The organism is Mycoplasma sp. 1890, assembly GCF_053851615.1.
Map to the genome: position 1 here is coordinate 1 of NZ_JBSQAZ010000006.1, position 44,267 is coordinate 44,267.

General features: G+C 26.2%; 35 protein-coding genes, 3 tRNA genes and 1 pseudogene. 22 read left to right on the plus strand and 17 right to left on the minus strand.

Annotation, left to right across the window (positions count from 1 at the left end):
• Nucleotides 1-247: 247 nt before the first annotated feature.
• Complete coding sequence (locus ACWXVO_RS01625) at nt 248-1,492, minus strand: hypothetical protein (RefSeq protein ID WP_456002163.1); 1,245 nt, start codon at nt 1,490-1,492, stop codon at nt 248-250.
• 778 nt (nt 1,493-2,270) lie between these two features.
• On the minus strand, nt 2,271-5,240 hold the full coding sequence (locus tag ACWXVO_RS01630; protein ID WP_456002166.1) for a DEAD/DEAH box helicase: 2,970 nt from the start codon (nt 5,238-5,240) through the stop codon (nt 2,271-2,273).
• Between the two features lie 574 nt (nt 5,241-5,814).
• Between ACWXVO_RS01630 and ACWXVO_RS01635 the strand changes: the two genes are divergently transcribed.
• The 3 genes from ACWXVO_RS01635 to ACWXVO_RS01645 are packed head-to-tail and all read left to right on the plus strand — an operon-like array spanning nt 5,815 to nt 9,737.
• The gene (locus ACWXVO_RS01635; RefSeq protein ID WP_456002169.1) at nt 5,815-6,171 is read left to right on the plus strand and encodes a hypothetical protein; all 357 of its coding nucleotides are present in this window, start codon (nt 5,815-5,817) and stop codon (nt 6,169-6,171) included.
• Nucleotides 6,134-7,417, plus strand: a complete 1,284-nt coding sequence (locus ACWXVO_RS01640) for a site-specific DNA-methyltransferase (protein ID WP_456002172.1) — start codon at nt 6,134-6,136, stop codon at nt 7,415-7,417. Before ACWXVO_RS01635 ends, ACWXVO_RS01640 begins: the two co-directional genes overlap by 38 nt.
• Nucleotides 7,404-9,737 (plus strand): DEAD/DEAH box helicase family protein, encoded by a 2,334-nt coding sequence (locus tag ACWXVO_RS01645; protein WP_456002175.1) that lies wholly within the window; start codon nt 7,404-7,406, stop codon nt 9,735-9,737. The genes ACWXVO_RS01640 and ACWXVO_RS01645 overlap by 14 nt, the downstream gene beginning before the upstream one ends.
• A 249-nt stretch (nt 9,738-9,986) precedes the next feature.
• Here the strand turns inward: ACWXVO_RS01645 and ACWXVO_RS01650 are convergent, their stop codons facing one another.
• The 3 genes from ACWXVO_RS01650 to ACWXVO_RS01660 all read right to left on the minus strand — a co-directional run bounded on the left by ACWXVO_RS01650 (nt 9,987) and on the right by ACWXVO_RS01660 (nt 10,844).
• Nucleotides 9,987-10,586 (minus strand): FMN-dependent NADH-azoreductase, encoded by a 600-nt coding sequence (locus ACWXVO_RS01650; RefSeq protein WP_456002178.1) that lies wholly within the window; start codon nt 10,584-10,586, stop codon nt 9,987-9,989.
• Nucleotides 10,587-10,693: 107 nt separating this feature from the next.
• Nucleotides 10,694-10,767, minus strand: a tRNA-Gly gene (locus ACWXVO_RS01655).
• Nucleotides 10,768-10,770: 3 nt separating this feature from the next.
• A tRNA-Gly gene (locus tag ACWXVO_RS01660) sits at nt 10,771-10,844 on the minus strand.
• Nucleotides 10,845-11,127: 283 nt separating this feature from the next.
• Here ACWXVO_RS01660 and ACWXVO_RS01665 point away from each other — a divergent pair.
• The 4 genes from ACWXVO_RS01665 to ligA are packed head-to-tail and all read left to right on the plus strand — an operon-like array spanning nt 11,128 to nt 15,906.
• Nucleotides 11,128-11,931 carry an energy-coupling factor transporter ATPase gene (locus ACWXVO_RS01665; protein WP_456002181.1) on the plus strand — a complete coding sequence of 268 codons (804 nt, stop codon included), beginning with the start codon at nt 11,128-11,130 and terminating at the stop codon, nt 11,929-11,931.
• Nucleotides 11,916-12,932, plus strand: a complete 1,017-nt coding sequence (locus ACWXVO_RS01670; RefSeq protein ID WP_456002184.1) for an ATP-binding cassette domain-containing protein — start codon at nt 11,916-11,918, stop codon at nt 12,930-12,932. The genes ACWXVO_RS01665 and ACWXVO_RS01670 overlap by 16 nt, the downstream gene beginning before the upstream one ends.
• A gap of 15 nt (nt 12,933-12,947) precedes the next feature.
• Nucleotides 12,948-13,898 (plus strand): energy-coupling factor transporter transmembrane component T family protein, encoded by a 951-nt coding sequence (locus tag ACWXVO_RS01675; protein WP_456002187.1) that lies wholly within the window; start codon nt 12,948-12,950, stop codon nt 13,896-13,898.
• Nucleotide 13,899: 1 nt separating this feature from the next.
• A complete protein-coding gene (gene ligA, locus ACWXVO_RS01680; RefSeq protein WP_456002190.1) occupies nt 13,900-15,906 on the plus strand; it encodes an NAD-dependent DNA ligase LigA in 2,007 nt (668 codons plus the stop codon).
• Here the strand turns inward: ligA and ACWXVO_RS01685 are convergent.
• The 3 genes from ACWXVO_RS01685 to ACWXVO_RS01695 all read right to left on the minus strand — a co-directional run bounded on the left by ACWXVO_RS01685 (nt 15,892) and on the right by ACWXVO_RS01695 (nt 18,953).
• The gene (locus ACWXVO_RS01685; RefSeq protein ID WP_456002193.1) at nt 15,892-17,247 is read right to left on the minus strand and encodes an MAG0480 family ComEC-like protein; all 1,356 of its coding nucleotides are present in this window, start codon (nt 17,245-17,247) and stop codon (nt 15,892-15,894) included. The two genes, ligA and ACWXVO_RS01685, sit on opposite strands and share 15 nt — an antisense overlap.
• On the minus strand, nt 17,172-17,687 hold the full coding sequence (locus ACWXVO_RS01690) for an MAG0490 family ComEA-like DNA-binding protein (RefSeq protein ID WP_444705131.1): 516 nt from the start codon (nt 17,685-17,687) through the stop codon (nt 17,172-17,174). Before ACWXVO_RS01690 ends, ACWXVO_RS01685 begins: the two co-directional genes overlap by 76 nt.
• A gap of 531 nt (nt 17,688-18,218) precedes the next feature.
• A complete protein-coding gene (locus tag ACWXVO_RS01695) occupies nt 18,219-18,953 on the minus strand; it encodes a YebC/PmpR family DNA-binding transcriptional regulator (RefSeq protein WP_438340833.1) in 735 nt (244 codons plus the stop codon).
• A 92-nt stretch (nt 18,954-19,045) separates the two neighbouring features.
• Here ACWXVO_RS01695 and holA point away from each other — a divergent pair, with 92 nt between their 5' ends.
• The 6 genes from holA to ACWXVO_RS01725 all read left to right on the plus strand — a co-directional run bounded on the left by holA (nt 19,046) and on the right by ACWXVO_RS01725 (nt 24,405).
• Nucleotides 19,046-20,029: a DNA polymerase III subunit delta gene (gene holA, locus ACWXVO_RS01700; RefSeq protein WP_456002196.1), complete on the plus strand. Its 984-nt coding sequence runs from the start codon at nt 19,046-19,048 to the stop codon at nt 20,027-20,029.
• A complete protein-coding gene (locus ACWXVO_RS01705; protein ID WP_456002199.1) occupies nt 20,029-21,537 on the plus strand; it encodes an alpha-amylase family glycosyl hydrolase in 1,509 nt (502 codons plus the stop codon). The genes holA and ACWXVO_RS01705 overlap by 1 nt, the downstream gene beginning before the upstream one ends.
• A 63-nt stretch (nt 21,538-21,600) precedes the next feature.
• Nucleotides 21,601-22,122 carry an MHJ_0274 family protein gene (locus ACWXVO_RS01710; protein WP_455966203.1) on the plus strand — a complete coding sequence of 174 codons (522 nt, stop codon included), beginning with the start codon at nt 21,601-21,603 and terminating at the stop codon, nt 22,120-22,122.
• The gene (pgsA, locus tag ACWXVO_RS01715) at nt 22,109-22,972 is read left to right on the plus strand and encodes a CDP-diacylglycerol--glycerol-3-phosphate 3-phosphatidyltransferase (protein ID WP_456002202.1); all 864 of its coding nucleotides are present in this window, start codon (nt 22,109-22,111) and stop codon (nt 22,970-22,972) included. The genes ACWXVO_RS01710 and pgsA overlap by 14 nt, the downstream gene beginning before the upstream one ends.
• Nucleotides 22,973-23,180: 208 nt before the next feature.
• Nucleotides 23,181-23,333 (plus strand): 50S ribosomal protein L33, encoded by a 153-nt coding sequence (gene rpmG, locus ACWXVO_RS01720; RefSeq protein WP_438340838.1) that lies wholly within the window; start codon nt 23,181-23,183, stop codon nt 23,331-23,333.
• Nucleotides 23,334-23,352: 19 nt separating this feature from the next.
• Nucleotides 23,353-24,405: a M24 family metallopeptidase gene (locus ACWXVO_RS01725; protein WP_438340839.1), complete on the plus strand. Its 1,053-nt coding sequence runs from the start codon at nt 23,353-23,355 to the stop codon at nt 24,403-24,405.
• A gap of 73 nt (nt 24,406-24,478) precedes the next feature.
• Here ACWXVO_RS01725 and ACWXVO_RS01730 read toward each other — a convergent pair whose 3' ends face one another.
• The 6 genes from ACWXVO_RS01730 to ACWXVO_RS01755 all read right to left on the minus strand — a co-directional run bounded on the left by ACWXVO_RS01730 (nt 24,479) and on the right by ACWXVO_RS01755 (nt 33,544).
• Entirely contained in the window at nt 24,479-25,264 is a 786-nt protein-coding gene (locus tag ACWXVO_RS01730) for a hypothetical protein (RefSeq protein ID WP_456002205.1), read from the minus strand.
• A 1,311-nt stretch (nt 25,265-26,575) separates the two neighbouring features.
• Nucleotides 26,576-27,421, minus strand: a complete 846-nt coding sequence (locus tag ACWXVO_RS01735) for a deoxyribonuclease IV (protein ID WP_438340841.1) — start codon at nt 27,419-27,421, stop codon at nt 26,576-26,578.
• Nucleotides 27,422-27,434: 13 nt separating this feature from the next.
• Complete coding sequence (locus ACWXVO_RS01740) at nt 27,435-28,976, minus strand: RNA polymerase sigma factor (protein WP_438340842.1); 1,542 nt, start codon at nt 28,974-28,976, stop codon at nt 27,435-27,437.
• A complete protein-coding gene (gene dnaG, locus ACWXVO_RS01745) occupies nt 28,966-30,900 on the minus strand; it encodes a DNA primase (protein ID WP_456002208.1) in 1,935 nt (644 codons plus the stop codon). The genes ACWXVO_RS01740 and dnaG overlap by 11 nt, the downstream gene beginning before the upstream one ends.
• Nucleotides 30,901-30,915: 15 nt before the next feature.
• Entirely contained in the window at nt 30,916-32,289 is a 1,374-nt protein-coding gene (locus tag ACWXVO_RS01750; protein ID WP_456002211.1) for a glycine--tRNA ligase, read from the minus strand.
• Between the two features lie 676 nt (nt 32,290-32,965).
• Nucleotides 32,966-33,544, minus strand: a complete 579-nt coding sequence (locus ACWXVO_RS01755) for a hypothetical protein (RefSeq protein WP_438340845.1) — start codon at nt 33,542-33,544, stop codon at nt 32,966-32,968.
• 368 nt (nt 33,545-33,912) lie between these two features.
• Here ACWXVO_RS01755 and ACWXVO_RS01760 point away from each other — a divergent pair, with 368 nt between their 5' ends.
• The 9 genes from ACWXVO_RS01760 (at nt 33,913) to ACWXVO_RS01800 (ending at nt 40,409) form a co-directional block, all read left to right on the plus strand.
• Nucleotides 33,913-34,575 carry a 16S rRNA (uracil(1498)-N(3))-methyltransferase gene (locus tag ACWXVO_RS01760; protein WP_455966221.1) on the plus strand — a complete coding sequence of 221 codons (663 nt, stop codon included), beginning with the start codon at nt 33,913-33,915 and terminating at the stop codon, nt 34,573-34,575.
• Nucleotides 34,576-34,683: 108 nt separating this feature from the next.
• Complete coding sequence (gene rplM, locus ACWXVO_RS01765) at nt 34,684-35,118, plus strand: 50S ribosomal protein L13 (RefSeq protein WP_438340847.1); 435 nt, start codon at nt 34,684-34,686, stop codon at nt 35,116-35,118.
• Nucleotides 35,118-35,516 (plus strand): 30S ribosomal protein S9, encoded by a 399-nt coding sequence (gene rpsI / locus ACWXVO_RS01770; RefSeq protein WP_438340848.1) that lies wholly within the window; start codon nt 35,118-35,120, stop codon nt 35,514-35,516. Before rplM ends, rpsI begins: the two co-directional genes overlap by 1 nt.
• A gap of 43 nt (nt 35,517-35,559) precedes the next feature.
• Nucleotides 35,560-35,636 (plus strand) — tRNA-Ile (locus ACWXVO_RS01775).
• 140 nt (nt 35,637-35,776) lie between these two features.
• Nucleotides 35,777-36,043 carry a 30S ribosomal protein S15 gene (rpsO, locus tag ACWXVO_RS01780; protein WP_438340849.1) on the plus strand — a complete coding sequence of 89 codons (267 nt, stop codon included), beginning with the start codon at nt 35,777-35,779 and terminating at the stop codon, nt 36,041-36,043.
• A 238-nt stretch (nt 36,044-36,281) separates the two neighbouring features.
• The gene (gene msrB / locus ACWXVO_RS01785; protein ID WP_438340850.1) at nt 36,282-36,719 is read left to right on the plus strand and encodes a peptide-methionine (R)-S-oxide reductase MsrB; all 438 of its coding nucleotides are present in this window, start codon (nt 36,282-36,284) and stop codon (nt 36,717-36,719) included.
• 161 nt (nt 36,720-36,880) lie between these two features.
• Complete coding sequence (locus tag ACWXVO_RS01790; protein ID WP_438340851.1) at nt 36,881-37,408, plus strand: TrmH family RNA methyltransferase; 528 nt, start codon at nt 36,881-36,883, stop codon at nt 37,406-37,408.
• Nucleotides 37,409-37,420: 12 nt separating this feature from the next.
• Entirely contained in the window at nt 37,421-38,263 is an 843-nt protein-coding gene (ylqF, locus tag ACWXVO_RS01795; RefSeq protein WP_444705141.1) for a ribosome biogenesis GTPase YlqF, read from the plus strand.
• Between the two features lies 1 nt (nt 38,264).
• Nucleotides 38,265-40,409 carry an SGNH/GDSL hydrolase family protein gene (locus ACWXVO_RS01800; protein ID WP_456002214.1) on the plus strand — a complete coding sequence of 715 codons (2,145 nt, stop codon included), beginning with the start codon at nt 38,265-38,267 and terminating at the stop codon, nt 40,407-40,409.
• A 126-nt stretch (nt 40,410-40,535) separates the two neighbouring features.
• Here ACWXVO_RS01800 and ACWXVO_RS01805 read toward each other — a convergent pair whose 3' ends face one another.
• From ACWXVO_RS01805 to ACWXVO_RS01815, 3 genes and pseudogenes are all read right to left on the minus strand, one after another.
• Nucleotides 40,536-40,742, minus strand: coding sequence for a hypothetical protein (locus tag ACWXVO_RS01805; RefSeq protein WP_456002217.1), 207 nt, complete (start codon nt 40,740-40,742; stop codon nt 40,536-40,538).
• Between the two features lie 467 nt (nt 40,743-41,209).
• The gene (ffh, locus tag ACWXVO_RS01810; RefSeq protein WP_438340855.1) at nt 41,210-42,535 is read right to left on the minus strand and encodes a signal recognition particle protein; all 1,326 of its coding nucleotides are present in this window, start codon (nt 42,533-42,535) and stop codon (nt 41,210-41,212) included.
• Between the two features lie 1,091 nt (nt 42,536-43,626).
• Nucleotides 43,627-44,267 (minus strand): annotated as a pseudogene (locus tag ACWXVO_RS01815) (hypothetical protein); the annotation flags it as partial.

A 44,267-nucleotide genomic window follows, 5' to 3' on the forward strand; every position in this document is an offset into this window, starting at 1 on the left:
CCTATAACATTTTACTATATATGTTAGGTGGCTCATTTTTGTTGCAATTTAACGTTTTATTAAAATAAACTCATTATATTTATCTTAAAATTTAATCAAAATAAATAATATCGACATAATAGAGGCATAATAAGAATTCTATATTAGTAATTTTTTAGAAATTTTTATGCTTTTCTAACTAAATTTATAAAAAAAGTATCCACATTTGGATACGTTATATAATAACCTTTACAAAATTACTAAGGCTTTAGTTTTGTAAAAAGTCAGCACTACTTGGCATTAATAATCTAACTAAATGATCCAGCAATTGAATTTTTGGATTTGGATCTTTTTTATTATCGCCATCTTTTGAACTATTCATTTTTGAAAGTTTAATTAGTTCATCAATTGTTTTTATTGCTTCGGCAATTGATTTTTCATTATATGAGTTTCCCCCAAGACCATATTTAGAAAGTTTATCATTATCTTTCTTGTAATTTTCTTTATATTTTTCAAGCATTTTCTTAAGGTCTGAAAAACTAGATTCATTTGCTTCTATATTTAGCTTTTTAACCATAGAAACAATAGTTTTAACTTCTTCAATTTGTTTTTCTTGTTGTGTTTTTTCTTCGAATTTTAAATTTTCACCCTTAGGAAAGAGTAGATCACTTGCCGTCTTTGTTAATAGCTTACTAATTTCTCCTAATAATTGAATTTTAACTACTGCTTGTACATCAGTTTGAGTCAGAATTTTAACCTTATCAATTGAATTATTAAGCGCTTCATCTTCGTAATTAAATTCTTTAATATCAATTTTTTTCAGAAGTTCATTTAATTTTTTTTCATCTTCAAGTAATTTTTGAAATTCTTCTATTGATTTTTTATCCGAATTAACATTAAGTTTATTCAATTCAACACCTAAATTAACATTTTTGTTAAATTCTTTTTTAAGTTGAGGATCGATTTGCCCCTTGAATAAGCTTTTTGTAAAAATGTTATCAATTTCACCTAATAATTGAATAATTACATTTGGATTTTTATTCTTATTTTTAATGATATCGTCAAGATTAATTAATAATGAAAATGCTTTTGTTAAAACATTTTTGAAATAATAATCACTTTTACCAAGTTTTTTAAATGCCGCAGCCCCTTCTGTTTTAAGTTCATCAATAAAGTTATCTTTTGAAATATCAACCTTAGAAATTTTTTCAGCGAAAAGTATTACTGCTTGTTTGTCTTTGTTAAATTGAATTGATTCAGGTGTTTCCATTTCTGGTTTAATTGGCTTATCATTCTCTGAATCGCCTTGCATTGATTGATCAGTATCGCCTTGTTTATCAGGTGTTTTTTGTTGAGGGGTTTTTGTTTCTGGGTTTTTTGGTTTCATTGGTTCAGCTGGTTTTTCTGGTTTATCTGGTTTTTCCGGTTTAGCAGGATTTGCACATGATAGAGCTATAACTGGTGTTGCCAAAACAGGTAAAAATCCTAGAAAAAGTAATTTGCTTTTTTTCATTTTTCTCCTTATATTTAATTAAGTTTAATAAAGCAAATTTTATAGTATTTTTTTTTTTTTTTTTGTTTTGGCAAAATTTCATGATTGATGCTCTAATTATTACCAAAATTTTAGACAAAGCCAATTCATTTATAAAGGCACTTTTTACTACTTAGTATTATTCTAATTTACGACCTTGATCTAATAAAAATATATTTATTGCAAAAATGTCTCTAATATAAATCAAAATTATATTATTTAATTCATTTTTATTTTCCCAATTTTAAGATTAAAAAATCATAAATCCACCTTAAATTAAAATAGATTTATGATTTTTTATTTAATTTTTTAATTGCATTTTTTTAAATCATCATACGAATTTCAAATACTATGTTTTTAAGCAAATTATCAATTAATTCATCACCATACACTTGCTTGTATACAAATCGTTTTTATTTTCCATCAAGTCTGTTAAAGTTTTTTCTACTTTTTGGTTATTATTTTTTGTAAAAATTTTTAGCTTTTCTTTGTTGCTTCTATTACATTTAATTTAGATTTTTTAATTAGTGCTTCAACATTGCTAAAACTAAATTGATTAGTTGGGCTTTCATTAGAGGTGTTTGACTATCTTTTGTATATTTGTAAATTATTCCTTTTGGGCTCTTTATGAAAATTAAAAATAACTAGATTCTTTTTTACAATATCCTTATATTAAAAACCTAGGAAAAATATCGGTTCTTAAATAACTTGATTCGGCATTTAAAACATATATAAATAAACTTAATATTCATATAATTTTTTATTGCTCATTTACAATTTCTAGGTGTTTTAAGCAAGCTTTAATTACATCACTATTGAGTGATTCATATACTTCCTTGTCACCAATTATATAAAACTCCTCTTTTGCTCGTGTTACTGCTACGTTCATAATATTTGGATTATTGCTGCCAACAGCTCATTGAGCAGAATTTATACTATCTTTATCGCAACCTAGCACTAAAAAAACAATTTTAGCTTCTTTTCCTTGGAAAGTATGTACTGTTCCTATATTACTTTTATTAATTAAATCATTGAGATTTCTCTTAAGTTCATTTACTATTGCTTTAAAAGGAGAAATAATAAAGACATCTTTTAAATTTGCATCGCGGTTTTTTATTTTAACTAAATATTTTTTTAAAACTTGACATTGTTCTTTTACATAATGTTTGTTTATGGCTTTTCCTTTAACATGGAGCCAAAATCCGTTGTAGCTTTTTTGTTTACTGTTTTCTTTTCCTTGGACCATATTTCCTTCATAGGAAATTTCGTTTGAAATATCAAACATTGGACTTAGACATCTTCTATGTACTCAAAGAGGTATGCCAATCCAATCTCCGTTTTTCTTATAAAATCCATATTTGCTATGATTATCAACAATTTCTTGCACCGAGCTATTAAGACCATAAGGCAATTTATATTTTTCTTTTATTCATTTTAAGGTATTTTGGTCTAATACTGAAACTGGTTCAATTTGCGATGGATCACCAACAGCAATAATATTCTTCGTTCTAAAAATTGCACCTACCGCCGCTTGTGGAACCGCTTGGCCCGCCTCATCTATAAACAAAAATCCCATTGATTCTTTTGGAAAATTCTTATACATTGTCCTTATGCTTGCAAAGGTTGAACTAATTGCGGGTACAGCCATATTAATTCAATTTCATGCTTCCACTAAACACTCGCATTTATCAATAGTTTTTCCTTTGATTTTATTATTTCATATTTTGACAGCGCTTTTTAAAGCCTCCCTGTTTTCATATAAAAATTGTCTTCTGACTTTTAGCGCCAAAATAAACAATTTTGATTGTTTGATTCTAAAATTCTTGTTAAATCATGGGTTACTTTTTTGAAATACATTGTTGTCATTAATTGCATTAAATTTATTAATTTTCTTATTGATAAAAAAATCTTCGATTTTATTTTTTTGATCTAGCATTCTGTTGATACTATCGATTTTTTTGCCTATGTTATTCTTTTTAGATTCGAGAGATAATAGTGAGTCGCATATTTTAATGCGTTGATTTAAATAGGAGTTTAATTTTTCATTAAATTCTTTGTATTTCTTTGTTTTAAATAATTTACTTATTCAGCTTGGTTTTTGCAGTTTTAAATTTTCGATAGATTTGTTTATATTTTTTAATTCATTATGGTTATTATTTATTAAGTTTATTATCTCTTTTAGGCTTTCATTAATTGCGTTTTTAATTGATTCAATATTAAGATTTCTATTTTCAAATTTATCGCTAGGTTTATCCTTCATGAAATCGTCAATTAAAGCTTGTATTTCTAATTCTATTTTAGCTAAAAGGTTTATGTGCATTTGTATATCATTTTGTGCTTTTTTAATGTCATTATATAAATTTAAAAAATCTTGATATACATTTGAATTGTTATTTTCTTGCTGGTATATTTCTTTTATGATATTTTCGACAGCTTTTATTATTTCTATAATATTCTTCTTTTTGCCGCCTTCTAATGAAAAAAGACCTCATTTTTCTTTTGTGATTTTATGCTTATTGGAAATACCTTCATTATTATCTATTTCTTCAGTTATTGCATTAGCAGTTTTGTAAAAATAATCAGCATTCTTTATCTCATTTGCTAGATCTTTGTCAACATTTTCCAATAGAGGCAATTCGTTTACTATATTTTGCACAGCCCCATTATTTGAACTTGCTATTAAAATGCTCTTATTTGCAATTTGTGTAGGCAAAATTTTAATTTCTTTATAAAAAACATCCTTAATTATCTTTGAATCTAGCTTGCATATTTCAAGCGATTGTTGAGTAATTAGCTCAGCAAATATATCCTTTAGTAGGGTTGTTTTTCCTGTTCCTGGAGGTCCATTTACACTTTTCATTTTAATATTTTCATAGTTTTTACTTGTCGATAGATTTACTGCAATTTGTTGCATTAATGAAAGCGCATATTCTACATTGCTTGGAAATCTTGAACATGGATAATTCTTAGGATCTAAAATTTCTTTGATTTGTTTAATACCATCAGCTTGTTTATTATCTAAATTTATTTTTATTAATTCATTGCTATTTTCTTCTTTTGATGATGATAAATATTTGTCTAGATTTTGCGTTGATATTCCTTTAGCTTCTACTAAGTCATCAATAAAAAATGAATGCAATAAGGCATCATCTTCATCATCATTTACTATTTTATATCTAGAAAGATTAACATCAATATTGTAATTTTGTATTAATTTTTGAAATGCTTTATTAAAAAATGCTTTTAAATCTTCGGTTTCTTTCTTTTTAAATATATTTTCAATATCATCTGAAAGTTCATGTTCTTTTTCTTTAAATTTAGACATAGAATTAAATTCTAAATCACTCTTGGTCTCTCTAATATATGCACTTCAAGTATAGAAAGTGGATTGTTTTTCTATTTCAAGATTATTATTAAAACGTATAGCAAAACTGAATTTATTATTTCCTATTGATTCTAATTCATCATCATTAATTTTAGTATTATGTTTTTTGTTTAGAAGATCAATTAGTTCTTTCGAATTAAATGTGTTAAAAATAAAAACTAAATATTTTTCCTTTTTTTGCTTAGTTTCTTGTTTTAAAATCGTATTAAAATAGTCATAATAATTATCGTTTTGTTTATCTAGTTTAATCTCGCAATAATATTTTTTATTTCAATTACCTTCGCTAAGTTTTTCAATCATTATTCAATGCTCAAGAATATTGTCTTTAATGCTTTTAGGGTTCATTATATCTCCACAATGTAATCATATACAAGTTTAATTTTAATATTGTAAATATGACTCATCTAATCATAATATTTCTCATTATTTAAATAATTTAATATTATTAAATACATTATAGTTGATAAAAATGTTTTATTTAAAAAAGTAGTTATGAAGCAGTATTTATTAGATGTCAATTTATTTTGATTTTTTGATGTATTGATATTTATAGCTCTTATAATTTATTAAATAAGATACCTGTAGAATAATGTCTTAATTTAAATTAAATCATGATATAAGAAAAAGTGCGTTTTTGCATAAAAACATTTCATATTGAAATTTTAAAATCTTTATATATATTTTGCAAATATAAATATAAATAAAAAATATATATAAGAAAACATTATTTAACTTTTGTTGCATGTATTTTTATAATAAATTAGATCTAATAAGAGAAATATTATTAATTTATGAAAACAAGATTGTATAAAAAAGAACTATTGATTAAATTGTTCAATAAAAACTGTCTTTTAATCTATTTTGATTTCTCTTATTTAGTAAAATTAATTAAATATCATAAGCTATAAGGGGATATTAAATGAGTTTATTAAAAAATTACATTCAGAAAATTGATGATATTTCTTCAAAAGAGTTGAACACAGACCAAAAAAGACTGGCAATAAAAATTTTAGAAAAATTTCAAGAAGACGAAAAACAACTACAATATGTTTTTCAATTCATTGTGCAAAGAATTAAAACAGGTTTTAGATTTGATGTGGCGCCTGAAAGTGATTGACAAACAGTTGCGCTATTAGAAAAGGATGAAAGCCTTAGCTTTGTTTTAGACGAAAACAAAAGCAAAGATAATACATTAATCATCGGCGAAAACTATGATGCTTTAAAGAATTTGATAGTGATTGAGAGAGAGAGAGAGAGAGCTGCCTTCGCTTGATAAATATGATGTAATTTATATTGATCCTCCTTATAATACTGAATCAACTAAAAAAGATGGTAATAGTATTGCAGATAATAATGAAGATGTTAAGGCAAAAAAATTCATTTATCGTGATAAATATTCTAGAAATGGTTGACTTAATTTAATGAATGAAAGATTACGATTAGCAAAAGAACTTCTCAAAGATGATGGAGTTATTTTTGTTTCTATCGATGATGCTGAGCAAGGCTATTTAAAAGTTTTGATGGACGAAATTTTTGGTGAAGAGAATTTTGTTTGTAATTTTATTTGGGAAAAAAATTATTCTCCAAAAAGTAATAATCATTACGTTTCTGTTAATCACGATTATATTCTGTGTTATTTAAAAAATAAGCAAATAGTAACTAAATTTAATCGTTTAGAACGCAATGAAAAAAATAATAAAATGTATAAATTTAGTGATGAAAAAGGAAGATATAAAATAGCTGATTTAACAAGAAATTCTAATAATAAATTTGACATTGTCTGAAATAAAAAAGTTTATAAGTGCCCGGAAAATTCTGGGTGATTATTTTCAGAAAAAAAGATTTATGAATTGATAAGAGAAAATAAGATATACCTGCCAGATGATGTCACGAAAAGGCCAGGTTTAAAAAGATATTTATCTGATGTTAGAGATATTATATCTAAGACAATTTTGAGCTATGAAATTGTAGGACATACACAGGATTCAAAAAATGAAATAAGAGATATCCTATATAAAAATGCTTTTGAAACACCTAAACCTATAAAATTAATAAAATATTTGATTAGACTTCATAGTGATAAAAAAAATATTCGTGTCCTTGACTTCTTTGCCGGATCTGGTACCACAGCTCATGCGGTTTTAGAATTAAATCACGAAGACGGTGGCAATAGAAGCTTCACTCTTGTTACAAATAACGAAAATAACATTGGTATAGATATAAACTATGAAAGACTTTATAGAATAAATCACGGGGTTGGTACTAAAAATGAAACTTTTGATTGAATAAAGAAAAACGAACCATATAAAGCAAATTTAAATGTTTTTAACATCAAATACTATGACATAAATCCAACAAACAAAGATATTGAAATTGAGGACTTAGCCAATAAATTAATTAATGTCTTAAAAGAGTTTGGAATAACTTCAATAGATAAAAACAATCAACAACAATATATTAATCTATTAAATGATTTATCATCTTTAAGACCGGAGAAAAGAGAAGATAATGAATCTAACTAATTCTCAAGAAAAAGTTATTAATACTTTAATTAATAAAACCATAAATAGTTTAGAAGAAAACAAGCAAAATTCTGTTTATTTTAAGGCTCCAACTGGCTCTGGTAAAACATTTATGATGATTAACTATATTGATAAATTAATTGAATGAAACAAATTTAATTTTAATCAAAATTTAGTTTTCGTTATAGCAACTTTATCTAGTGCAGAGTTGCCAAAACAAATGGAAGAAAACTTCAATGAGTATAAACAATATTTAATAAACAACGATTTAAAAATTACAAGAATTGAAAGTCCCTCAAATATTAATAAAAACTCTAAAGTAGAAAAAAATTATCAGTTTTTTGCTAAACCAAATAATGTTTATATTATGGGCGGAGCATCATTTAAAGCTAATGCAATTTTAAGAGAGCAACATGCTATTGAGGCTTTTTTAGATGAAATAAAACTAAATGACTATAAATTAATTTATATTCGCGATGAAGCTCACATTGGCGCCGATACTTCTAAAAATAAAAAAGAAGAAATTTCATTTGAACAAAACATGCAATCAAAAGCTGATTTTGTTATAAAAATGACAGCTACTCCAACTGATTTAAATTTAGATCTTATTGAGCTTAGCGAAAAAGATCTATTTAGCGACAAAATCAGATTATTAAAAAGTGAAAAAATTTTTAATGAAGGTATTGAAAATAATGACGACATTGCTTATATTGATAATGATGTTATTTTAGAACAAGCCTGTTTAAAATTCAAAGACATAAAAAAACAATATAACGATGATAAAAATGAACCGGGCTTAGTGGGCATTAATGCCGCCATGTTAATTCAAGTTGATAACGCTAGTAAAGATCCTGAAAAAGAAAAAATCTTCAATAAAACCATTGATTTAATAATAAAAAAATTAGAGAAACATTCTTTATCATGAGTAAAGTATTTTGATCAAAATGATAAAGAATCAAGTATAAGACAAAAAGATAATTTTTCACTTAGAGATATATCTAAATACAATTCGGACACTGATGTAATAATTTTTAAAGTAGGACCAGCAACAGGCTGAAATATACCGAGAGCATGTATGCTAGTTCAACTTAGAAATGTTTCGTCAAAAACATTAAGTGCACAAACTATTGGAAGAATAAAAAGAAATCCCAATCCTTCACATGATTTTAGTAACAGTTCAATTGCTAATAAATACTACATTTATAGCAATGTCGATAGAGATATAAATGACCAAAGAATGCTGATTTTAAAATCTCAGTTTAAAAAAGAAAAATTTGTGTATGGTTCTCTTGTTAATATCAATAAATCTAATTCTGTTTTTAATTTAGATGATTATGAAAAACAAGTTGCTAATTATTTAAATAATTATTCTATTGAAAACTTTGAAACAAAATACCAAGTATGCAAAGAAGAGTTTTGTGATAACAACTTTATAATTGCTAATCAAAAAAGTTATGGTAATAAAATAGAAATAACATTAAAACTAAAAAATAAAATTGATATGGAATTATTTAATATAAAAACAATTAAAAATAATAAAAAAATATTTACAGAAAATATTAAAAAAGAAATAAATAGCATCTATGAAACAAAATTAAAATCAATAATAGATAAAACATTCTTTTGATTTTTGATAATTAAATATGAAATCGAAAACTTTAATGACTTTTATAAAAAGCATTTGCAAAAACAATTGGATAATCAAGAAATAAGATATGTAATAAATAATTCTAAGTTTTTACCAGATTATTTAATAGAGAGCAAAGATGATGACGATCCAAAAACAGACAATAAATTTGCTTATCAAGAAATAAATAAAGAATTTGCAAATATTTATTTAAAATCAGAGGCTGAAAAAACATTTGTAAATGAGTTTAAGAAATGTGTATCACTGCGGCCTGAAATTAGAATTTGAGCAAAGAATCCAGTACATAGTGGAATTAATTTTGAATATATCAATAATAATTTTGACATAAGTAATAGTTATCCGGATTTTATTGTTATACAATGAAATCATTACATTTATTTGGAAATTAAAACATACAAACATGATATTGATAAAGACAAAACAAAAAAATTAATTGAAGAGTATAGAAAATATATTAATAATATTAATAATAACTTAGAATTTAAACTTACGCTCGCTATCATATTTGTAGATATTAAAGGAAATAATCTCTATGCAAATGGCGCAAGTACAATAAAAAGTCTCAACGACCTATTTTTAAAACAAAATAATAATTGAGATGAAAATGGGCAATTTTTCATAAAGGATGTAAGCGTACAATTTTTGCAATTATTAACAGAAGACAAGGAATAATAAAAGTTTCATAAAAAATATTTGCTTTAGCTAATTTATTATTATTTTGCAATAAATTATTAATATTTTTTGTTTTTGATAATTTAGATAAAATATAAATATAAGCTGTGTTAGAGAATGATTGTTCAAAATAGCTTAATTTTGCAAAAAATGATGATCTAATTTTTTACCAAAAATTTAGGCTTAAAATAAAAATAAAAAACCAAGCTTTCTCATTATTTAGAGCTTGGTTTTTAAAATTTTAAATTATTAAAAGTTCATAACCCTTTCTTTAATTTTGTTAATTTTATTTTTAATAATTTCCTCAATTGAATAAGAATTAAATGGTTCTACTTTTGTTGCGTCAATTAAAAGGGTTTCACTAACCTCTGCACCCAAGAAATTTCAGATGCCCTCTAGGTAAGAAATGTGACTTGCTCAAGGATATCAATCACATGGAGCTCCCTGAGAAGCAATTATTTGTACCTTTAAATTAGATAACAAACCTATTGAGCTACCTTTTTTAGCGTATTTATAAGAAAATGTCTTATTAGCAACACAAATTCGGTCGATAAAATTTTTTAACACTGCCGGAACATTAAAATTTATCATTGGGGCTGAAATAATTAATTTGTTAGTTTTTTTTAAAATATCAATATATTTACTTGATAATTCATCATTGAAAAAATCAAAAAAATTATTTGAGTTCATTGGATGTGTTGCCATTTCAAGTTCGTTTAAATCTAACTCCACAATTTCATCATTTTTGTTAATTTTTTTATATTCCTCAACGAAGCTCTTAGTAATAGCACTTGAAACAGACTTCTCTTTTGATATGGGCGAAGAATATAAAACTAATACATTAGCCATAAAACTCCTTTATTATTTATTTTTTAATATTATATAAGTTTTAATTGCCTTATTTTGAATAAATTTAGTTAAATCAAAAAAACTTGGTTTCCCAAGTTTTTTTGAAATGGTGCGGATGAAGGGAATCGGACCCTCGTATTCAGATTGGCAACCTGATGTTCTACCATTGAACTACATCCGCAACTGGTGCAAGTGATGGGAATCGAACCCACGTAGTTAGCTTGGAAGGCTAAAGTTCTACCATTAAACTACACTCGCAATTAGCGTTATATATTATAAACCATAATTTTTGTTTTATCTAAAAATATTTTTTAATTTGTTTGTTTTCAGCCAAACTATATTTTAAAAAAGCAGAATATTTATAAAAAACTATTAGTTATAAGAAACTACGACACTTGGGTTTTTGCATTAAAAGAAGTTAAATAATATGTTTATAGTTGTTGATTTATATAGTTTTTTTATATATTTTATTGTATACAATAAAATGTCAATTTAAGCATTTTTGAAAAATAAAATTAATATTATATTTATAATTATCACTATGATTGAAATTAAAAAACTTTGTTATAAATATCCTGGTGCTAAAAAATATGCCTTAGATAATATTAATTTTACAATTGAAGATGGGCAATATGTTGCCATTTTGGGACATAATGGTTCAGGAAAGAGCACTTTTTCAAAACTACTTGCTGCAATTTACAAAGCTTCATCTGGGAAAATTATTATTGATGGTCTAGAAATAAATTCTGAAAATTTGGCGGAAATTAGAAAAAAAATTGGTATTGTTTATCAAAATCCAGATAATCAATTTATAGGCGCTACTGTTGAAGACGATATTGCTTTTGCCTTAGAAAATAAAAAAATGTCATATGATGAAATGAACGTAATTGTAAAAAAATATGCCAATGAAGTAGGAATGGGCAATTTTTTAGATAGGGAACCTCAAAATTTATCAGGAGGTCAAAAGCAAAGAGTGGCCATTGCTTCTACTCTTGCATTAGATCCCAAAATTATTATTTTTGATGAAATAACTTCAATGCTAGACCCTCGAGGCCGCAATGACATTTACAAAATAATTCATGATCTGCATTCCAACACCAATAAAACATTAATTTCGATCACTCATGATATGGATGAAGCCTTGTTAGCTGATAAGTTAATTGTCTTTTCAGGTGGCCATGTGATAGCTCAAGGAAAACCTATTGAAATTTTAAATAACAAACAAATAATTGAAATTGCAAAAATAGATTCACCTTTTATATACAAACTTAGTGAAATGATTCACGGAATTGAGCCAACATATGACGATAAAAAATTATTGGAGACATTATGCAAATTAAAGTAGACAATATTTCAAAGGAATATAACAAAAAGCTTCCTACATATATTAAGGTGCTAGATGGTGTATCGGTGGAAATTAATGAATCAGAAGCAATTTCAATTATTGGACCAACTGGCTCTGGTAAAACTACATTAATAGAGCATCTTAATGCATTAATATTACCCGATGAAGGTTTACTGCATTTTAGTGATGTCCCTTTGTTTAAGAAAGCCAAAAAGCCATCTAAACCAAAAAAACAAAGTGATGATAATGATGAAACATACCAAGCTAAATTAAATGAATATATAAAGAATTTAGAGAAGTTTCAAAAAACTAAAAAAAGTGATCGTGTTGAAATAGTATATACTGATATTGATATTATCAAAAGTAAAAGAAAAATCAAAAATGTTAAAGCATTAAGAAAGCAAGTTGGAGTCGTATTTCAATTTGCTGAATATCAATTATTTGAATCTACTATTGAAAAAGACATTATTTTTGGACCCGTTTCAATGGGTATTAAAAAAGACAAAGCTAAGGAATTAGCGGCTAAATACATTGAGATGGTCGGTCTACCAATTGATTATCTTAAAAGAAGCCCCTTTGACTTATCAGGAGGGCAAAAAAGAAGAGTTGCTTTAGCAGGTATTCTTGCTATGGAACCAAGATTTCTTGTTTTGGATGAACCTACTGCTGGTTTGGACCCGCAGGGTGTTGAAGAAATGCTCCAGCTGTTTTATAATTTATATAAGCAAGGCACAACTATTATTATTGTTACACACGATTTAGATAATGCTCTTAAATGAACAAATAGAACCTTATTTGTTAAGGATGGGAAGATTATTAAAGACGGTAATACTTATGATATTCTAAGTGATAATAAACTATTATTAGATAATAATTTAATTCCCACAAAATTGTTGTCATATGTAGAAAGGCTAAATAATGCTGGTTTTAATATTGAAAAAGTAACAAATATTGAAGAATTGGCTGATAAAATAAATAACATAATTAAGTGAAAAAAATAAAAAGGAGCTATAAATATGGATAAAACAATTATTGGCAAATATCTCAATATACAGACGCCAATTCATAGACTTGATCCCCGACTGAAATTTTTAGCTAACATACTATTTATAATTTTGTTTTTTATTTCTGAACATTATATTACATTATCGATTTTAGTAATTATTAGTATGGTTTTATATGGTATTTCTACTAAATCAGTAATTTCTATTTTTAAAAAAATTAAGTTTCCTATCTATATTGCTATTTTTCTCCTGGTCATTAATATGCTAACTGTTAAGGGTGCGGTGATGTATTACGAAATTGATAAATATGTTCCTCTTTCAACAGAAACAAATGCTGACGCTTTTGTGATATATCGCGGTAAATTAATAGTTAATGTAGTATATTTTGCTCCTAACAACGATGTTAATTCGATATTTCAATTGTCATTATTCTCAATTCATCGAACTTTTACAATACTTTTGAGAATTTATGGCGTTGTATTAATAACAACAATTTTGACAGTAACAACAAAACCTGTTTTATTAACGAGAGCAATCAATGATCTGCTATATCCGTTAAAAATATTTAGAATACCGACTGAAATAATTACGATGATTATATCCATTGCCTTAAGATTTATTCCTACCTTGTTAGAAGAATCAGGAAGAATTATGAAGGCTCAGTCAAGCCGAGGAGTAGATTTTAAAAATGGTAATTTTAAGGATAAAATAAAATCTTTCATTGTCCTAATGGTCCCACTTTTTGTTTCATCCTTTAATAAGGCCAATGATTTAGCTGATGCTATGACTTCAAGAGGATATGAACCATATGCAAAAAGAACCTATTATCGTCAATTAGTTCCTAATTGAAGAGATTTGATTGCTACGCTAATATTAATGACTCTAACTGCATTGGTTGTAATATGTGCTATAGACCATATTGCTTTACCATCATGGTGAATTGCTTCATTTCAAAAGGTTTAATATGAATGAAAAAGATTTTGAAACAAGAAAAAAAATACTAGAATTACAACAAAAAATAAGTCAATGAGATAAATATTATTATGATTTTGATAAACCGTTAGTTTCCGATGAAATTTATGATATTGAATTTAATCAATTAAAAAGATTGGAATTGCAATACAAACATCTTTTTTTAAAAGAAGAATTAGAGCAGTCACCAACCAATAAAATTAATGCTAATGTATCTAAAAATTTTGCTAAGGTTAAGCATGATAAATCAATGCTTTCTTTAAATAAGGCATATACCATTGCAGAAATCCAAAAATTTATTGATAATATTAAAAAGGTAACCTCGCATTTTTCTTTTTTTATTGAACCAAAAATTGACGGGCTCTCAATTTCTATTAAATATAATCAAGGCAAGTTAATGCAAGCAGTGACAAGGGGCAATGGGTTAATTGGCGAAGATGTTACCAATAATGTTTTGCAAATAGATAATATTCCAAAAATAATTAATTATAAAAAGCCCCTTGAGGTTAGAGGTGAAATTTTTCTTCCTATTGATGAGTTTAAGAAAATAAACGAAAAATTGCTTAGTGAAAATAAAACGGCTATGGCTAATCCACGCAATGTTGCTGCTGGTACTTTACGCCAATTGGACCCACAAATTGTGAAAGAAAGAAATCTTTCATCATTCTTATATTATGTTGTTGCACCGGAAAAACATAATATTCAAACTATGTATGAATCATTTGAATTTTTAAAAAAGTTGGGTTTTTGTGTTACAGAGCAATCAATCCTTGTTTCTTCTATTAAAGAAATAGAACAATTTATTGAGGAATTCAAGACTAAAAAGTTATTATTTAACTATGAAACTGATGGCATAGTTATAAAACTTAATGAGCTCAAATTTTATGATAAATTAGGTGAAACAGCAAAATTTCCTCATTCAGCAATTGCTTTTAAATATGAGCCTGATGTTGTTTCCACCATATTAAAAGATATTTTTATTACTGTTGGCCGGACTGGCTTAGTTACATATAACGCTTTATTGCAAGAAGTTGAATTGTCAGGAACAAAGGTATGTTTTGCAACGCTTAATAATTATGAATTTATTAAAAATCTAGATATAAATATTGGTGATGAAATATACATAAAAAAATCTGGTGAGATTATTCCATGCGTTATAGGTTTGGCTAATAAACATAATTTAGAGAAGCTAGACCCATTTAAGGTATGCCCATATTGTAATAATGTTTTGTTATTTAATGAAACAGGGTTGGAACAATATTGTTTGAATCAAGATTGCCAAGAAATAAAAGTTAGAAAACTTATTCATTTTGCTTCAAAAGAGGCGCTTGATATTAATTCACTTGGTGAAAAAAATATCATATATTTTTACAAAAATGGTTTTATAAATAATATATTGGATATCTTTAATCTTCATAAACATCGTGATGAATTAATTAAATTGGAAAGATTTGGATATTTGTCAATAAACAAAATTTTAAAATCAATTGAGGATATTAAAACTAAACCACTTGAAAATTTGATATTTGGCTTATCAATCCCATTAGTTGGAAAAAGAACTGCGAATATTATTGCTTCAAAAATTCTAAAACTAGAAAATGCCTTAAATTTTAATTTTGAAGTGTTTAAAGATTTTTATGATTTTGGTGATAAGATTACTAAACAATTAATAGAATGATTCTCCAATGAAGAAAACATAAGTTTAATTAAAAAATTAATTGAACATGGTATAAATCCATCATATGAACAAAAAGTAATAACCAATATCCTAAATAATAAATCCTTTGTTATAACAGGCAAGCTTACAAAACCTAGAAGTTATTTTGAAAAACTTATTGTGGAAAATGGCGGCGAGGTACTTTCGTCTATTTCTGGTAATATAGCCTACCTATTAATTGGCGAAAAGGCAGGAAGCAAGCTATCCAAGGCGCAAAAACTTGGTATAACAATAATTAATGAAGATGATTTAAAATTAATGCTAAATTTATCAAACTCCTAACCTTAGTTGGCTATGGAGTTTTATTTTATAAGCCTTTAATAAGGCTATACTAAATATAAAGCACATTAATCATGATGTATCAAATTTTATGATTATGTTTGATTCACTAATTATGTCAATGAACGCATCAAATCAAAGGATGGTATTTTCAATAATGATATTTATCCTAAAAAATAGAAGTGTAATAATATAGTTTAAGGAAATAATTGGAATAAACAGAAGTTGAATAAAAAAAGAAAAAATATTATAGTTTTTATTAAAAGTGTGAATTATTAAAGTGGAATAAATATGGGCAATTAAAAATACCGCAATTGTTTTGACAAAATATCCTTGTTTTGTTAAAACAAAAATTGTAATAAATATGGATAGTGTAATCAAAAATGATAAAATGAAAGAGTATGAAAACATTATAAATGGATTGTAAAAAACCATTATTAAACCCGTTATTGCCAATAGCGCAATATTGTTTATTTTTTTGTTAAAAATAATTTTATTTAGATATGCTAATATTAAAAAGATTAAAGACCTTGTTGCACTTACATGAAATTCGATTGATATTAAATAAATAATCAATAGAGGAATAGCGATAAAATCTTCAATAAAATAGCCATTTTTAATTCTTCTAATTATTTTGGATATAAATAGATAAATTAAATTAAAATGAAATCCGCTAATAGTGAAAAAGTGAATAATATTAAGATCACTAAGCTTTTTATATATGTTATTAGCTTGATTATAATTGTTGAAAATGATGATATTAAGATAATCTATAACTGTGTGGTTTTTTGTGTTAAAAATTGATAATTTTTCATTTTTTTTAATAAATTCAATATTTGAATTAGTGAGATTAAAAAATAGCCTATTTGCAACTTCAAACGAGCTTAAATTCTTATTTAAAATAAGTGTTCCTTTGATATGAAATGTATACTCATAGTTGTTCATAAAAGTAATATCTATAATGCTTTTGGTCTTAAAAACTTTAAAATAAGCATCCTTATATTTGAATATTAGATAGGCTTTATATTCTTTAATCATATTTAAATCATTATCTAATTTTATCCCGTCAATTTTTGCAAAAATTGACTGGTAAACTACATAGCTTAAAAAAATAATTGAGCTAAAAATGAAAAATGTAATTCAAAATTTAATATTAAAGAAATTAAAAATGCAAATCATTATTAAAGCTAGTGAAATTAAAATAATTTCAATTCTCAATATTAGTATAAATATTAAAAAAGAACTGATGGACGATATTAATAGAATATCTATATATCTATATTTTCTGTTAATATTTGATAAGTTTTTTCACCAATGCCTGGTAGTTGTAATAAATCATCTCAATTCTTAACATTCCTTTCCTTAATGTATTCAAAAACTTTTTTTGCAATGTTTGTTTTAATTCCTAAATTTATTAAAATTTGCAAATCATTGATATCTGTTATCTTTAATTTTTTATTTTTAGTAAAGGGAATAAAAACTCTTTCGTTGTTTTTTAACAACTGTGATTTATTTATCTTTTGTAAATCTGCACCACTTTTTAAAATGCTTTCTCTTATTAGATCAAAATAATTTGCCCCATCCTTTAAAGTATATTCACCCGGATATTCCACTGCGCCTTCAATAAAAACAGTTATATAATTACTTTTAAAAGAAGATTTGTTATGATGTCATTTATCTATAATTTCTGTTTTAACTACAACGCCACTAATAAGTACAACTGATGAAATAATAAAAAATGAGGCAGTTAGAATAAATTTCTTTTTGTTTATTTTTAATTTCATAAATCAAATTTTTAATAATACACAAATGTTTTTATCTAATATGGGAAAAAATAAGGAAAGTATTAAGAAAATAAACCAAATCTCATAATAAACAAGCAATATTTAAAGAGAATAAATTTTGACATCTCGAATATTTTTTCCTCTTTAAATCATGTCTTTAAATTTCTTTTTTATTTTTCTAAAAATAAAGTTTTGGAAATAAACAGAAACATAATTAATAGCTTAGATAATAGAGAGAGAAGATATTTTTTCAATATTGAAATCCGAAATTTTTTTAAGTTTCAACAAAGGATGTCTGAAAAATGATTTTTTAACGATTTATCAAGAAAATCAAGGAGTTTGTAAATTAATATAATAACGAAGGAATTGCATTATAAAAAAATGCCCATATTAAGATTTTGTCAAGTCAAATTCTTAATATGAGCTAAACTGTCTAAAAAATTTTACAAGTTTATTTTGTGCATTTTTAAAACCTTTCTCTTGGTCTGAAAAAGGTTTTAAATATTAATAATTATTAAGTAGAACTAATTTTTATTCAATAGTTGTTGCATTATGTCAAACTTCCTGAACATCTTCATCATCTTCAAGTAAGTCGACGAATTTTTCGAGTTGCCCCATTTTTTCTTCATCGATTTCAACCTCGCTATTTGGAATATATGTAACTTCAGCAGTTGAATAGTTATCAATTTTTAGAATCTCATCAAGAGATTGTTTGACTTTTTGAAAATCTGATGGATGGGTAATAATAACATATAAGTCATCTTCAACCTTAAAATCTTCAGCGCCGGCTTCCAAAACGGTAGTCATTACTTCTTCTTCAGAAGCTAATGAAATTGGAAATTCAATTAATCCTTTTTGGTCAAAAACATACGGAACAGTACCTTGTTTTCCTAGCTGTCCATTATATTTATTAAAATAGTGTTTAATGTTAGATGATAAACGGTTAAAGTTGTCGCTTAAACAACTTACTACAAAATTTATGCCGCCAAAGGCTGTTCCTGAATATAGATATCCTTGAAAGTTAGCGCCTTCCTTTGACCCACCCGAAACTTTTGAGATTGCTTTTTCAATATTTGCTTTGGGCATCGATTTTGCCTTTGCCTTAGCAATTGCTAATTTTAGTGCTGGATTTGAATCTGGATCTGGGCCGCCAATTGTTGCTGCTACAATAATTTCTTTAGAAAATTTTTGAAACATTTGTGCTCTCTTTGAATCCATTGCAGCTTTATGATGTTTGGTAGTTGCTCATTTTGAATGTCCTGACATTTCTTTAATGCTCCAATCTTAAATAAATAAATTGTAAATAATATTAGTTTATTATACCAAAAAATGTCCTTATTATAATATAATAAATTAGTATGTACCTAATTAAAGGCAATGAAAATTTTTTGATAAATAAAAAAATTAATGAAATAATAAACAAAGAAAAAACTATTGAAGCAGGTGATATCGAGATAGTTAAATTTTATGATTTTTTTACATTAGAAGAATTATCAGATGCATTAAATAACAATTTCCTTTTTTTAAATAAAAAAATCATTTTATTTAAAAATCCCTTTATATTTAATATAAAAAATAAATATGCTAATGGTTTGTGTATTAATGAGTTTATAAAAATAATTAATGCATCACTAAGTGATGCTAATCTAATTCTTATTTTTACACAGGAAATAAATAAGTATGATAAATCTTTTTTAGCATCAAGAGCTTTTGCATTTATAAATGATAATAGCACTACTATTAATATCGAAAAAATTAGCGATAAGGAATTATTTTCTTTTGTTTATAAAATGATTACAACAAAAGGCGGAACAATCAAGGATAAGGTCCTTATTGATTTGCTATCAATGCTACCACATAATCTAGAAATAATAGAATCAGAAATTGATAAATTGCTATTAATAAATAAAGATATAAGCGAAAAAATGGTTAATGATAATAATTATGCAGTATCTAATAATATCGATTTTGCCCTAAGTGAGGCAATGTTAAAATGTCAAGACACAAAAACTATTATAAAAAAGATAAACGAACAGATTAGCTACGGGATTGAGCACAATTATGTGATATCGCAAATATCAGCGATATTGCTTAATGCAAAAACAATTGGAATATTAAAATCAATAAAATTAACTAATGATGAAATAGCAAAAATGCTTAATATTCATATATATCGTGTCAAACTTCACTATGACTTTTTTAATAGAATTGACATTAACACATTAAATCAGTTAATCATTGATTTAGCAAATATTGATCTAGATTTTAAAAAAGGCAACATTTTACCAGATACGCTTATTGATTTATTGAGTATAAAATTATTGAGATTAAGGATTTATTAATGGTTAATTTAGGTAAAAAAATCATCTTATATGAGCTAAAAGTTGAAAATTTTGTTGATACCAATGGAAGCAATTTTGGTGATTTTAAAGGGGTTATGAGCAAATTGGAGTATTTCAAAAATTTAAGTGTTAATGTTATATGCTTTGAAGATATTCTAAAACTATATGAAAATAGATTTGATCTTGGACTAATAAAAAAAAGGTATGGTTCAATCAAGGATTTTGCAAAGCTTGTTGAAACATTTAAAAATAATCAAATTGAAGTAGCTCCAATTATAAATTTAAAAGAAGTAAGACAAGCTTTTGTTAACTGAAATAATATGATGAGTTTATATAATTTGAATTATTATGAGTCAAATAGATACTTAACGAAATTAGATACATATTTAATTAATAAAGAATTTGAAAAAACATCATTATATGAGTTATCTGATTTTATTAAATATTTTGAATCAGTTTTAGGTTTCTACTTGCAACTTAATGTATCAACTGTTATACTTGATAATTTTGAATTTCTTGCTTTTGAAGGCTTAAAGGAGGAAGAAAAATTAAAATTTATTAATGATTTATATAAGATTATCAAGCGTAAAAATAGCAATATTAATGTAATTTTTAAAACTAGTAATAATAATTTCAATCTATATAAAAAGATGCTAATGGTAGACAATAAATGCCTAGATTATTTGTATTTAACTTGAATGTCTGTTATTGGCAATAATGATGCATTAAAAAAACATTTCAAGAATAAAATGAGTTTTAAATCCTTATATAGATTTGTAGCTAATTTTAAAAATCATTCAAATGTGATATTATCATTCGGCTCTGATTTATCAGGTCGTTTCTTTTCTAAATGAGCTAATGAAAAGGCTTACCTAAATGAATCAACAAAAAGTTTCTTTGTATTTTTATATAGTGGCAATCATTCAATAGGTTTTTATTATGGCGATGAAATAGGTGCCTTGCGCGCTAAATTCAACCAACGTTTCACATTTAACAATGAAGATTATAATGAGGAAAAAAGATTTCTCCAATATAAAAATATAAGTTTAAATGAATATCATAAATATAATTGTTATTTCAATAAATGATCATCTTATATTCAAATGCCTTGAAATGGACAAAAAATAAAAAGCAATGAAAATACTAATATTTTTTACCCAATTAATTTAGAAAGTAACAATGTCGAGGAACAAATTATTAATAAAGATAGCACAATAAACTTTATTTATTTCTTGAATAAACTCTCTTTAAATTCCAAATTTTCTTCTTATTTCATAAAGGGTGTATGAAATATTAAACAAAGCCATGGTATATTTAAATTTAGCAAAAAACTTAATGAACAGAGGATGGTATTGATTACAAATTTGACATCAAAGCATCAGAAGATAACTCCGCTTTATGGGTATAAAATTTTAGCAAGTTCATATGCTAATAAATTCTACTCAGAAATTCCAAAAGAACTCAACCCTTTTGAAGCTTTGATTTTATATAAGACAAAAAACAATTAACATTGTTTTGTAGTTTGGATGATATTAATATATAATTTTTAAAATATAATTAAGGAGAAAAATATGGGTAATGGACAAACTATTGTGTATGTCTTGCTCGCAATTGTTTTAGTACTTATAATTGCTTATATCGCTTGAAAAGTTACGAAAAATAAAAGAGCAAAAAGAAAAGCAGCAAAATTAGAATATAAAAAGAATGCTGAAACATTGGCGTTATATTATGAATATATTATGACTTATAAATATGTCATTGATTTTAGTATGAAACAGTTAGAGAAATTTGGTGCAAATGAATCCCAATTTAAAATGGGGCAAATTAAAAACGGTGTAAAAAAATTGCTAACCAAATTAATTAATAGAGAGGATTTTGCATATTCTTTCCAAAACGATGAGAAGTATACTCTATTTGTAGAACACGCTGAAAAATTAACAATAACTCAACCAAATTTGTGAACTAAAAAAATTAATGATACATTAGATTTTTTTGAAACTCAGTATATTGGCATTCCAGAAGATAAAAAAAATATAGCATTAGAAGAAAAGACAATTAATGCTATTGAGAGTCAATTTTATGAAGAAGATTAAAGATATTAAAAAAAGCAAAAATAATAGCCCACACATAAAAAAATTTGGTATTGCAAATTGACTAACAGTGTTGAGGATAATATTAATGATTCCTTTTATATTTTTAATGTCGTCCGCTTTCTTTTTAATTATTAAACACAATGGAACATTTTGATATGATGGAATTAAAATTGTTGGTAATCAAAAATACTCGATAACTTTATCAATCATATATTGATTAAATGTCTCAATATTTATTATAGCAATGGTGACTGACTTTATTGACGGACATATAGCCCGAAAAACAAAAACTATTTCACAATTTGGTAAGATTTTTGATCCAATTGCAGATAAGATTGCGACAATAATGATGTTGTTATTTATATCAATAATGAACTACTCGTTCTTGCCAATTGTTGTTTTGTTTATCATCCGTGATATTTTGGTTGATGGTGCGAGAGTTTATGCCGTAAAGAAGGACATTAAAGTAGCGGCAAATTGGTGAGGTAAGATTAAAACCATTATTGTCTCACTCGCAATTATTACAATAGCATTTAGTGCACCATGATTTACTAATTTTGATAATGATTTAGGTAAATATGTTTCAAATGATAAATATATTCTTTATGTTAATATCCCTTTAATTGTTGGTCTTATTTTGTCATGAATTAGCGGCATTATATATTTAGTTAAGTATTTGAAGGGAATAACCAAGCAATATCTTGAAGACATTTCGAAAAAAAATAATGACGATATCAAGAATCTTGATATAACAAAAGATAATATTATTATTGAGCCAATCCAAGGTGATAGTATAGAAAATAAAGATATAGAGCAAAAAAATAATTCAGAACAAATATCACATAATTAATCACTTGTTAATAGTTAGCAATAGCAATGAAAAGTTATGTTATTAAATAATTTTTTAAAAAATAATTAATCATTTTTTTATGTTATCCTTAACATATTAAAAAAAGCAAATTAATAGCAAATTATAATATAATTTATAATTATTTTAAAATACATAATGTTATTTAAAGTATTCAAAAATTAAATATTTTAAAAAAGAAGGAGAAAGTATGCCAAGAGAAGGTTTAACATTAAGATGTGAGTCATGCAAAATGGAAAACTACATCACAAAGAAGAATAAAAAGTTGCATCCAGAAAAAATGGAAGTAACAAAATATTGTCCAAAATGTAATGAACATACAAACCATAAAGAAAAAAAATAAATAGAGTTTAGGAGTTAAAATGCTAAAACAACAAATAACCAAAATTTTCGAAGAATTAAAGCTAGATGCAATTATCTCAGAGGCGCCTCAAACAAGATTATGATATGCTGGTATTCAGACAAGTGATGGTTTTATTGTGATCGAGAAAGAAAAAGCCTTTTTATTTGTAGATGGTAGATATATTGAATATGCAACTAAATTTGCAAAGAATGTTGAAGTTATTTTATTGGAGTCAGGAGAAGAAACACTATCGAATTTTCTAAACAAGAAAAAATATTCTAATGTTGGTATTGAATCAGATTATTTACATGTTCAAACATTTGAATATTTTAAAAAAATGATGCCAAAAGCAAAATTTCATAATGTAAAAGGAAAACAATTTAGAATAATAAAAGACCAAGAAGAATCCGATTACATCCAGGAAGCTTGTTTAATTTCATTGCAAGCATTAGAGGAATTAAAGAAAATTTTAGTTGAAGGCATGACTGAATTAGAAGTATCAAATAAACTTGGATATTTAATGCGCCTTTTTGGTGCTGAAAAAGAAAGCTTTGAAACAATCGTTGCATTTGGTACAAATGCTGCCGAACCTCATCATCATCCAACAAATCGTAAATTGGTTGATGGCGATATTGTTAAAATCGATTTCGGAGCGCAATACAATGGTTGAGCTAGCGATATAACAAGAACATTTTTCTTTGGAAAACCCAAGTCAGCTGAATTAGTTTCGATTCTTGATGTTGTTAGCGAAGCTCAAAAACTTGGCCGCGAAGCTGTAAAACCAGGAATTGAAACATCTGAGATTGATAAAATTTGTCGAGAATATATACAATCAAAAGGATATGGTAAATTCTTTACTCATTCAACTGGCCATGGTGTAGGAATCGATGTGCACGAACTACCAGGAGTTGGCAGAAGAACGGGCAATGTGGTATTAGAAGAAGGAATGGTTATCACGGTTGAACCCGGGATTTATGTAAAAGATTTGGGCGGGGCTCGTATTGAAGATACAATCCTTGTTACCAAAAATGGTTCTAAGATCTTAAGCCGCCCTGAAAATTACGAAGAATAATTGAAGTAATTTTAAAAGCAAAGGTAACAAACCTTTGCTTTTAAATTTTTTTATTGAGATTTCTTAAAAGATATTAAAGTTCAACCTTTTGACCATCAATAATTAATTCTACAAGACGAATTGATTGAATCTTATGGGTAGCTGATTTAATTTCACTATTTAAAGAAAAATCAAAAGTGAATTTATTATTAAATGAATTTATTCTTTTGTTAGTTAGGGTTAATTTCTGTGATGTAAATTTTTGCGACGATGTTTCGAAGGCGTTAACAACAATTGCTATTGTAGCTATTTTATTAAAATATGAATCATTATTTGTTTCAAATTCAATAGTTAATTTATCATTTTTAAAATTTATAACATAACTCTTGAAATCAGTATCTTTTATCTTTAAACCGTTTGTTTGTCTGCTAAATTCTTCCTCACCAATAGTTGCGCTTCCAAAACCCAATAATTCAAATGTTGGCGGTGTTTGGTATTCTTTTGGTACATCAGCCTGTCCAAAAATCTGGCGATTAAAGTCCTCTAATTTAATGTTTTCTTTATCATATCCTAGCAATTCGAATGAAGATGGAACATCTGAAGATTCATTTTTTTTATGTTCTTCATTCTTTTCTTGTTTTTCTTGTGATTTATTATTTGAATCATCTTTAGTTCCTCCGGTATCGGGAGTTGTTTTATCGGATTTACTCTTATCAGGCATTTCTTGTTGAGGGGTTCTTGTTTCTGGGTTTTCTGGTTTCTTTGGTTCAGCTGGTTTTTCTGGTTTTTCTGGTTTAGCAGGATTTGCACATGATAGAGCTATAACTGGTGTTGCCAAAGCAGGTAAAAATCCTATAAAAAGTAATTTGCTTTTTTTCATTTTTCTCCTTTAAATACTATTTTGATGTAAGTATTTTACATTTTTTTTTTTTTTTTTGATAATTCTCATCAAATCAATTAATGATCAATGGTGTTTGTAAATAACGCATAGGGTATAAATGAGTAAATATGGAAGCTAGCAGAATTAAATAAAAATTGGTATTATAGAACAATAAAATAAATTAAAAACATAAATAGTTTCTTTTTTAAATACAAAAAGTAAAAAAATCCATTCAGCGCGTAAATGATGATTTTGTTAGCAAGAAATTAATACATGCTAAGAAATAAGAATAAGCAGAAATTCTATCTACTAATTAGAATGTAAATGGTTTTAGCTCTGATGTTACTAATTTAATTAATATTTATCTCAATGAGATTCTTTTAAGATAAAAATTAGAAGAAATAAGCGAGGCGCATTGCTATAATGGCGAAGTATAAATTAAATTCTAAAAGTGTTTTCATTGGACTAAGCAATACAAAAGAGAGTTGTTGGTTTTGGATGATATTCAAAAAAATTATAAGGGCACATAGATCAAGTGATTTTAAATCTATTATGATTGAAGAAGAATATTCGGCTTTTAAGTGTTTAGAAAATATCCTTAGATAAAAAAAGGGGTAAATTTGATAAATATATTTTAATCCTTATTAGTCAAAACCACGAAATATAATAATGCAACTTTGTTGTTAAACAACTAAAAACTAGCTATAAATAAATTTGTCGCATTTCAAAGAACAGATGTTACTTTATTTATTGATAATAAAGAATTTAGAGGTTCAATACTAATGTTATTAGATGAGATACTTCATTTTTCTAGTTTTCCTAATAAAAAAATATCTCCTCCTCTGTAAGATTTGATTGAGACAAATTTTTAGATATATTAAAAAGGTAAGATAAACAATTGTTAATTGCTATTGTCATAGAGATTGATATTGTACATTAAGCGAAGATATGAAAACTAAATTTTATAACAATAGATCTTAAATTTTCTCTTTCAAATAGTTTGTCCGAAGGTTTACATTAGAAAATATTAAAATATGTATGCTCACAAAAAAGAAATGAGATAATTATCAATACTTTAGATAAAATTGAGTTTAACAAAAACTATGCGCCAAGTTTTAGGTGCATAGTTATAAAATGTGTCGTTTTTAAGAAGCAACTCAAATACTATATTTCTAACAATGTTGTAATTATTGTTTTTTTAGCAAAAAACTATGAAGAAAATTTGAAATTAGGTGTTTAAAATAGGATAGAAAAAAATTTAGATTTAGTCAAAGATAATAGACAAATTACAAAAAGCGATCTTAATGATATTTAAAATAAACTAGGCTCTGTGTTATCTAATAATAAAGCAATTTCTTCTTTATAAGGCGCTAAGTCGCCAATATATGGTGTTTCTAAAATAATGGGTATATTATCAAAATCGGGATCATAAACAAATTTTTTTAAAGTTTCTAAACCAATATACCCCTTTCCAATATTATCATGGCGGTCCTTCTTAGAACCCAGCGGATTTTTTGAATCATTTAAGTGAATAATTTTTATATACTTTAAAAAATCGTTGTCTTTTAAATATTTTTTAAAATTATCATAATCCCTAATATCATATCCAGAATCCCATATATGACATGTGTCAAGGCATATGGCAACTCTGTCAGATTTAATTTTCTCAATTATTTCTTTTAATATTTCAAAATTATTACAATAATTGCTTCCATTACCAGCCATAGTTTCTAAGGCGATTGTTACATCATTAGTTTTTGCTAAAACTGTTTTTAATGAATAAATTAAGCTACTTTTAGCTTCTTCTTTGCTAAAAGTAGTATGTGCACCAGGATGCAAAACAATTATTTTAGCCCCTATAAAATTCATTCTTTTAATTTCGGAGATTAAAAAATCAATCGCAAACTTATTTTTTAGCGGGTTTGAAGGATTAATGATATAGGGTGCATGAACAATAATATCATCGGATTTAATTTTATCTGCATAAAATTTATTGTACTCATCATACTTGTAGTATTTTTCTTCAACGCGATAAGGGGATTGATTTGGACCGAGATAAATCATCATGCAGTTAGCATTATTATGATGTGATTCACGTGCAGCGCCTAATAGATAGTCCGGTTTTGAAAACGAGACATGACTGCCCAACTTAATCATTTTTCACCTCGATTTAATCTAAATTATAACTTTCATTAGCATAGAACTCTTTTAATTGCTTACGTTTTTGCGGATGTCTTAATTTACGCAAAACTTTCGTTTCAATTTGACGAACTTTTTCTTTACTTACCCCTAGTTCTTTAGCAAGTTCATCTAAGGAATGAGGACGATATGATTCTCCGTTTGGGTCAGAAATTCCATATCTTTTTCTTATTAATAATCGATCAGATTCATCTGTTAACGAATTAATCATTTCATTCAAAATGACACTCAATTCTTCTTGACTTGTAAAATTAGTTGGACTAATTACGCTTTCATCCTTAACAAAGTCTGAAAAGCTTGAATTTTCTTCCTTTCCAATATTTTTATCAAGCGAAATAGGGTCAATGTTTATTTTTCTTATATATCTTACCTTATCAGCAGTGAATTCGGGTTCACCAAACTTCTTGGCAATTTCTTCATCTGTAGGAGGATAACCTTGTTCTTGTTGTAATTCTCTCTCAATCTTCAAGACTTTATTGATTGTTTCAACCATATGCACAGGGACCCTTACAGTTCTCGCTTGGTCAGCAACGGCTCTAGTAATTGCTTGTCTAATTCATCAAGTAGCATATGTAGAAAATTTATATCCCTTAGTATGTAAATATTTATCAGCCGCTTTCATGATTCCAGAATTACCCTCTGAAATTAAATCAATAAAGCTCAAACCTCTATTCTTATATTTTTTAGCATTATTGATAACTAGTCTTAAATTTCTTTTAATTAACAAATCGCGTGCTTTTTTATATGCTCATTTGTCACCATTCTCTCTAGCCTTAGCCATTTTTTCAGCTGTTTCTAATTCTTCCTTTGGTGTTAAAAGCTTACCATACTTGCCTATTCATCTCATATATCACTTAACAATATCATTTGTTTCAGTTAATCTGTTTGACAAATTACTATTCTCAGAATTTTTTCTAGCTGAACCAATTTTTATTTCTTCACTATCATAGTTTTTTAATAATTTTGATGCATCAAATTCATCATTAGATCTTCTACTTTTTCAATTAACTTCACTATAATCATCATATTCGTTAAGATCATAGTCATATTCTTCATCTTCTTCATCATACGTTTCACTAATTTTGCTTGAAATATATTCATCATCTTCACTAAAGGTTTGATCTTCTTCTACAGCAGAATTGATGCTATCATTTGGTACCAAGGTGCTATCATCATATTCAAAGTCATAGTCAATATCTTCGTTTTCAGCATCCTCGTCATCAATATCTTTTAACATACTTTCGTTAAATTCTGCATCTTGAACAAAATTTTCAACATCATCGTTATCGCCTTCATCAACACTATTAGAAATAAGATTTTTTTCAAACAATTTAAGCAATAATAAATCTGCTTCTTCATCATCAACATAAAGTTTTTTCTTATAAAGAATATCAAAAACTTCCTCTTGAGATAGGGTTTTAAATTTTTTATCTTTATTTTTCCTTTTAACTACCTCATTTTCAATTACTGAAATAACATAATCTATTGATTTTTCTAAATTATTACTTGTCATCCTGTGCTCCTTTGGTATACATTAAAATCTGCTTTTTTGGTTTCTTTCGATTCTCAACAAATTCATCTACACGATCATATAGATTTTTGATATCCTTTTTCAAATCATCACTTGTGAGAGTTAAATTTTTTATCTGAATTGCCTGTTCTAGATATGATTTATATTCATTTATTAAATCAATGTTATTTGATATTTTTGCTTTATTAAGGTCGGATTCAATTACCGAAACAAGATTGGATTGACTTAGTTCTAAACCTTCCTTGTTCTTTTTGATAATATAACTAATTAATTTTCTTAATATCTTTTGTGAATCATCATCTAAATTAAGATCGTGAAATCCATCATTTTTTCATTGTTTTGCAATAAAGGGTTGATTTAATACTAGCAACAAAATTTCCTTTAATAGCATATAATGCCTACTTATTTCTTGTTTTAATATTGTTCTAGCATTAATGAATTTTTTATTTTTTTTATTAATACTTGGCGAATTTGCTTGCTTCGAAACTTCTGGTTGAAGGCTTGCAATATCATTTTTGATAAAAAAGTTATTATCATAATTTTCATTTGTATAAATACTTGGGTGATTTGTGCTATGTTTTTTTTCATTAATTTTATTTTTAAATAATGGATCTGATAAAAAAAGGGGATTAGAATTTTTATAGTAGTTTTCAAATAAATCGGCAGTTAAAATGTTTTCATTAATAAATCTTTCTTTGAGCATTAAAACTAATGAATTATCAATATAATAAACATATTCAAATATCTGCTTAAATATTTCGTTTCTCTCAAATGATTGTTTATTGTTTAAAATATTTTGCTTGGCCAGTATTAATAAATATTCGACAATATCAACCTTGTTTTCACACATTTTTTTTAAAGTTAAACCATTATCTAGATTATAAAGTTCATCTGCATCTTTATTTAATGTATTTATAACAAATTTAGCATTTAAATTGTATTTTTTTGAATAGTACAATATCATCCTTAAATTCTTTAGTGTTGCATTTTGCCCTGCACTGTCATTATCAAAAAATAATGTAATAGTTTTATTATTTAATAGTTTTAGATGGGCTGGTGATAATGAAGTACCCATAATTGCTACGGCATTTTTGAATCCAGCTTTAAACATGGCTATGCAATCAAATTGCCCCTCTACTAAGTAAACTTCTCTTTTATTATTTATTTCATCTTTTGCATGAAAATAATTAAAAATTACTTCATTTTTTCGAAAAACAATAGTCTCAGAACTATTTAAATATTTAGGGTTTTGTAATCCAGTAATGTCTCTACCTGAAAAAGCAATAATATTGCCTAATTCATCGCATATCGGAAACATTAGACGATCATTAAAAAAATTTTTATTTTCAATAGAAGATAATAATGATGAATTGGATATTTCAAACGAATCAAATTTATGTTCGATAAGAGTTTCATAAATTGACTTGTTTTTTGATGAAAAACCAATTTGAAATTCTTTAATTAAATTATCATTTAGGTTTCTTTTGTGCAGATACTTTATTAATTCGGCGCTTTTTTCAAAAGTAATTTGATATCTAAAAAAATTAAGTGCCACCTTATTGACTTCAAGAATTTTAGAATGTTCAGTTGTGATAGCGGAATTATTCATAAAATTGCCGAATTTGGAAATATCTAGGTTTTGTTTATTGACTAAAAATTTTAGTGCCTCAAAGGATGTTAAATTTTCCTTATATTGAATAAATTTAATTACATCTCCGCCTTTTCCGCAACCAAAACATTTAAATATTCCTTGCTCTGGGCTAACAACAAAAGATGGCGTTTTTTCGCCATGAAAAGGACAACAAGCCTTATAATTCTTCCCTTGCTTCATTAAAGTCAGATATTGCCCAATAATATTAACAATATCACTTTTAGAAATTACATATTCTCAAACACTTTCCTGCAAAATTAATTCCTTTTATTATCTGTTTTCTAATAAATAACTTGCAATTTCACTAATTGGTATTACATCTTGCTTCATTGTGTCTCTATTTCTAATAGTTACAGTATTATTTTTGGTTGTATCAAAATCAACAGTTATACAAAATGGTGTTCCAATTGCGTCTTGTCGACGGTATCTTCTACCAATAGAACCAGCTTCATCATATGCTATTCTAATATTAGTATTTTCCAATAAATTGTTATAAATTTCCTTGGCTTCCAATGACTGCTTTTTCATTAAAGGTAATATAGCAACTTGATAGGGTGAAATTTTTTTACTTAATTTTAAAATCACTCTTTCTTCTTTATCATCAATTTTTTCGACTGTATAAGCATCGATAATCAATGCAAAAAGCAATCTGTCCAATCCAATTGAAGGTTCAATAACATATGGAATTATTTTGGCCCCATCGTCTTTTAAGTATTCAAGAGATTCACCAGAAAATTTCATATGTTGACTTAAATCATAATTGCCGCGATTAGCAATTCCTAATAACTCACCTCATCCAAAAGGAAATAAGTATTCAATATCGCTTGTTCCTTTTGAATAGTGACTTAATTCTTCTGCTTCATGTGGTCTTATACGTATATTTTCTTCCTTAAGACCTAATAATAAAACGAGTTTTTTACATTTTTCAATTCAATACTGATAAAAATTATTGCTATCTTTTTCTTCGCAAAAAAATTCTAATTCCATTTGCTCAAATTCTCTTGTTCTAAAAATAAAGTCACGGGGGGTTATTTCATTGCGAAAACTTTTACCTATCTGGCCAATTCCAAAAGGCAATTTAGCTCTTGATGTTCTAGTCAAGTTCTTAAAATTCACAAATATACCTTGTGCGGTTTCAGGTCTTAAAAAGGTTTCAGAAGAACTGTTATCAATTGCTCCCATTTGCGTCTTAAACATCAAATTAAATGGTCTAATTTCTCCTCATTCTGCACTTACGCCATCATATTTTTTAACATTTTTTTTAATGATTTTCTCTAATTCGTCAAATGTACATTTTTCGACATTAATTTCAGGAAATAGATCTTTAATAATATGGTCAGCACGGTATCTTTTATTATTAACTTTATTTTCAATTAGAAAATCAGAAAAATTATCAATATGACCACTAGCTTTCCAAACATTCTTATTCATAATAATTTTAGAATCAATTTGATAATTTTTTTCTTTTCTTATAAATTCATTAATTCATATATTTTTGATTTGAGTCATCATAGTAGTTGCTAATGGACCATAATCTCATGTATTCACAACACCACCATATATTTCTGAATTTTGATAAACAAAACCCATATTTTTTAAATGAGCGATAACATCATGAATATTTTTTTTAGTATTATTTGGCATTGTAACCTCATTACATTTTTTATATATTTATATAAAATTAATATAAAAATTGTATCATAAAACATAATAAATTAAGTTAAGTTGGCATTTAAATTTTGGACACAGCTATTTTTTGGATTTGCTTATTTCTTCTTTTATTCATTCCAATATTTCGCTATTGATATAATTTATATTTTTATAAATGACAATATTATTAACTTTTCTTTTATTGTAGACTGATTTTTTTAAAAAAATATTTCCTAAAATGCTTATAAAACTTGTTATACCAAATTTATAAAATGCTTTGATTCCTAAATAAAATTTGTATAAAAGCAAAAACATATAGACAATGTTCCCTATAAAAAAATATGTAAATATTACAAAATTATTATTAATTTAATTTCCAGCGTCGTAACATAATAATCAAAAAATCAAAAAAAGACCCCGCAAGCAATAAAAAACAATAAAAGATATAAAGGGATATTTATTTTATGCTTATCCACCGTGTGCAAATGGGCATATTTTTTATCCATAAATGTAAAGCATTCGGCTTTTTATTTTAAGTTTTTTATCAAAAGTAACAATAATAAAATGAGCACAACATAATGGCGCAAGTAAGAACAAAAAAATATTTCTATTTTTTAAGTAATCCTAATCCATAATGTTGATTGCTCTTTATAATTTTTTTCTTAATTTATTAGTTTGGTAGAAATGATGGAAAAATGTCGTTGTTATTATCAATATGTGTTTGATTGAAAACAATTCTTTCAGTTCCATCTTTTTTTCAAAAAACAAATGTGTAATACTTTCCTGTACCTAACTTGTTTTCTGGCTTATCAAATTTAAATCTTAAAGGATATTCAACACCAGCTCCTTCATCGGCTTGCGTCGATGCAATTTTTATATTTAAAGGATCTACTAATGTATTATCATTTCTTCCTTTAACTTCTGTGGCAAAGGCTAATCATTCGCCCTTAACACCTTCCACTGGCCGGTGGTGTAATCTGAATGAAAATACACCATCCTTATCTAGAAAATTTTCACTTGTTGCCGCCGCAAATAATAATGTTCTGGTTTTTACTTGACCATTAAATTTTTTAACACCAAAATTAGTAAAATCTAATGTTTGATTTGTTTTTTTATTTTCATTAATTTTGGGCCCAGCGTCTGGAACTGTATGTTCGCTGTTATTTGTTGGTGCACATGCAACTAATGTTGCAGTGGGCAATATCGGCAACAAAAATAGTGATGCTTTTAGGAATTTATTTTTAATCATATATTCTCCTTTATTGTTTTTTATTTGCTATTAGTTTAATATAAAAAAGTTAGATTTTTTCATTTTTTTTACAAAAATAACAATAAAAATATAAATACAGTTATTTAATTTATGTTAAATATTCCGAATTTCCGTTATATTTTTTTATTTTTAATGTTGCATTTATAATTTGGATCATATAAAAGGCCGCAATTGGATTAATTATTTAATTACATGTTTTTTTAGAAAAAAAAGTGCTTATATTATTATTGTTTATTAAGTGTTTATTAAAAAAATAAAACTTATTATCTTTCTATCTCTAAAACTTTTATTTATGATTTAAGGATTAAGTATTAGATATTTATAAAAAATTTTATAATTTAATAATTATGTATAAATTTTTTAGCAGTTCTAAAAGTGAAAATTATTTCTCTTTAGATGAAGATACACAAAAACATTTAAAAGTAATCCGGATTAAAAATCAAGATTTTTTAATAAACTTTAATAATGAGTTTTACTTATGTTATTTTGAGTTTCCTAATAAGGCCATAATTAAGAAAAAGTTAAATATAGATAATGAATTAGAAGATGATCTAATAGTAGCAATCCCACTTATAAAACAAAATAATTTTGAGATTGCTTTACAAAAAAGCGTTGAATTAGGAGTAACAAAAATTATTCCTTTTATTTCAGAATACACAGATAAAACTAATATGCAAATAGAAAGCAAAATAAAGAGATTTAAAAAAATAATCCTTGAAGCATCACAACAATCTTTTCGAAATACAATGCCAATATTTGAAAGAGTTATGACCTATGATGAGATTATTAAACTAGATGTTAAAAACAAAATTTTAGCTTATGAAAATGAAAAAGATAAAAAGATAACCAAACGAAAAGGAGATACTCTTCTAATTGTCGGTCCAGAAGGTGGATTTTCGTTAAATGAAATAGAATTGGCAAAAAAAGAAAATGTCGAAATCGTTTCATTAACCAAGACAATTTTGCGAGCAGAAACAGCATTAATATATATGATTGCAAAAATGAACTAATGAAATTTTTTTTGCTATAATAGTTTAGTGAAATTTATTTATATTAAGTTATGTATATAAATAATGATCATTAATTTTTAAATATATTTAAAACATGAAAGAGAAAGTATGCGTCAAACAACAATTATTAGAAAAGAAATAGTTGATAAAAAATGATACATCATCGATGCAGCCAACGTACCTTTAGGTAGACTTTCAACTCTTGTTGCTTCAATCCTTCGTGGAAAAAATAAACCAACATTTACTCCAAATGTTGACATGGGCGACAATGTAGTTGTTATTAATGCAAAAGATGTTCTTTTAACAGCTAAAAAAGATGAAAAGAAAATTTACTATCACCACACTGGATATCCTGGTGGTTTAAAACAAATTACTGCTGCAGATTTAAGAGCTAAAAAGCCAATTGCTCTAGTTGAAAAAGCAGTTAGAGGTATGTTGCCTCATACAAAATTAGGCCGCAAACAATTTAAAAATCTTTATGTTTATGCAAATGCAGAACATAAGCAAGTATCACAACAACCAACACAAATAGAGGTTAAATAATGGCAGACAAAATTAGATACTATGGCCTAGGACGTCGTAAATCTTCCATTGCTAGAGTTTACTTAATTCCTGGAAAAGGCAATTTTGTAATTAATGGAAAAGAAGCGAAACAATATTTAAATTCAGAAATTTTATTAATGGATGCCTTAAGTCCATTTGGCGTTACCGAAACAACAAATCAATTTGATGTTTTTGCAAATGTAAATGGTGGTGGTTTAACCGGTCAAGCAGGAGCCATTAGATTAGGTATTGCAAGAGCATTATTAGAAGCATCAAATAATGAATATCGTAACAAATTAAAAGATGCTGGATTCTTAACAAGAGACGCTCGTGTTAAGGAACGTAAGAAATTTGGATTGAGAAAAGCAAGAAGAGCAAGACAATTTTCAAAACGTTAATTTTTTTGTGATATACTTATATGGGTTTATCCCATGTTTTTATGCGAGCATAGCTCAGTTGGTTAGAGCACACGACTGATAATCGTGAGGTCGATGGTTCAAGTCCATTTGTTCGCACCATTTCAAGAAATTGACCATAACACGCTAGTCGTGTTTTTATTTTTTTATGATATAATAAAAGCGAATGCCCTATATTGAGGTATTCGTTATTTATTCCTTGGTAGTAATTAAGATTATTGCTAGGTTATGAAAGGAAAAAGATGGTTTCTAAAATTAGAAAAAGCGAATTGGTAAAGCAATTTGGAAGAAATGAAAAAGACACAGGTTACTTGCCTGTACAAATAGCAATATTAACTGAAGATATTGAATCATTAAAAAAACACTTTGCTATTAATAAAAAAGATTTGCACTCAATGCGTGGATTTATGAGAAAAGTTAATCACCGTAAAGCATTGCTAAATCACTTAAAAAACGAAGATTATACATTATACCAATCAACCATTAAATCACTAAATATTAGAAAATAAATTTTTTCTATGTTACTTTTTAAGTAAAAAAATAGTGCTAAAACACCACAGATCTATGTATTTGTGGTGTTTTTTTGAAATATTAATATGAGCATATTTAATATTAGGTTCATCAAACTCTTATTAAGTTAGAAAATTCCTAATTCACAAATTCTAAAATAATTTAAATTATGCATAAAATCATATAAAATCTTTATATACTTACTCAATATAAAATTATAAAATATAAGGAGGGTTTATGAATCCCCAAGAAAAAGAAAAACGTTTAGCACAACTAAGTGAACTTGAGTATAATGTAACGCAAAAAGCATTTACTGAGAGACCTTATATGAATAAATATAATAACCATTATGAAAAAGGCATCTATGTTGATATTGTTGATGGTACAGCATTATTTATATCAGATGATAAATTTAATTCTGGTTGCGGTTGACCAGCATTTTCTAAGCCGATAGATAATAGTCTATTGGTTGAATTGACAGATACTTCGCATGGAATGATTAGAACAGAAGTAAAATCTAAAAACGCCGATTCACATCTAGGTCATGTCTTCAGTGATGGCCCAAGAGATAAAGGTGGATTAAGATACTGCATTAATTCCGCATCTCTTAGTTTTATCCCTTATGAAGAACTTGATGAAAAAGGATATGGTCAATATAAAAAATTATTTAAATAGTTTTTTAATATCGTAGTTTATATTTATAGATTTATAAAAAGTTTGTTTATTTCTAAACCAAACTTTTTTTATTTACCAACATATCATAAAGATTGGATTAAATGTTTGTTTAGTGAGTTTTATATTTGCTAATTTTTGCTATATATAGTAAAATTTTTACTATGATTAATATTATTCTATATCAACCTGAAATAAATGCTAATACAGCAAATATAATCCGTACATGTTTCGCTGCTAAAGCCAAGCTTCATATTATAAAACCAATAGCTTTTGACTTACACCCTCATTGATTAAAAAGAAAAGCAGCCGGGCACTTTCTTAGTGAAATTCAACATGAAGTTCATCAATCATATGATGATTTTATTAAAAAATATCCTAGCAAAAATATTTTTTACATAACACGTTATGGTTTAAAAAATTATATCGATATTAAATATGATGAACTGGCACAGAAAGAAGGTGAAATATGAGTTATGTTTGGCACAGAGAGTACAGGGATACCAAAGACAATTATGCAAACTAACATCGATAATTGTTTAAGAATTCCTATGAATTCTAATTGTCGCAGTTTAAATTTAGCTAATTCAGTAGCTATTGTTTTATATGAAATTTTACGACAAACAAACTTTAATGATCTGTCAATTTATGAAGTCCAAAAAGGCAAGGATTTTATATTAAAAAAAGAATAGAAAGGAAATAATATGATCCATTGATTTCCTGGCCATATGGCCAAACAATTTAGACTATTGCAAGAAAAACAAAAATTATTTGATTTATTTATTATTGTAATGGATGCTAGATTACCTCGAAGTTCTTTTAATGATGAAATTTTCAAAATAATTAATAACAAACCAGTTTTATTTGTTTTTAATAAAGCAGATAAAACTAATCTCGAAAAACTCAAACCTTTTCTTGAAGATTATAAAAAACGTGGTCAAGTAGTTGTTACCAACCTAAAAGCACAAAATACATATGCAAAAATTAATATTGCTCTAAATAAAGAGTTCCTAAAATTTAAGGCCAAAAATGATCAAAAGCAAAAACTTACTCCAAGCCTTAAATGTGTTGTTTTAGGTGTGCCAAATGTCGGTAAATCAACATTTATTAATATGATGTCAAAATCGAGAGCAACTAAGGTCGGGTCGATACCTGGTATTACGAGATCGGAACAATGAATTAATTGCAAAAATTATCTTTTGTTAGATACTCCTGGTTTATTGATGCCTAAAATCGAAAATAATGAAATTGGAGCAAAATTAGCCATTGTTGGATCAATTAGACAAGAGGCCATTGATCAAAACGAATTAATTGTTTCTCTTTATCAATTAATGTCTAAATATTATCCTGAGAAACTAAAAGAAATTAATTTAAATCCTACTTTTGATTTAGAGGATATTTTTGCAAATATTTCCAAATATGCAATGCAAAACAATTTATTACTAAAAAACGGTGTTTATGATATTAAAAAAGGCATCAATATGTTAATTAATCATTTCAAAAATTTAAATAATGTTATTTTTGATGCATATGAAGGCGGAAAATAGGATGGATGAGAATACAAAAAAAACCATTATCATAAAATATGTTGCCCTAGGCGACGCATTTTCAGCAGGTTATAATTCAAAGATTGGTTTTCCGACTAATGGTTATATGGATAAAAATGGTGAAATCAAAGGTTTATGCTTCCCATCGATGTTAGCAAATTTTCTAAATGATACGTCTAATTTACAAGTTGAAAGTTTTTACAATTTTGCTATATGTAATGCCTCATGTGAATTTTTGGAAGCATTTTATAGCAACAATAAAAAGGTCCTTAAAAAAATGGGGAGCAAATTAGACTTAATTCAGTCAATAGATTGATCCTCAAATAATCCATTTAATAACTTTTTTTCACCATTTTTGAAGGATTGAAATATTAGAAATAATGATTTCCAATATATTAATGAGAAAATTGCGGAAGCCAATTTAATTACTTTAACTATTGGCTTTAATGATTTTTTTTCCAATTTACCATTTCAAAAAATACTTCTTTTGACTAAATTAAATGGTGAAGCTAGAGATAGACAAATTTCCGTAATCAAAAAAGATATTGAAAATTTAAGCATTGTTATCGAAAATAAAATAATAAGTCTAATTTCAACCATCAGAAAAATTAATAACAAAGCAAAAATAATAATTACTAGCTACTCACCATTATTATTGAATTTAAGAAATACTATTTCATCTTTTTTAAACACTCAATTAAGCGACCAATTTGAAATTTTTGATTACCTACAAATTAATCTAAATAAAACAATTGCGGAATCTGCTAAGAAATGCCGAATTGATTTTATTAATATAAACGACACAAAATATTGGGAAGAAAATAAAAAATATTTATTTGAAAATATTTTTTCAATTTATCCAACTGAACGCGGCTATAAAAAAATAGCAATGGATATTTATGTTAAGCTTTTTCTAAATTTCAAAATGCTTAAAAACGATCTTAATAATCATAGTTTTACTAATGAATATATTTCCTACACCAAATATTGAGAAGACAACATCTATTCATATAATCCAATATCACAATGTAGTGAAAATTTAAGTTTATTTAAAATGATTTATGGAAAAAATAAAAATGAAATTCTCTTCAGACAAAATAAATCACAAAGATATTTTAACAATCTTTTACATAATAGAAATCGTATAACTGATTTTTGTTCAATATTCATAAGATATAGCAAGTTGCCAATAAGCGAAATGATCAAAAAAATTATTAGTCAGAAATTTATTTATGCTCCAGAACAATATGAGAGCATTGCTAAAATTCTTAATTTTTTAACAAATGAACGAAGATCAAAAGAAGCTATTCTAATACTCTTAAAGGATCATAAGGTTGATGACATAGTTTACATTATTGAATGTATTTTGCAAAAAAAGGCATTATCAAAAAAAATTATTAACTACAAACTAATAAAACAAGAATTAAACAACTTTTTCAAAAATGAACAAAATATGGTTTATGATGTTTTAAAATATCTTTTTAATTCCGGTTTAATAAATGATTCAAAAAAGGAATTCAAAGATATAATCCATTCCTTAATAAAAGATTCCTTAAATACTAGCTTTTTAACATATTTATTTAACATCAAAAATAATCAAAAATTTAATAAGGTAAAAGAATATTTATCTAGCCTAAATTCGTTTTCAGAATTTACTGATTTTTTCGTTGAATCTCTTATTAATTATTCTGATGTTTATGTTAAATTAAGAAATTTTGATGAATTATGAAAACATTTTATTATAAAAAATAAATATAATTTATTGTTTATATTCGACAAAATGTTAGTAGAAATTACAAATGAAGAGAATATAGACCATACTGCTAACTTTTTTATTGATGCAATTAAGAGCTCACTTCGTGTAGAGCTTGATGCAAAAGATTATAAAGTGTTAAAAAATGCAATTAACAATATTTTAAATATATGTAAAAATAGTCCTAAATATTTAAACAATGTGTTCTTAAAATTTCTTGATAATATTAGAAATCTTTCCTTATATAAACTTATTCTACACTCAAAAACTAATAGCAAAAAAACTTTTAAACTTTCTAATCTATTTTCTTTAAACATCTTCTTAGTAAGCTCAATTAAACTATTAAGAAATCTATTTATAATAAAGAAAATTGTTAATAAAAACAAAATATAAGATAAGGCGTATGAGGAAACATAGATAATTTTAAGTAAATCTTTAAAGTCTTTCTCAGGGTCATGGCCAATTGTCGAAGCTTTTATTTCATCAAAAACTGTAGTTAATATTTCATTAAGATTTTCATTATCTTTGCTGCTTCTTAAGATATTTATAAAAAGATGAAAAAGGTTTGATAAAGAAACCTTTTTCATCAATTAATTGTTCTTTAATTTCATCATCAATTTGATCATCAAAAATATCAGCATAATTAAATAAAGAGTCTGGATTAGCAGCATTTTCTGCATCATTAAAATATTTGATAATGTTCTCAGGCGTGTATCTATAAAACAATGTAACTAAAATGTATTGCTTGAAGTCTCAAGCATCAACGCTTCCTCTTAAATCTTCAGCAACTCTTCAAATTGCACTATAAAGTTTTTTTCTTTCTTCTTCTCTTTTGTTATTTTTTATTTAATTGCTCCATTCATCAATTAATTTAGTAATATATCAACTGTTTCTTTTAAAAAATCTTAACTAAATAAGAACTCACAGTAGCCAAATTAACACCTGCTTCAAAGCATTTTTTAATATTAAAATCTTTTAAACGAGGTAATATTTTGCCATCGTTTTTGGCGGGATTAAAAGCCTAACCGGCTTTTACATTTTATTTTTAGTTTTTTAAATTTTGCCAATGCAGTAGGTTAAGCATTCGTAACTAAATTGTTTACTAATAATTTATGCATTTATAAACATATACAAAAAAATCTGAGCACATTTGTATCTGGATTTTTGTCCATGTTTTAATATGCCCATCTTTTTTATCCTAAAATACCATTTTTGATCTGTGGATTATTACCTAATTCCTTCATTTGTTTAGACATTCTCTCAAAATCATTTAATAACATGTTATACTCACGAGCACTTCTACCCGAGCCTTTAAGAATTCTTTCTTTTCGAGACGAATTCTTTAATAATTTAGGCATCTTTTTTTCTTGTTCAGTCATTGAATTAATTAGATATGTATAAATTTTAAACTTGTTTTCAGCTTCCTCTATTTTTTCATCGCTTACTCTGTCAGCCATTCCGGGAATTAATTTAAGAATTGCCTTCATCTTACCGAGTTTTTTAATTTGCGCAAGAGAATTCATTAGATCATTAAGATCAAACTTTCCGCTGATCATTTTATAACCTATTTTTTTCATCATTTTTTCATCAACTTCTTCTGATGCTTTCTCAATAAGCGAAAGAACATCACCCATTCCCAAAATTCTATCTGCCATTCTATCTGGATAAAATAATTCTAGGCCAGCTATCTTTTCACTAATCCCAATAAAGGCAATAGGAATTTGAAGAAGATGCGTTATTGATAGCGCTGCACCACCTCTTGCATCTGAATCTAATTTAGTTATTATGGTTCCATTTAAATTTAATTTTTCATGAAAAGCCTTCGCTGTATTAATAACATCTTGACCGCTCATTGAATCAATAACTAAAAATATGTAATCTGGTTTAATATTTTTTTTAATTTGTTCTAATTCATTCATTAACTCTTCATCAATTGCCAAACGCCCTGCAGTATCAACAATAACTAGGTCATTTTTATATTGTTCAGCTACTTCAATTGCTTGCTTTGCAATTAATAAGGCATCATTTTCCTTCTTTGTGAAAAAGTCGGTTTGAGTTTGCTTTGCAAGCTGTTCTAGTTGATCTCTAGCAGCGGGGCGATATATATCATCACCAACTAATAGTGGTTTTTTGAATATCCCTTTTTTTCGAAGATAAAATGATAATTTAGCGGATGTTGTAGTTTTACCTGAACCCTGTAGTCCTACCATCATAATTTTTGTTGGTATTGCCTTTGGTTTAATTTCAATAGAATTGCTACCTAGTATTTTGGTTAATTCATCCTTAAAAATCTTTAAGACAGTTTGCTGCTGATTTAATTTACCTATAATTTGGCTATTTAATGCTTTCTCTTTTACTTGTTTTATAAATGATTTAACAACTTCTAAATTAACATCAGCTTCTAATAAAGCTAACTTAACTTCTCTTAAAATTTCTAAAATATCTTCTTCATTAATTGACAATTTTTTATTAATTTTATCAATTGATTTTTGTATTCTTTTTTGTATAAAATCTAGCATGTATTTATTATATTATAATAAGTTGATATAGACAAAATAAAAATACTAATACGAGATTTTTACTTATACTATCGAGTTAAATTACAATAATATTTTATTTTTTATCTATTACATCTAAATTTAATTTTGAAAATAACAAAAAACATTTCAGCTGTTATATATCCTTATAAAATCAAAAGTTTTTAAAAATTTAAACTGTGCCACAAAAACTGAATGAGCAGTTGAATGTAACTATTCAAATTTGTATTTTGCCACAATCTAGCATTGCCCAATAACTTCATTGGTAATCCACCTAATTTATGTCAAATAATAATTAATCACACGTTGCTCTCATACAAGCAAAAAGCGCACCAATTAATTATTTCGTATTTCATAAGTGTAGCAAATTCATAATAAGCGATTTTGTAAAAATTAAGATATTCAAATTTTAAATTTTTATTAAATAACCATTTTATGGTTTTGTTTTTTTGCTTTTATTAAACCATTTTCTCACTATATCAAACGAAGTTATTGAAGTATCTATCTTTCATTTTCATAATAGCATCTTAAAGATGCTTTTCTTTAGTAGCACGCTTTTTATTACTACTGAATTGTGCTTTGTTAAAATGTCTTCTATGATTTGTCAATAATTAGACCACTTGTTATTTTCTTTGCAATTTAAAAAGAAATTCCTAATGGTTTTATCTATTTTGCACATTTTTTATGGTCTGAAACGTAAATATTTAACTATTTCTCTCTTCCTAATTTCTTTATTTTATCTCCTTAAGAGCAAAAAATCTAGACACAAATGTATCTAGATTTTTATATATTTTTTAACAAACACAAACTCGTTATTATAAAAATTTAAGAACCGCCGGCAAATTTAAATAAAACCGATATAAATTTGATTGTTTTAAAATATTCCTTGCAAAGTTAAAAGAATTAAATATTTCTAATTTCTCTTTAGAAGTTTCTTTAAAACAAACCATATCCTTATTTTTTTAAAGTTGATAGTTACCATCGTGATATGGGTAGCTTAAATAGAATGCAAACTTAAAGTTTTGGTACTTTTAAGTCATCTAGTTTTTTGTAAAAATAGTTATTATTCCTTCTTAACTATTTTTTTCCTTAGATTCTTTACTTTCAGGAGTTAATTTTAATTCACCTAATTTAATTTTGTCATCAAATTTAGGAATGTTTTTTTTAATTTGATCTGGAAGATCGGTAATTAATTTTTGTAAATCTTTTTCTAAAACTTGCTTTTGAAGGTCTTCAAAACTCTTTTTAAATAGACCTTGAAATACAAGGACTTCATTTTTTTCAATTTCTTTAACCTCTTCTTCATCAAGATTATTTATCAAATCATCTTCTTCTGGTGTTGGCTCTGGTTTAGGTAGGGCTGGAGATGTAAGGGTATCCTCGCCATCCTCATCTTCTGTTTTGCCGTCAGGAAGGGTTTTTCCTAAATGTTCATTATTTTTATTATTTTCTTTTTTTGAATCATTATTCTTGCCATCATCTTTTGGATCCTTATTTTCAGGTTCAGTTTTGCCATTAATTTCTGGTTTCTTTTCTTGTTCTTTGCCTTCTTCATTCTTTTTAGGATCTTCTGGTTTCTTTTCTTGTTCTTTGCCTTCTTCATTCTTTTTAGAATCTTCTGGTTTCTTTTGATCATCTATTTTAGGATCACTAGGTTTTTTATCATTATTTGAACTGCAAGAAATAACAGTTGCAGCTGTTATAAAAGGTATTG